The following is a 57,671-nucleotide window of genomic DNA, read 5'->3' as shown; positions in this document are numbered from 1 at the left end:
GCCTCATATCCCTGATATTCCTTATCTCCACTCAGGAGTTAATTATGCAAGCTAATACAAATAAATTCTCATGGTTCGAGGTTCCAGAAGACATCAAAAATCTATTAGTTTTAGCTGCACAAAACTGGGAGAATACATCAGAATCGGAAAAGTATATTCAACAAGCTTTAGCTAAGACTGGTGAAAATACAGATGTCTTGGTAGCAGCATATAGATTTTTCTATTATAAGAATAATTATTCTCTTGCACTACAAACAACAATCAAATTATTAGATAAAATTAAAGAACTAGAAAAATTACCTGATGACTGGGAGCAACTTAAGCCGATATTAGTCAATCGCAAAGAAGACCCACAAATTCGATTGTACTTAAATGCTTATGCTGCTTCTGGATTAGTACTAGCAAATTTAGGGGCAATCGAGGAAGCAAAAGAAATCAGCACCAGAGTCAAACAGATAGACGACAAGAATGATTTTGGTGCTGGGATTCTGCTGGATATTTTGACACGTCCGCCAGAAGAAGATGATTAATTAGTCAGCAATCAAAAATCAAGGTGAACAATCATGAACAATTGGTTATCTACTAGATCATATTCCTCTTACTCCCTGTTAGGAGGGGCTACTGATAGTAACTCTATCTTTCCTCCTATCACCATACCTACTAAACTCCCTGTAGGTAATATTCCTAATGTCTCTCCGATCCTGATCATCCAATCTTCGCCGTTATCAATTTAAAATCTATGAAAGGTAGGGATTGGCTGCTAACGGGGGACGGTCAGTATCAAGCCTGTAAATCTGTGAGAGCATGGGATTTATTGAGAGAAAATTACCGCCTTTATCGGTTTTTAACTGAGGTGGAAGATGTTCTCAATAGTGGTGACAATGAAGCTAATTGTCTGCCAGAAATTCGGATGCTCGTAAGGCGCTTGATAGTAAATTCCTACTGGGTGCAAAGTCAACATTTAGAGCCTTCACCCAAAACAGGAAGCTCTGTTTTACTCCTATATGATGAATTGGGTTTTCCGTTGACCGTGCAAACAGTAACATTTGCACCGGGAACCCGATCAACCATTCATAATCATGGAACATGGGGAATAGTGGCAGTGTTAAAAGGTGAGGAAAAAAATACTTTTTGGCGACGCACTAATAACCCAGAATTTCAGGACAAAATTGAACGGACGGGAGAGATAACTCTCTTTCCAGGGGATATTATTAGCTTCACTCCTGATGCAATTCACAGTGTAGAAGCAATGGGTGATGAACCAACTGTGACTTTTAATATCTACGGCGAAACTGATCCAGATGAGAGATTTGAGTTTGACTCAGTTACTCATCAGGCTAGGAATTTTTAATTAGGAATCGTCAGGGTTTATAGTGAGACGCTTTAGCGCTAAAGCGCCAACTACAAACAATTGAGTAATTAGGAGATAATTGCATGGCAAGAGTAAGTTTCTATAGCAAACCAGGCTGTAAAGGTGGTACTAAGCAAAAAGTTTTGCTCACAGCTGCTGGTCATGAGGTGATACCATACAACCTGCTAACAGAACCTTGGACAGTTGAACGGTTGCGCTCATTTTTTGGCGATCGCCCTGTAGCTGAATGGTTTAATCCTTCCGCTCCAAAGGTAAAATCTGGTGAGGTAGTTCCTGAAAAAGTGGATGAACAAACCGCTTTGGCGCTGATGCTGAAAGAGCCATTGTTGATTCGCCGTCCTTTGTTAGAAGTAGGCGAACAGCGCGAGGTCGGATTTGATGTACAAAAGATTGATGCTTGGATTGGCTTACAAGCTGTGGATGAATCCTTGCAACAAATCAGCGACAATCTGATGAAGGAAAATTTGCAAGGCTGCTCCCACGGTCATGGTCATGATCATGGCCATAAACACCATAAGGAAGGTGGCTGTAAGCATTAGACCTCTTACAAAAGTCTCCTAAAACCCCACCCCGCAAGCGGGGCTACGGTGTACACACAAGTCTGAAGTAGTTTACGAATCTGGTTTTTACCCCACCCTAACCCTCCCCTTGCAAAGGGGAGGGAACTAGATTTCCGGCTTCCCCCCTTTGCAAGGGGGGATTGAGGGGGGTAATTCGACTTGTGTGTACACCGTAGCCTTGCCAAGGGGGGACTATGGGGGGTAAATCCAGGGTTTTGACGTAAGTCAAAGGCGGGGTGGGATTCTTTTTTTGGATTTATGCAAGGGGAAATTTTCAAAAAGTTCCCTCACCTCCCTTTATCTCCTCAGCGCACCCCAGCAGTTTCTAAAGACAAATCTTGAAACATAGGTGTGCTGAGGTAACGTTCACCAAAGGAAGGTTGAATCATCACGATTAAACGCCCGGCATTTTCTGGACGTTTACCTACTTGGATTGCAGCACATAAAGCTGCACCAGAAGATATTCCAGACAATAAGCCTTCTTCTTTTGCCAAGCGTCGTCCATAAGCGATCGCTTGTTCATCGCTGACTCTAATTACTTCATCAACCAATTCTAGGCGGAGAACATCGGGGATAAATCCCGCCCCAATACCTTGAATTTTATGTGGGCCAGCTTCACCACCTGAGAGAACTGGGCTGTTGCTGGGTTCAACTGCGATCGCTTTAAAAGTCGGCTTGCGCTGTTTGAGTACTTCTGCAATCCCAGTAATCGTCCCACCAGTACCTACCCCAGCAATGACGATATCTACTTCCCCGTCTGTATCTGCCCAAATTTCTTCGGCGGTGGTTTCCTGGTGAACTTTGGGATTAGCAGGATTGCGGAACTGTTGCAACATAAAAGCATCGGGAGTATTAGCGACAATTTCTTCGGCTTTGCGAATTGCTCCCCGCATTCCCTCAGTACCTGGTGTCAACTCTAAAGACGCACCATAAGCTCTGAGCATAGCTCGTCGTTCTTGGCTCATTGTCTCTGGCATTGTCAAAATCAAACGGTAGCCACGCGCTGCTGCTACCATCGCCAAAGCAATTCCTGTATTACCTGAAGTAGGCTCAACTAAAATGGTCTTTCCAGGGGAAATTGAGCCAGCCGCTTCGGCTGAGAGTACCATACTTAAACCAATGCGGTCTTTCACCGAAGCCGCTGGGTTCATACCTTCTAATTTGACAACTATCCTTGCCACTACTCCCTCAGCTTGGGGAATCTTGTTCAGTTGAACTAAAGGAGTTCGTCCAATCAGTTCTGTTATGTCTTGAGCAATCCGCATTATTTAACTCCTAAAATCCTAAATCTTAGTACAGAGTATTTACTTATAACAATAAGCTTTTGTGTATTTAATTTGTAGTGTAGTGTCAATGAGTGCATATACTATGTATTCTAACTAAACCACAAAATATGAAAGTTTAGGAAGAACTTTTATTAGATGTTCCGATTGATTCTCACTTCAGCAGAGGACTAGGGAAGCATCCTTCTATTTTACCATTTGGAATTGCTGACTATTGTCTCTTTGCTTGAGATTCGATTTCTGTAATTCTGTATATATGAATAATTTCCACCATTTTTTCTATTTGTTATGGAAAGATAATTTACTTTCAAAACATTTAATTGCTTTTCATAAATTATTAGTCTATCTTGATCAAGAGACATTGGTATTTTCTTTTGAGTGCAGATTTTACCCGTCCAAATTTGCATCAAAAACAGTCCTGAATCATTGTCTACATTGCTTTTAGGTTGAGTACAAAAACACCAGAACCCCACCTCGAAAACACTAGCACCTCGTCTCAAAAACACTAGCACCCATACCCCAATTAATTTTTATAAGACTTATCAGATGGGAATTACAGCCTTTGAGTACTATTCTAATGAATTTAATAATCTTAACAGGGCTGGGGTAAACTGTTTTGTGGAGAGCGGCTGATATAAATCGTATAGGATTTACGCAGAGATTCCCCTCTACCCCCCAACATTCCTAAGCGAAAGCTGAGTGAACTAGGGGGGACTTCTTAATCTCTCTTTTGAGACTAAGATGTAACCAGATTCCAGAATCTAAGTGCGTTATTTCTGACTGAATAATCCTACGTTTTGTGAAAAAGTTGGTAACTTTTCATTAGTCAGTGATCAGTGGTGATTATAAAAATAACTGAGAACTAACAATTGTGAAAATTACCGTTTACACATATTTTAATATCAAAACTGTTTCAGAGGTAGAAATATATAACTACTTTAGCTAAACAGCAAAAGATATTTTCTTACTGGGTGCATACTACCTAGCAAGGGAGAGCCAAGATGAAAGCCAAACTTTTAAATGTCCTTACAGTTTTCGTCGTTACCTTAGCAGTGCTTTCACCAGAGCTAGTAGTATTTGGCATAATTTGGGAGCGACATCTGGAGTTAGTAAAATCCCAGAATTTAGCTTACGAAGTTAACAATACTAGTACACAGGCTCCCACCTTGGCTCCCCGGACAGAGGGTACACATTCCCCTCAGACTAGCATTCAATCCTCTGATCGTAATGTGGTTCATCAAATGCTGACTGTTGCTGAACAATATAAATTTGCTACTATCCTGCAATGGTTCTTCTTGTTAACCCCGATTTGTGTTGGGTTAGGGATTCTCTTTTACGACAGGTATCTTGTTCATCGTGCTGCTGTTTTAAAAGAACAAGTTGAAATGTTGGAAAGACTGTGGCAGCAAAGTATCGAACAGTAACCTATTCACAATTTACCCAATCAAATCAACAAAAATACCATGTCAGAACAACGCCAACAACTGTATTTTAATCTGATTGACGAATTACTCAGATGCCCTAATGGTCAAGAACCAGAAATTTTGGAATCAAAGCCAGAATTGATTGATTCTGGATTCGTAGAAACAATGTTACAAGTAGCAACTATGTTTGCCCATGAAGGCAATCAAGATGGTGCCAAATTCTTATTTTTTGTGGCGCGTGAACTAGCTAAAGAATTGGGTTTATACCCGGAAGTTCCCAGTACTGAAGTTGCAAATACTGAAGTTGCAAATAAGGAGTAAAAATGCTGTTGACTTCAACGGATGCAGGACAAATAGCTTTAGAACTGCTCATGGCTGATTGGAATATCTCAGAAGAAAACAGAGAGTGGTTCACAATATTTAACTCTCGTCTGATTGGCGAGAGTTGGTACACTGTGGAATTAGGTGTAGAAGGATTTCCCGATAGGTGGTTTATTCAAGTATATGACAATGGAGAGTGTGATCCAAACTATACATTTATATCACCAATTCGTGGTTCTGAAGGATTTACAGACTGTATGAATGTGCCGGATATCGTAGCAGAGGTTTTAGTTTGTGAACGCAATGCTCGATAATAATAATTAAAATTCAAAAGTTAGAATTCAACAATAAAGATGCTTTACGCACGGAGGTATACTAAATAAGGTACACCTCTTTTTTTATTGAACAGAATTCAGGAGTCAGGAGCCAGAATGGGCTAAACGCACAACTAATACTATTTCACTTTAATAATGATACAAATACGTGGGTAAGGGTTTAGCAGTGCTAAACCCCTACGAAAAATCTATATGTATCAAGAATTTTAGTGAAATAGTATAACAGAATAAATTCTGACCGAAAAAGCGAATAGCGAGTATTTTCGAGCGTCGCATCTTGATTCTGAATTCTGAATTCTGAATTCTGACTCCTGAATTATTATTCAATTAATATTTAACATTTTATTTAAGCCTAATAGGCTATTTTGTCATATTTAACTGACAAAATTATGTTATATTAAATAGCGTGATGGACGCTACAGAAATATCAGTTCCAATGATTGCTGAAGATATCTTAGCCAAAGAATTCACAAGAGTCGTCAACCATTACTATCCGCAAGTTGGGGAATTGCTGGATGGGTGTTATGTGAAAGTCATCACCTGTTTTTGGGGACGACCTGCCAGACGTTTGCAATATATAGGAATTTATTGCTCTGACGAAATGATTTCCTGTGTGCAAGCTCAAAAAGAAATACTCAGAGAAGTAGCAGACAATATGGGTTTAATCCAGGTTGTCTGCATGAATGCCAAGCGATTATTGCGCGATCCGATGTCGAAGGTAAAAGAGAATAACCCACGCCTATGGTTGGAGTTGCAGTGGGTTGCAACTTAGTAATTCATCGCATTAATTAAGAGGGGAAATGTGTTTGTAGAGAGGAATTTAGTCTTCAAATATTTAAGCACTTTAGTGCTTACTACAAACCAGAATAGCCAGCACCTACGGTGAGTACAAAGTATTAACGCAAGTAATGAAAACTGGAATTTTCTGCAATTACGATAATTTTCACCAAGATGCTCATCGTGCCATGTTTGAGCAAGTAGCGCTGGTAAAACAGGCTGAAAGCTTAGGTTTTGAGGAAGCGTGGGTGAGTGAGCATCATTTTAGTGAATCCAATCTCAGCCCGTCTATGTTGCTGTTAATGGCACATTTGGCGGGATTGACTTCAACTATCCAATTAGGGACGGCGGCAGTGTTACTGCCATTCCATAACCCGATTCGGGTAGCGGAAGATATTGCCACTTTGGATAACCTTTGCAATGGACGATTATTATTTGGAGTTGCTAAAGGTGGCCCCTTTCCCCAACAAAATAAGCATTTTGCGACACTCCCCAGTGAAGCCCGTCCCAAGATGCTAGAAGCGATCGCACTGATTCACAAGCTGTTATATGAAACTGATGTATCATTTAACGGTAAGTATTATCAGTGCGATCGCCTGACAATATACCCAAAACCATTGCAGAGTCAAATACCAGTGTATGTTGCCACTGGCGGCGATGATGGTATCGAGTTTGCCGCTAAACATTCCTTCAGCTTGATGGGTGGGCCACCATTTTCCCTACAGAGATTGAAAGATACTGTTGCCAAATATCGAGCCTTAAATTCTAGTGGTGCGGAAAAGTTGGTGCTGGCACGCTTCTTTTTTGTTGGCAAAACATTTGATGAGGCTGTGAGTGAAGCGTTACCTTTCGTTCGCCAATTTAGCCAGAAAATGAAAGCTAATACGGCTCAAGTATTGCAAAATAGTGCGAATCCCAACCAAAAACCATTTGATCGCACAAATATTTGTTTCGACGAAGATTATTTGATTGAGAACTCAATTATCGGTGATGTGGAGACTTGTCGAGACAAAATCAAGAAATTTCAGGACGAATTAGATTTAGGTACGCTAGCACTCAAACCCTCGTCTGCGGATCTGCAAAAAAACCTGGACAGTTTGACGCGCTACAACCAAGAGGTGCGAAATTATGTCTTCTAAACTATACTTGCTTCCTCCCGATGATTTACCTCCCACTGAGGTAACGAAACAGGATGGAATGCTGCAAATGGAGCTAGAACAGTCTACTGGCAGATGTTTTTATCTAGCCTGCGATCGCATTACGCGAGTCCTATTGTCTAATTGTCAATGGTATATCACAACAAATGCTAGCATCCTCACATTAATTGTTGACTGCCCTGACTTAGTATCTTACTGGCATATTGTCAGCAATATTGCCCAGTTAGGTAATAGGTTAGAGCGGTTTGCTAGCAATGGCAAAATCCGCGTTTATCCGCCATTTGGCAAGGGGATGCCGTTTGAAATTAGCGTAAATGAAATATCAGCTTACCGAGATTGGCTTTGAGGTAAATAGAAACTGGGAATCACACAAAATATAGCTGTCTTACACCCTGTACTTCTAAAGTGCAGGGTGTTGCAATTTTTATTGAACAGAATTCAGGAGTCAGGAGTCAGAATTCAGAATGAATTCTTCTTTAACAAATCTACTCTTAAAATAGCAGTTTTACGGAGTAGAATATACTCCTAGATGCTCACGAATTTCACTCACTGGTACATCCCAAAGTTGATCCCATTTTTGCCCGATAAACTTACCTGGAGTATGAGAACCCACCTTGTACCCACGAGATATTTCTGTCATTAAAGCTTTAAAATTAGTCGGTTGATAAAGGCTAATTATTACCATACTCAAACTCAAAAGCATGACGCTGATAGGTATTGGAGTCTGAGCTAAGAAAAAAGCTTGTAGACCAATTTCACCAATTACATCGGTGTCAAATCCAGCAACTACATGATATATGTCATGAGTGGATCTCCAAAGCATTTTGAGATAGGAAATGTCATCAACAACAGGAACTTTTTTGTAAAAGTAGGGATCGAATCCTCTAGCTTTCATTCCTCTGGCATAAACATTACCTAAAGTCCCTTCTGGGAGTTTGGCTAAATCATCTAAATTGAAAGGTGCTGGTAGCCAGCGTTCTGTAAATAATGCCTTGACTTCAGGGATTTTTTTTAGTTCATCAACAGCTAGCTGTGCCATTTCTGTTTGGTCGAGTGCGTCCTCGAAGTCAAATACTCTATCAGTATTACCATCTCCAATTTTTTGGGCGCTAGATGCTAGAAATTGAATGTAAGCAAGGAGTCCTTTATCGTTGTTGTAAGTAATTATATTGTCCATGGTGATTATCTACTTGGAGATATAATTTGGCTAATTTAAATCTGAGTCTTCAATTTTGGAATATATTTATCCCGTTTTTCATGAATCTTTAGAGGTATTTAGTGAAAGTTTTTGCTAGAAATATGTTTAAGTAAAAACACTATCTCAAAGAAGAGATGAATGATCAAAAAATGGAGCAGTACACTAAGCTAAAAATCAAGAGCTTCCTCTTAGCTGCCATTACATTACAGCACCTACGGCTGTTATGAGGTACAGTAGCAGCAACTAGCAAACCAGTTTCTTAAATGTTGAGGATTTATTAAGTCGAGTGCAACTGAGATTAGTTTATCAACCATTTCTGTTGTAGTTGGAGCAAAATTGCGTAAAAAAGATTTAAGTTGTGACCACCATAATTCAATTGGATTAAAATCGGGGGAGTATGAGGATAAACAAATAACTTTCGCACCTACAGCTTCAATCATTGGCACAATTGAATCTAGTTTATGTGCGGATAAATTATCCATCACCACTACTGCTCCTGACCATAAATGTGGTACTAAAAACTTCTCAATAAATAATTCAAATGCAATGCCATCCATTGAACCATTCATTGTCATTAATGCAACTACTTTTTTAAGACTAATTGCTCCAATTACTGTAACTTTTGAGCCTCTATAGAAGGGGTTAAGAGAGTAAGCTCTTGTTCCCATTTGTGAACGGGCATGAGTCCTCGCTAACCCAAGTAGGACACCAGTTTCATCCAAAAATACTAAATTTTCTGGCTCTATATTTTTGACCTTTTCCCAATAATCTAATCTTAAATGCAGGACTCTCTCAGTAAGAGCTTGGGTACTCCGCTTCGTTTTTTTTTACGATTTAATCCTAATTTCTGTAACGCCCGACACATTGCACTTTGACCTACCCAATTACCAGTCTTGTCTGCAAATAATTCACACAACTCTATCAATGTTGCATCTGGATATGATTCAACTAATTCTCTCAACTCTATGTCAGCATTTGTTAGATGACTAAATTGTGGCTTTCCTCGCGGCTTGGATTGTAAATTTCCTTCAAGTTTTTGTTGTTTTACAAGCTTTTGAACTAAACTTTTTGAGACGGAAAATATGTTAGCTACTTTTCTGATTGAGATATTTTTTTGAAGATGTGCTGCAACTATTTTTTCTCGAAGATCGACAGAGTATGACTTCATTTAGAGGTATTTATATTTTAATTTATTGTACCTCATAACAGACGCAAGTGCTGTATCTCTAGGTATGTGGGATCTCAGCTTTAACTTGGGTGCTTTTAAAGTTATTTTCTTTGAGAAAATCTTCTTGATTTGGGTAGCTTCATCAGCAACTCTCCTAGCGTGCCTTTTACTTCCACGCAACCGTTCACCAATTAGATGGCCAGGATTACTGCTGATGAGTATCCCTACATTGTGGTTTATCCTGCCTTTTGTGCCTTTCCATGACATTTCTACGACGGGTGCTTTGCGAAAAATACTTAGTCTCGGCTTAGGAATTGTTGTTTATCTGATTTGCCTACCCTATACTCTCTACATGGTTTTTGCGATTATTAATGAAGATATTGTTCAGCTTTCTCAAAATCTGATTATAAAATTGATTGCGGTAACTTTAATTATTGGCTGTATCGGATATTTCGTTGGTAGTCATAACTATCTTTTTTTATCATGTTTTGACTTTAAAGTGAGTGGCAATGATTTGCCAACAAATTGTCTACAGGAAGGACATAAACCATTAAGAAAATTTCGATGAAAATTAGAATGTAGATATTTCGTAATTGCAGGGGCAAAGCATTTTGGTAAAACCAAAGCTTTGCCCAAATGCTGGTGTTTGCTTACGCCAAAATCACCATTCCCGAAGGAGGTAAATCAATTCGCACAGTTGCACGACGGTCATTATGATGTTGTACAGCTACAGTTTGGTCGCGGGGTGGGTGGCGTAAATATGAATCGCTCCAATCGCTTTTGTATAAAAAGGTCATGGTTGAGTCTTGAGGATGCATGTAAGTATCTACTGTCACTTCTGCACCGCGATTTTCTAAGCCGTTGGTATTCAGCACCATCAACACTTCTGTGTCAAATAAAGTCTGTGACCAAGCAACTAATTCGCCTTGTCCGGGAATTGAGAACGGGGAATTACAAAAGGATGTTTCGCGTAGGTAGTGATGACCACGGCGCAATGCTTTACCAATTTTATCGTGACTGTTGCGGATACGCGCGATCGCAGCTATCCGCAAATAAGTAGGATGGTCGATATCGAAGAAATGACAGTTTGCTGTTTGAAATGCGCCAAAAGCACCGCCAAACATTGCTTCTTTGATGTATCTATCTTCGGCAAACCTGCCACCTTCTATGCTGTAATCGTGATAACCTTCATTGCCATCAAAAGCCTGTTCTGTTCCATAATAAACAGCAGGAATTCCTGGCATAGTTAATTGCACACCCACAGCATGAGCAACTTGCTCATAAAGATTAGGGACATTACTATTTGCAGCAAATCGCTGCTTGTTAGTACGGGATGACATTTCATCGTCATCTAAGATGGAGACATGATATATCCCAGTTTGGCGGTATTCGCCAGCGAGATTGTTTTCGCTATACAAATCGAAAAATTGCTTGGGATGTACTAAACCTTTTGCAAATGCAGCCAATTCATTAGGGGTCTGTGCGATGTCTAATACAGCACTGAGGTTGCGAGCAATAATGTCTATGTATGCACCAGCCATACTACCAGAGGTTATTTCCCCAGTTAGTAAAAAGTTGTCTTTACCGATAGATTCGGCGTACTCACGGATAGCTGTGCAGAATTTGCGGGAATCTTCTGGAGAAACGTGCTTGAGGCTATCTATCCGCAAGCCATCGCAGTCAGAAAGAGCAATCCAATATTGATAAACTCTGGCTAGAGCTGCAATTATCTCATCTCTGTTGAACCAGTTATCAGCACTCTGGTTGTATGTTACATCTAGGATTACATACATCCTGCGATCGTGGGCAGCATCAATCAAATCTCTTAAATCTTGACGAGTGCCAAAGTGGGGGTCAACATCTAAAAATTCTTGAATGCGATCGCTATCATAAGTTTCTAACTCAGAATGTTGTCGCCAAGGTGGATTAATCCACAGTGTAGTTACTCCCAATCGTTGCAAGTAATCCAACTTACTCTTAACTCCCCTAAGAGTACCACCTACGAACTTTGTCCCTGCTGCCATCCAGTTGGCTTTGTCTTGAACCTGGAATTTTGAAGGGTTGGCGCGGTCAAAAAGTTCCCTTTGATTTTCATTGTCGTCACTGAATCTATCTAATACCAATTGGTACAAAAACTGGTCGCGCCAACTGATAGGACTCGGATAAACTCTCCCTCGTGGTTTCAGGTCTGTTTCAGAGAGTTGCTGGGGTGTCAATTCTTCAACTTTGGCCATGAGGATTTACACACAGATAGGAAAATGGAAGTATGCATTTTAGATGTTATAAAAAGTACTTTAAATTTTCATTAACCTGAGGAGAGATTTTGTAACTTAGGGACTTCCAAATAAAAAATATACAACTATTTATTGTGGGGTGGGCATCTTGCCCACCCGTAGTCAAAGGCGGGCAAGATGCCCACCCCACAAGATTGGACAATTTCTTTCTTGGAAGTCCCTTAGTTTTGTGATGATAGGTTTTTGTTTAAACGCAGAGGTACGCAAAGGAAAGCGCAGAGAGACGCAGAGTTTTTAGTATAAGGTGGATTGTCTCTTTGTTGTTCTGCAAGGGTGTACTAGTACAGTACGGCGGAAATAAACCACCCATTCCCAATCAACAAAACCCTTACGCTGTCTTCATTTTTAATTTTTAATTTTTAATTTTTAATTCCGCCTTGCGGTACTAGTTGATATTCTGTTTAGTTAGGTGATTGAGAAATCATTTTATAGAGGTTATTTAACTGAGTTACAATTGCTGGAGGAACAGCCGTAAAATGAATATAAAAGCTTCCTCTACCTGCAAGTTTTTCTAAAACTTTGGCATAGATATCTTCACTCACTTGTGTTGAATTTTTAGACGTAAAAAGATTAATTTTAATGTTCGTTAATTTAGGTGGTATCACATTGGGAATATCTACCTGTAATTCGGCTCCTTTTGCTGATAATTTGACTAAACGCCCGGAAAAGACCGGATTCCCCATTTGCTTATCATGCAAAATAGTGTATAAAAGCGGAATTTCTTGAGGAACAGGAAAAAATAGTTCTTCTTCTTTGGGCAAATAAAGATTGTATCGTCCACCCACACCATATACTTCATAAATGGTAATTTCTTGGCTCACACCTTTCGGCTGAACTTGCTTTTGTCCAATAATTCTGACGCTTGAACCGACTTCTTTAAAAGTCTGCTCGGAAATGAGAATTTGACCACCACTAGTATATGACTCAATTCGATAGGTGAGATTTACTTGACTGCCGACAATTCCATACTTAGTCCGTTTTTCAGAACCAATATTACCGACTATAACTTCACCTGTATTAATTCCAATCCCCATTTCTAATGGTGGCCAGCCGAGGGTTTTCATTTTTTCATTAACGCCACCCATTGCTAACTGCATGGCACAGGCGCAGGTAACGGCTCTGAGGGCATCATCTTCTTTAGCGATCGGGGCACCAAATAAGACTAAAATACCATCTCCCATAAACTCATCAATTGTGCCTTGATAATGATTAATCACATCCGCCATGTATTCTAAATAGAGGTTGAGAATGTGAATTACCTCTTCTGGAGGAAAGCGTTCTGAGAGAGATGTGAAGCCTCGTAAGTCAGAGGTGAGGATAGTAATTTTGCGTCGTTCACCACCAAGTTTTAATCTTTCAGGGCTTTCTAACAAGTTAGCAACAACTGTATCACTCAAATATCGTCCGAAAACTTGGCGAATTAATTCGTTTCTTTTTTCTAATTCCGTGTTGGCTTCTGCTAAATCTGTGGTTCGTTCTCTGACTCGATGCTCTAAACTTCTCGCGTTTTCTCGGAGTTTCCCAACAACAAGTGTCAATCCTGAAAGTCCTAAGACTGACATCCCACCTAACATGGCGAAGGTTCCTTGGAGACTTTGGTTGGTTTTGGTTACTAAATTATCGAGAGATTGAGAAATCTCCCAAGCTCCAGCAACATCTCCTACTTCCCAGTTTTTCTTTGGACTATTGATGTCTGTGTTATGACAAGTTACGCAACTTGGTTTCATGAGACTAGCTTGTGCATAGCGCAAAGTGGTGTTTCCATTTTGCTTCTCAAGACGATAGAATTTTTGACGAGGGTTTTCTCTCAAGAAGTTGAGTGCATCGCGCTCAAATTCGTCTTTTGCTCCCCCTTTTGCCTTACGCCAAGGATATGGATAGTTACTGTATAGTCGTACAGACATTTCGGTATTTTTTTCACTAATTTGCTCACCAAGCTCGATCGCAAAAGTTGAGGGTAAGGGGATTGCACCCTTGGTATTGAGGTAAGCGTGGGTAACGGTAACTCCAGGCACGAGTTTAGCTCGATCTGCGGCGGCGGCGCTATAGAGGTCAAAAGCTTGAGTCAATGATTGGATATTTAAGGCAGCATTTTGAACTGCTTGGGATTCAATCAAGCTCGATGAAAGCCCAGACATATTAGAAATTGCGATCGCGATCGCAGCACATAACATCAGCGTGAGTACAAGAGTAATTCTCTGTAATAGTAAGCGTAAAAGTGATTCCCAAATTCGACTAATTAATGACTGAACCATAAGCTTTATGTAAAGAATTTGTAAAATAGTGCATATTATTTTTGCTATTATCTGATAAATAAATTATGACATTCTACTTATAGAATTTAAAGTTAATTTAACTTTTGCCGATTGCAGCAATGGATATTGATCAAGCACTCGCATTTACAGACTCTCTCGTTTTCGCCAAGTCAAGAATTCATTTGAGCGATCTCCAACAAGCTATGTTGCGTGAGTCTTGGTCTTTGGAACGCCAAAGTTACGATCGCATTGCCGATATTTATGGCTATTCCCCAACTTACTTAAAACATGATGTTGGCCCCAAGCTATGGAAACTCCTTTCAGAGGTGTTAGCAGAAAAAGTTAATAAAACAAGTTTTAGAACAGCAATCGAGCGGCGATTTAAAATAGAGAATGCGACGGCACAATCAATTCCAGACAAAGAGAATATATTTGATAATCTTGAAGGAAAAACGCGACCAAAATTCACTGAGAATCTGCTGATTACGGAAGTGAAAGCTTCGCATCAAGATTGGGGAGATGCGATCGATGTTGATTTTTTCTACGGAAGACAAGCAGAACTAGCTCAATTACAGCAGTGGATTTTGGTTGACCAGTGTCGGCTTGTGGCTTTGTTAGGAATGGGTGGGATGGGAAAGACTTCCTTATCTATCAAGCTGGCGCAACAATTACAGAGCGATTTTAAATGGGTGATTTGGCGAAGTCTGCGAAATGCGCCACCTGTACAAGAGATATTAACCGAGTTATTGAAATTATTATCCAATCAACAAGAAATTGATTATCCAGAAACCGTTGAAGGTAAAATTTCGCGGCTGTTGCATTATTTGCGATCGCAGCGTTGTTTATTAATTTTCGATAATGTTGAAACCATCTTACAACACAACGATAAATCTAAATCATCTTATATCGAAGGTTATGAAGCTTATGGCGAAATATTTAGACAAATGGGAGAAATTCGCCATCAAAGCTGTTTACTATTAACAAGTCGAGATCAGCCCCCAGAAGTTCGCCTCCTAGAAGGAGCAAGCTTACCCGTTAGGGCTTTTCATTTGGGTGGATTGCAGAAAACAGAAGCACAAGAACTTTTGCAGTTAAAGGGGAATTTCCAAGGTTCAACAAAAGAATGGAATCGGCTAATTGAAGGTTATGCAGGAAATCCTTTAGCATTAAAAATTATAGCGACTACGATTCAAAACTTGTTTGATGGTAGTATTTCTGATTTTCTTAACCAGGAAACGTTTGTTTTTGGGAATATTCGCAATCTAATTGATCAGCAATTTGAACGGCTTTCTGAATCTGAGAAAACAGTGATTTATTGGTTGGCTATCTATCGTGATTCTGCTTCATTTTCAGAACTGCGATCGGATATTTTTCCCCCGATATCGCCACAGAAATTAATTGACGTTCTAGAATCGTTAGAGCAGCGCTCTCTAATTGAGAAAAACAAGCTGACACTGATTGCAAAACATCCGGCACAGTTTTCACTCCAGCCGATGGTAATGGAATATGTCACCGAGAAATTAGTTACTCAAGTTTGTCAAGAAATTCTGGCAGGTTTAGAAGCAAATGCTGATCAAAAAAATCTGCTGTTCAAAACTCATGCGTTACTCAGAGCTACTGCAAAAGACTATGTGCGAGAAACGCAAGTTCGTTTCATCCTAAAGCCGATTCTGGAACGCTTATTACTTGATCGCTTATTAATAGAAGTAAGTGAAGAACTCGCAATTGAAAACCTACTTACTCAATGTTTAAACAAGTTACGAGGTACATCGTCACTTAAAACTGGATATGCAGTCGGTAATATTTTAAATTTACTTTGTCAATTACAATCAACTTTAACTAACTACAATTTTTCCAATTTAACGATTTGGCAAGCCTATTTACAAGATGTAAATTTGCATAATGTTAATTTTGAATATTCTGATTTGAGTCAGTGTGTTTTTGCTGAAACCTTTGGTATGGTATTTGCTGGTATTGCTTTTAGCCCAGGTGGAACATTATTAGCTACAGGAGATGCAGAAGGTGGGCTTCGTCTGTGGCAGGTTGCAACTGGGCAACTGGTTATCAATTTTGCCGGACATCTGGGTTGGGTTTGGTCGGTTGCCTTTAGTCCAAATGGGCAATTATTGGCAAGTTGCAGTAGTGACAAAACGATTCGGCTGTGGGATGTCAACACTGGTAAATGTCTGAGAACTTTAGAGGGACACACAAGTTCGATTTGGTCAGTTGCCTTTAGTGCCGATGGTCAAATCCTCGCTAGTGGAGGCGATGAACCAACAATAAGATTATGGAATGTCAATACTGGGGACTGTTATAAAATTTTGTCGGGTCACACCGATCGAATTCTCTCAGTATCATGGAGTCCAGATGGTCAAACTCTAGCAAGTGGCAGTGCTGATTTCACAATTCGACTTTGGAAAATTAGTGGAGAATGCGATCGCATTTTAGAGGGACATAGCGATCGCATCTGGTCACTTTCCTTTAGTCCAGATGGTCAAACCTTAGCCAGTGGTAGCGCCGATTTCACGATTCGCCTCTGGGAAGTTAGTACTGGCAAGTGCTTCAATATATTACAAGAACATAGCGATCGCGTCCGCTCAGTAGTCTTTAGCCCCAATGCCCAAATGCTGGTCAGCGCCAGTGACGATAAAACAGTCAGAATTTGGGAAACTAGTACAGGGCAATGCCTGAATATCTTACCAGGACACAGCAATTCAGTATTTTCAGTTGCTTTTAATGCAGATGGTCAAACCATTGCCAGTGGTAGCACAGACCAAACCGTAAAGCTATGGGATGTCACTACAGGTAGATGCTTTAAAACTTTAAAAGGCTATAGTAATTCGGTATTTTCAGTTGCTTTTAATGCAGATGGTCAAATTGCTAGTGGCAGCACAGACCAAACCGTGAGACTATGGGATGTCAATACGGGAATTTGCCTAAAAAAATTCACCGGACATAGTGGCTGGGTAACTTCCGTCGCGTTTCACCCAGATGGACATTTGCTAGCCAGTAGCAGCGCCGATCGCACCGTTCGTATTTGGTCAGTTAGCACAGGGCAATGTCTGCAAACCTTGAGAGGTCATGTAAATTGGGTGCAATCAGTTGCCTTTAGTCCCGATAAACAAATCTTAGCAAGCGGCAGTGACGACCAAACCATTCGCCTATGGTCTATCAATACAGGAAAATGCCTCAACATCTTGCAAGGTCATTCCAGTTGGATTTGGTGTGTTACCTTTAGCCCCAATGGTGAAATAATCGCTAGCAGTAGTGAAGACCAAACCATTCGTCTGTGGTCTATTTCTACTGGTGAATGTCTCCAAATTTTAGAAGGACACACGAGTAGAGTCCAAGCGATCGCTTTTAGTCCAGATGGGCAAATTCTCAGTAGCGCTAGTGAAGATGAAACAGTGCGCCTGTGGTCGGTTGATACAGGTGAATGTCTCAATATTTTTGAGGGACACAGTAATAGTGTTTGGTCAGTTGCCTTTAGTCCAGAAGGTGATATTTTGGCAAGTAGCAGCTTAGATCAAACAGTGAGAATTTGGGATAGGCATACAGGAGTTTGCCTGAAAGTGCTGCCTGTCATGCCTCATGCCATGCGATCGGCGATCGCATTTGGCAAATCTACAGAACATTATGCGATCGCTAGCGGCAGCCAAAACGGAACTATTCAGATTTGGGATGCCCAAACAGGCGAATCTTTGAAAACACTCAATCCTGACACACCTTATCAAGGAACCAATATTACAGGCGTAACCGGAATAACGACAGCCCAAAAAGATGTCCTCAAAGCGTTAGGTGCTTTCGAGATTTAAGTCAGGACTTACGTACCCCCCTTAATCCCCCCGATGCATTGGGGGGAAATAGAAAATCTAGTTCCCTCCCCTTTGCAAGGGGAGGGTTAGGGTGGGGTAAAACCCTGGTTAATCAGCTATTTCAGACTTGTGTGTACACCGTAGCTCCTCTTAGGAGAGAGATTTAGAGAGAGGTTTTCCAGATACGGTGCTTGTCCTCTTCTTAAACCTTAATTTTTGAGACAAATTCGACTTAATTATCTCCTCAATTTTCCATAACTTATCTCCATCGACGCGATCGAACAACAAACCTAAAGTAAAGGAGTCCTGAAAAACGAAAGGGTAAAGCACCCAAAAAACAGGATATTTCCCGACTTAAAACATTATTTTCAACAATTAAGGAGAAATTCAAATGGGAACATACACAGGTGATAATTCTAACAACACTTTTATCGCTGACGAAGACGGACAACCTTGGTTACTGTCTGGAAAAGGAGGCGATGACTACCTAGCTGGAAAATCTCAGAACGACACAATTTATGGTGATGAAGGTAATGACAACCTACTTGGTGGAGGTGGTAACGACATCCTATATGGCGGAACTGGTAACGATAACCTATATGGTGGAACAGGCTTCGATAGCTTGTATGGCGGCGATGGCGATGACAGAATATCTGACACAGATGGTATTGTCAATGGTGGTGCTGGTACTGATACTTTAGTTGCAGATTACAGCCAGTTGAATAATGGGGCTGGTGTTGATGTCGGATACCTGGGTCAAAATGCTATCTTCAGTCGCTTGACTGGGAATTCTGTACTTAGCTACAGCAATATTGAGCGATTTGAAATTACAGGCACTCAATACGCCGATGTCCTGCGTGGTACTGCTGGCAATGACATCCTCAATGGTGGCGCTGGTGATGACCAGATTTTTGGTGGTGCTGGCTATGATACGCTCAATGGTGGTGATGGCAACGACAGAATCACTGACACAGATGGTATTGTCAATGGTGGTGCTGGCACTGATACTCTAGTTGCAGATTACAGCCAATTAACCGGGGCTGGTGTTGATGTCGGATTTAATGGACAAAATGCCATCTACAGCCGCTTAACTGGAAATCCTGTACTCAACTACAGCAATATTGAGCGATTTGAAATTACAGGCACACAATACGCCGATGTCCTGCGTGGTACTGCTGGCAATGATATTCTCAATGGTGGTGCTGGTGATGACCTAATCTTTGGTGGTGCTGGCTATGATACGCTCAACGGTGGCGATGGCAACGACAGAATCACTGATACAGATGGTATTGTTGATGGTGGTGCTGGTACTGATACTCTAGTTGCAGATTACAGCCAGTTGAATAATGGGGCTGGTATTGAAGTGGCATACCAGGGTAAAAATTCTATCTTCAGCCGCTTTACTGGGAACCCTGTACTCAACTACAGCAATGTTGAGCGATTTGAAATTACAGGTACACAATATACCGATGTCCTACGTGGTACTGCTGGCAATGACATCCTTAATGGCGGTGCTGGCAATGACGTGCTGATTGGTAGTGCTGGCAATGATACGCTCAACGGTGGCGATGGCACTGATACTCTAGTTGCAGATTACAGCCAATTAACCGGGGCTGGTGTTGATGTCGGATTTAATGGACAGAATGCCATCTTCAGCCGCTTGACTGGGAATTCTGTACTCAATTACAGCAATATTGAGCGATTTGAAATTACAGGCACACAATACGCCGATGTCCTACGTGGTACTGCTGGCAATGACATCCTCAATGGTGGTGCTGGTGATGACCTAATCTTTGGTGGTGCTGGCTATGATACGCTCAACGGTGGCGATGGCAACGACAGAATCACTGACACAGATGGTACTGTCAATGGTGGTGCTGGTACTGATACTTTAGTTGCAGATTACAGCCAGTTGAATAATGGGGCTGGTGTTGATGTCGGATTTAATGGACAAAATGCCATCTTCAGCCGCTTGACTGGGAATTCTGTACTCAACTACAGCAATATTGAGCGATTTGAAATTACAGGCACTCAATACGCCGATGTCCTGCGTGGTACTGCTGGCAATGACATCCTTAATGGCGGCGCTGGTGATGACCAGATTTTTGGTGGTGCTGGCTATGATACGCTCAATGGTGGCGATGGCAACGACAGAATCACTGACACAGATGGTACTGTCAATGGTGGTGCTGGTACTGATACTTTAGTTGCAGACTACAGCCAGTTGAATAATGGGGCTGGTGTTGATGTCGGATTTAATGGACAAAATGCCATCTTCAGCCGCTTGACTGGAAATTCTATACTCAACTACAGCAATATTGAGCGATTTGAACTGACCGGTTCACAATATGCCGATGTCCTACGTGGTACTGCTGCCAATGACATCCTCAATGGTGGCGCTGGTGATGACCAGATTTTTGGTGGTGCTGGCTATGATACGCTCAATGGTGGCGATGGCAACGACAGAATCACTGACACAGATGGTATTGTCAATGGTGGTGCTGGTACTGATACTTTAGTTGCAGATTACAGCCAGTTGAATAATGGGGCTGGTGTTGATGTCGGATTTAATGGACAAAATGCCATCTTCAGCCGCTTGACTGGAAATTCTATACTCAACTACAGCAATATTGAGCGATTTGAAATTACAGGCACTCAATACGCCGATGTCCTACGTGGTACTGCTGGCAATGACATCCTCAATGGTGGCGCTGGTGATGACCAGATTTTTGGTGGTGCTGGCTATGATACGCTCAATGGTGGTGATGGCAACGACAGAATCACTGACACAGATGGTACTGTCAATGGTGGTGCTGGTACTGATACTTTAGTTGCAGACTACAGCCAGTTGAATAATGGGGCTGGTGTTGATGTCGGATTTAATGGACAAAATGCCATCTTCAGCCGCTTGACTGGAAATTCTGTACTCAACTACAGTAATATTGAGCGATTTGAACTGACCGGTTCACAATATGCCGATGTCCTGCGTGGTGCTGCTGGCAATGATATCCTCACTGGTGGCGCTGGTAATGACCAGCTGATTGCTGGTGCTGGCAACGATCTTCTGGTTGGTGGAATTGGCAATGATATTCTGACTGGTGGTGCTGGTGCGGATCAGTTTGTCTTCAATTCCAAACTTGAAGGACTTGACATTATCAAGGACTTCAGTCGGGTGGAAGGTGACAAGATTCAGATTTCTAAAATTGGATTTGGTGTTACTGATGTTAGTGCTTTCAGCTACAATGACGCTACTGGTGCGTTGTTATTCCAAGGAACTCAATTTGCAACTCTTGAGAATAAGCCTACTAATTTCGCGGTTAGTTTGGACATCCAACTGATCTAGAATTTTCGAGAAATTAGTCTGATAAGTTCATAATTTGAAGCCAACAAACTTACACCCGGAAATTATTTTTGAGTTTCGGGTGTAATTTTTTCATGATTGTAGGGTATGGTGCGATCGCTTTCAATACGGTTCGGTTAAGACGCGATAAATCGCCGTCTCTACAATAATCAGTCTTTCGTCTTGACGGCGATTTATCGCGTTTCTTGTCTTAATTTTTAGTTACCCATTTATACCAATTATCTAAACCTACACCAGTAGTTGCAGAAACCTGAAAAATCTGAATTTTGGGATTCACCTGTTTAGCATATTCTATACACTTTTGCACATCAAAATCTACATAAGGTAGCAAATCAATTTTCGTGAGAATCATTACATCACTAGCGCGGAAGATATGCGGGTATTTTAGCGGCTTATCTTCTCCTTCTGTGACGGAGAGAATCACGACTTTTGCATTTTCTCCCAAATCAAATAAGGCTGGACAAACCAAATTTCCCACATTTTCAATCATCACAACTGAATTCAGTGGCGGATTTAGTTGTTGTAAACCCCTGTCTATCATTGAGGCATCTAAATGACAGCCTGTTCCGGTGTTTATTTGGATGACTTTAGAACCTGTTTCTTTAATTTTTTTGGCATCATTAGCAGTTTCTTGGTCGCCTTCAATGACGCTAATAGATAATTGATGTTTTAAATCATTAATGGTTCGCGTCAAAAGAGTTGTTTTACCTGAACCCGGAGAACTCATTAAATTTAAGGCGAGAATATTTCGACCTTTAAACCATCCGCGATTTTGAGCAGCTAGTAGGTTATTCTTTGCCAATATATCCTGTTCTAAGGATATCGTTGTATTGTGTATTTTGGCGTGAATTTGAGGCGCTTCTATGTGAGTATCATGACTGTGGGAATGAGTAATGACAGTACCATCTGGTAAAGTATGAGTATGGTGATGATGGTTATGTTCCGTTTCATCTGTTTCTAAATTGGTAATTTTGGTTTCGCCATCATCAGAACAGCCGCAGGTTACACACATAATTCCTCTATTTCTATTTCTTTAATTTTCAGTTCTTCACCAGTAATTAAATCTAATTGCACGCTTCCACAACTACAGATACCAAATGGTTTATCTAAATCAATTTCTGCACCACATTGGCGACATTTTGCTAATCCAGGAATTTCTAAAATTTCTAATATCGCCCCTTCTAAAACTGTACCTTGGGTGCAAATATCAAAACAAAATCGGATAGCGTCGGGCATAATGGCTGAAAGTTTGCCAATTTCTAATAAAACTCGCTGCACTTTTGCGCCTTTGGCGTTTTCAGTCACAATTGCCACAATATTTTGGGTAATTCCAAGTTCGTGCATACTATAAAATCTATTAAATATTAACAAATTCGTGGCAATTGATCGCCTACTAGCATATCAACAATCCTTTCAGTACCAAAAACTGTTTTTAACAATACAATACCTGGGGGTGAAGGAATAACTTCGCCAATGATACAAGCATCTTTGCCTGCTGGGTGTAATTTCATCGCTACTAAAATCTTGTCAGCATTCTCTTTTGGAGCCACTACAACTAGCTTACCTTCATTAGCTAAATACAATGGGTCTAAACCAAGAATTTCGCAAACTCCGTTGACTTCTTCTCGCACTGCAATAGATTCTTCATAGAGACGAATGCCCACATCGGAACTGAGGGCAAATTCATTTAATACTGTGGCTAAACCACCGCGTGTAGCATCTCGCATAGCATGAATTTGGGGACATACTTCGAGAATAGTTTCTACTAAACTATGCAACGGCTGACAGTCACTTTCAATATTAGTTTCTAAGGCTAATTCGCCACGGGAAATTAAAATTGCTGTCCCATGATTACCTATTTCACCATTAATTATTACGGCATCTCCAGGTTTAATATTATGGGCTGAAATGCTAATTCCTCGTGGGATGATACCAATACCAGCAGTATTAATAAAGAGTTTATCGGCAGCACCACGATGTACAACTTTTGTGTCACCAGTGACAATTTGAACACCCGCTTTTTCTGCGGCTGCTTTCATACTGTTTGCGACACGGCGTAAGGTTTCTACAGGTAATCCTTCTTCTAAAATTACGCTACAAGTTAGATATAAAGGTTTAGCACCGCTGACAGCTAAATCATTAACTGTACCGTTGACGGCTAATTCTCCTATATCACTACCGGGGAAAAATAACGGGTCTACAACATAAGAATCTGTTGTAAATGCGAGTCTGTCTCCTTGTTGGAGGAGAGGGGCTAAGTTGAAGCTGGCTTGGTCTTCTAGTTGGGAGAGAATTGGGTTATCAAAATTGCCGACAAAGATATCATCTATTAAATCACGCATGGCTTTACCACCACTGCCATGTGCGAGAGTTATATGAGTGTCTTGCACTTTACTTTGGCGGCGGCGGACTTTTTCTATTTTTTGGAATAGGGGATTTTGTATTGAGTTTGTGGGGGGGAAATTCATATTAAAATTTTTTTAAACGCAAAGGAACGCAAAGGGAAGCGCAGAGGTACGCTGAGTGTCATTCTGAGGAGAAGCCACAGGCGGGGAGGGGTTCTTGAGTTATTTTTGGTTTTTGGGCGATTGTTCTTTTGGCAATGGTGGAGAGTCGCCCGTATTTGTAATAGGCTGCACAAGCACCTTCGGAAGATACCATGCAAGTACCAATTGGTGTTTCTGGTGTGCAAGCTGTACCAAATACTTTGCACTCCCAAGGCTTTAAGACTCCTTTGAGAATTTCTCCACATTTACAAGCTTTATGGTCGGCTACTTTGAGGTTAGGAATGGTAAATTTAAGTTCGGCATCAAATTGAGCATATTCAGGTTTAATTTGTAATCCTGAATAAGGGATGTCACCTAAGCCGCGCCAATCAAAACTATCTCGGACGGCGAAAACTTTGTTTATGGCTTGCAGCGCTACTGTATTTCCAGTTTTTTCTACAATTCGGTTATATTGGTTTTCGACTTCGCAACGATTTTCTACTAGCTGTTGCAACAGCATCCAAATTGATTGGAGAATATCTAAAGGTTCAAATCCTGAGACGACAATTGGCTTATTATATTGTTGGGAAATAAATTGGTATGGGTCAGTGCCAATTACCATGCTGACATGGCCAGGCCCAACAAATCCATCAAGTTGTAAGTCGGGATTATCTAATAGTGCTTTGAGGGCGGGAATCACGAGGACGTGATTAGAAAACATACTAAAGTTAGGAATTTCTTCGGCTGCGGCTTGCAGAATCGTGAAGGCGGTGCTGGGGGCTGTGGTTTCAAAGCCTAATGCGAAAAAAACTACTTGTTTGTCGGGGTTATCTCTAGCAATTTGCAGGCTGTCTAGGGGAGAGTACACCATACGGATGTCTGCACCTTGTGCCCTGGCTTGCAGTAAACTCGTTTTGGAACCGGGAACTCGCATTGCGTCGCCAAAGGTGGCAAAAATGACGTTATGATTTTGGGAGATTGCGATCGCATCATCTAATCTCCCCTTTGGCATCACGCATACTGGACAACCAGGCCCATGAATTAGTTCAATGGTTTGGGGTAAAATTTCTTCGATACCATATTTAAATATAGAGTGGGTATGTCCGCCACATACTTCCATGATTTTGATGGGTTTTTCTAGCTGGCGGCATAATTTAGCGATTTCGCGGCGTATCGCTTCAGCTTTTTCCGGTTCGCGGAATTCGTCAACATATTTCATAGGAAGTTAAGAGTAGTGAATTTTATCTATCAGTTAATTTCGCTTTTGTGGTAGAAAGTTTTTTAACGAACTGCTTTCTCTGTGAGACACTACGTGAACGCGCAGCGTCTCGTAGATAAGAAAGAAAAAAAGTATGTTTTTTAAACTCTTTCTCTGCACCTTTACCCCTCTGTGTGACACAAAAAAGGTCTATTATTTACAGCAGATTACAGGTAAATGAGGTACAAAATTTCAGAATAAAGCCATATACCAATAGAGTTTCAACCCTATTCCCTATTCCCTACTTGTGCTGCTGCTAATTCTTGGAATAGTTGTAAAGTTTCCGCCGCTTCTTGTTCATTAATTCGATTCATAGCAAAGCCAACATGTACTAGTACCCAATCCCCAATACAAGCTTCGGGGGGATGTTGTTCATCTACGATACAAGCAATATTCACCTCGCGTTTAACACCACCAATGTCAACTATCGCTAATTTATGGTTAACATTGGTAATTTCTATAATTTGTCCGGGAATTCCTAAACACATTTTTTTATTTGTCGAGATAAACTAACCGCAGAAGAAATTATTTCTAAACAAAGGTTTGTCAACTGTCAACACTCATGTATTAATTGTGCGGCTGTAATAACTGCCTGTCCTAGAGATAACCCGCCATCATTAGCTGGAACTAAGCTATGAGTAAGTACTTTTATACCCAATGTTTGTAACCCTTTGGTAACTTGCTCTAACAATATACAATTTTGAAATACTCCTCCTGTTAGGGCTACATGATAAATCAGATTTTCTTGAGAAAGATGCTTAACCATTTCCACAATCGCATTTGCTAAACCTTTGTGAAATTTAGCAGCCATAACTGGTTGTGGAATCTGTTGCTGCAAGTCATCTAGCAAGGCTTGCCACATTGGACACGGGTCTATACAATAAATACTATCTGAAAAGCTAAAACTAAAAGGATATATTAGCGTTTCTTTATCATTATTTAAGCTACTAACATCTACTATAGCTTCCATTGCGATCGCAGCCTGTCCTTCATAGCTACATTCATCTCTATAAATACCGATAGCTGCCGCCACAGCATCGAACAATCGCCCCACTGAGGAAGCTGGAGGAGAGTTAATCCCTTTCTCTATCAGTTGATTGAGTAGTTTTAGTGGTTTGTTTTTCAAAAATTGAACTATTTCTAAATCAGAATATTTTTGTTCGCAATCATCCCAAAGATTAGCGGCTATTAATTGGGCGTAGGTATTACGCCAAGGCTGATAAATTGCTTGTTCACCACCAATCATTGTTACTGGTTTAAATGTTGCTAGTCGCTGAAATTTACGGTAATCTGCTAAAAGAAATTCTCCGCCCCAGAGTGTAACATCATCACCGTAACCTAAACCATCTAAAGCAATGCCTAATACTGGAGGTGAATCTAAAGGAATCCCATTTTCTGCCATACAAGCAGCGATATGGGCGTGATGATGTTGGATTTGATGAATTTTGATTTGATTTGTTTCTGCAAGTTCTTTACCAAATTTGCTTGAGAGATATTCAGGATGTTTATCAATAGCGATTACTTCTGGTTTATGCTCAAATAAATTTAAGTATAAATTTAAAGTCTCTTGATAAGCATTGAAAGCCGCAGCATTTTCTAAATCTCCCAGATGTTGAGATAGAATTGCTTCTCCTTCCCGCAATAAGCAAAAGGTATTTTTTAACTCACTACCCATTGCTAAAATTTGCGGTACATTGTTAAATCCTGGTGGTAAACTAATTGCTGCTGGCGCATATCCTCTGGCACGGCGAATTGTTTGAACTTTATCACCGACAACACGCACAACCGAATCATCTACCCGATTAATAATCTCTCGATTGTGAAAGAGAAAGTAATCAGCGATTTTTCCTAATTTTTCTCTTGCTTCGTCGTTATCAATACATTGTGGTTCATCGGCAAGATTGCCACTTGTTAAAACAATTGGGCGATTCATCCGCCGCAAAATTAAATGATGTAAGGGCGTATAAGGTAACACGAAGCCAAGGGTATTTTGTCCTGCTGCTACCGATGGCGCTACTACTTTTTTACCTGTCACTTTTAGTAAAACAATTGGTGCGGCAGAACTTGTCAATAATTCTTTTTCTTTGGCGTTGACAATACAATATTCTTCAATTATCTCAATATCCCGCGCCATTAAAGCAAAGGGTTTATGATAGCGCTTTTTACGCTGACGCAGTTTTTGTACAACAGTTTCCTGTGTTGCATCGCAAGCCAGATGAATACCACCTAACCCCTTAATTGCTACAATCTCTCCCTTTTGCAACAAGGTACAAACAGCATCGACATCATCCAACATGGAAAACATAGAAGCAGTAACCGATTTACCATCAGCGCGTTCTAACCAAGCTGTGGGGCCGCAAACATGACAAGCGACAGGTTGGGCGTGAAAACGGCGATTTTCGACATCGTGGTATTCCTTTCCACATTCTGAACACATAGCAAACGCAGACATACTGGTATTGCATCTGTCATAAGGAATGGCACGAATAATACTCAGGCGTGGGCCGCAATGAGTGCAGTTAGTAAATGGGTAGCGATAAAAGCGGCTAAAGGGGTCGAATATTTCTTGTTGACACTGTGGACAAGTAGCTGCATCAGGAACAACTTCTGTTTTAATTGCACTATTAACACTACTAGAAATCACAAAATTATTAAAGTTAAATTTACCTTCGTAAGGAGTTCGAGTTAGTTCGTTAATTTTTGCTAATGGTGGACATTCTGTTTGTAATCTAGCAACAAATTCTGTTAATGCTTCCTCACTACCAGATACCCGAATTAATACACCTTCACCATCATTACAAACATCTCCACGCAAACCGTAAGCTTTAGCCAGACGATATACAGTAGGGCGAAATCCTACTCCCTGAACAGTACCGCGAACTCTAATTTCTTCATTCGCCATATAATTCTGACTTTCAAAAATTACGTAGCTTGCTTCTCGCCGGAGGCGAGTATTACGAATTATTAATCTGCCACAGCAATATTCGATTATTTCCAGAATCAGCTATTACCGCCGTATTACCACAAATTTTTATCCCGTAACACCAATTTAAGCTATCTCGTTTCGGCAGCCCAAAATTCCGATTTTCACCTTTACTTTGAAAATTCATTTGTCCTGCCAACCCGTCTGCTACTAAACCTTGCAGTGATAAAATTGATTCTGGCTTTCTCCATCCTAACAAACGAGAATTAGCGGTATCTGCAACTACTAACCAATCTTCAGTTACTCCTACACCATAAGGCATACTCAAACTACTAGCACTGGGCAAATAAACTCCTTGATTCATTTCCACAAAATCAAAGCTTTTTTGTCCTAAAACCACTGCACAAGGGGCATTATTTTCTGTTGGTATTCCCTGCCAAATCATCACTCGGTGATTACCTGCATCGCTGATAACCAGATTCTCTCCCCAAAGGGTAATATCGTGACACCAACGCATACTCGCTGCGGTTGGAGAACCACCGCCATTTTCATTGCGAGATATCATATCCGGTTGTCCCAAAACTAAATCAGCAGGTTGACCATTTTCTGTTGGTAACTGATGCCAAATTAATACTCTTCGATTTCCTGTATCGGCAACAAATAGCTGTCCTTGATGATAAAAAACACCATAAGGCCAGTGCATTGTACTGGCAGATGCTTGTTGACTTCCCCGATTGGGTTCAGTATCGATAAAATTAGCTTGTCCTAACACCAAATCTGCTGGAACATTGTTATCCTCTGGTAAGTTTTTCCAAATCAAAACCCGATGATTCCAAGCATCTGCTACAGCTAATCCTTCGCCACAAGCACAAATCCCAGTTGGTACACTTAAGGTTGCGCTTCCCGGTGTACCTTTAGCATTTTGTCCTTCATGATAAAAGTCAGGTTGTCCAATTACCCAATCAGCCGGTTGACTATCTCTAGTTGGTAAATTTCGCCATCCCAGTAATCGATGATGTCCTGTATCTGATACCCACAAAGGGCCAGTTTCTGATAACAAACAAGCACCACGAGGCCCAAACATTTCTATAGAACTTGGTGCTACAGGTATAACTAATTGCTGCGGTTCAATAATGTTGCCTAAAATTACCTCTGCACCCTGAGATGATAGAGGTAAATATTGAGAAATTTCTGTTGTTTCTGACGGTAATTGTGATATGGGATTAATTATGATTGGGATATCCATGAACCGCAGATAGACACTGTTAATTATTTAAAAACATTAATGTTTATTAGCATGTAACAACAGTAACAAATTTGCATTATGTTTTTATCAACAAATAAAACGCGTTCCCTGGCATAGAACAAATTATGTTCAGAATTCAGAATGAAAAAGCAATATGTCTATTTGCTTGCGGAAAACACCGAAATGAGAAAGCAAACTGCGGTTTACTTGCTAAATATACCGAAATGAGAAAGCAATATGTCTGTTTGCTTGCTGAATCTACCGAAATGAGAAAGCATTTAAGCAAAATGAGAAATCAATATGTCTATTTGCTTGCTGAATCTACTGAAATGAGAAAGCATTTAAACAAAATGAGAAAGCAATATGTCTATTCAATACGGTTCGTTAAGGCAAGAGACGCGATAAATCGCCGTCTCTACAAAGGACTGATTCTTGTAAAGACAGCGATTTATCGCGTGTCATCAAAAAACTTTTTGCAGTTTCACAAAAACCTTATTCTCCTTAAACTTTACCGGATATGACTGAAGCGAAATATCTGGTGCAGTTAAGCATTCACCTGTCTCTAATCTGTACTGAAATCCGTGGGAAGGACAGGTTATAATACCGTTTTCAATCTTACCCTCTTCTAAAGAATATCCTAAATGAGCGCAAGCATTACGGTAACATCTTACTCTAGCACTTTGACGATGTAAAATGAGCGAAGTCCCAGCAATTTGTACTGCCAATATCCCAAATTCAGGAACTTGCTCAATAGTTGCTACTTTTACCCAACTAGAAGTTATCTGTAGAGAAAATGGACTAGTTAAACCAGAATTTGTGGTGTTAACAGTAGGATTGTTATTGACTGCAACCACTTTGGTAATTTCAGGACAATGGTTTTTGATTGCCTGTTCTACTCCTTGAGATAAGGTCAAAGTAGAAGCCGGACAACTGCTACAAGTTCCTATGAGCATAATTTCCACCGTATCTGGTGGCTTAATTGCCACTAGTTCAATATCCCCATTATGGCTTTTTAAACTTGGGCGAACTTCTTCAAGGGCTGTCTGAATGCGCTGTGCTAATAGTGGTTTTGGTGGTTTTACTAATTCATGATAAAGCAGTACTGCGTATACTACTTCATCAGTAACAGCATGACGTAAACTTGACATTGATTCTTGTTTGAGGCTTTTAATCAAACTAGTCAATGCTGCTTTATGCAAAGCTTCAATTGCTCTTTTTAGACCCACCGCTACACAGCGTTGGCTTTCATCCCACTCAGATATAATTGCCTCAAAGCGGCTAATTTCCTGAACTAATTCTTCAAGATTTGTCATTTGTCATTTGTCATAGGGCATAGGGCATAGGGCATAGGGCATTGGTTATTTATCAATGACAAATGATAAATCACTTCATTTTGAAATCTTTGAGAAGAAATGGCATAATCATGCCTGTCACTAAGCTAGACAATGTTATTGGTAGGCAAAAGGGAATGTCAGCTTGTGCAAATAACACTAGCAGTAATGAACCTACGACAGTAGCAATAGCAGTTCGCTGGATAAAATATATCGGGTCGCGTAGCAACTTTCCTTTGACAAACAACTTGGCTGAAAACCATCCAATTTCTAACATTTTTCCTCCTAATAATTTGTCAATAAATTTAGTATGGCAAGCCCTAACAGGATGGCAGGAATTACACCAGCCGGAGCAAATAATGCACCAAGCATTGCTGAAAAGCTATAGCCTATATCTTTCCCAGCTAATAGCATTCCACCAATAGCACCGCCAACCATAGACAAGACTGTTGCAATGACTATCCAGACTAATCCTGTTGCTATGTTCAAGTCACCATCTGCTAAACTTGTGAGAAAATCTCTTACAGTCGGGTTTGTGAAAACATCTCTCATGCTGTTTTGTTCTCCTTATTAGTAATTAGGGGAGTGGGGATGAGGGGGATGAGGGAGATCAGGGAGGTAAGGGAGACAAGGAGAATAACCAATGCCCTATTTACTATTTGCTATTTCTACTTCAATATCTTGTAGGGCTTGGGTTACTATCTCTGCTTGTTGAATTTGTTGGTTTTGCGTAAAAATATCTAACGCTTGTTGATAATACACACGTGCTTGCAACAGATTTTGAGGATTACCCGCTTCTGGTTTTTCTGAGTCGTCAGGTAAGTTGAATAAGGCGTTGGCTTTGTTTGAAATTGTGTTAGCGTACTCTAGGGGTGTATCTTTAGAGTTACGCACTTTTAGCGCTTCATCGTAAGCTGCGATCGCACGCAAGTTATTTTCCACAGGATGGGAACTCACTAAGTATTGCAAAGCGTTACCCAAGTTGTTTTGCAACATCGCATATTCTCTGGGATGATCGATCAGATTAATATGCTTTAGTGCCACCTCAAATGACTGCACTGCTAACCCCTGACGCAAGTACTCCCGTTCCGATGCTAAAGGCATAGAAAGATAAGCGATCGCAATATTGTTATATAAAATCGCGTATTCCTGGGGGTGATCCTCCCAACTAAACACCCGCAACGCCTCATGATAAGCCTGGATGCTGTCAGTTATCCGCGCCAAATTAAATGGCACTAGCGACTGCAACACCAGCCCAAAATTCATCTGCGTCTCTGCCACTTCCTCTGGTGAGGCTAATTGCTGTAAGATTGGCAACGCCTCTTCATAACCTGCTTTTGCTTGCAGCAGCAGTTGGTAATCAGCATCCGGTATTGCCTGTAACGTCCCTGCCATGCCCACTTTAGCCCTGGCTTTTAGCAGGGGATATTCCTCACCACACATCTCATAGGCCCGGTAATATAACCCAACTGCATTCCGCAAGTCTTGGGCAGCTTTGGGCTTTTTTTGAAAGCCTTGCGCTATCTCAATCAGCATCTGGATTTTTTCCTCTGCTGAGGCTGACTCCGATGCAACAGCTGCGATCGCAGCTTTCACCGCTGAATCTGTAATGCTGGGGGTCATAACTCTGCCGTACTCTAGCCAATTGGGAATTGAGTCCAACGCCCACGAATGATCGAGACACAGTTTTGCATCTGATCACGGGCCATACTGATTTACGCAGGCTTCGAGTCCTTTAGGCGGAATTCCCCTTTTTGATCTGAGACTAGGAACTTAGTGACTGGTGATTGGAGGTTAGCAACTGAAGATTAAGGAATAGTTTTCCCCAGTACCCAATCCCCAATACCTAGTCCCCAGTCTCTAAAATATAAAACACCCTATTTCTAAAATTCTAGGGGGTAATTGCTAATATTAATGTCAGCTTTAAACACCTAATATTTTAAAAATATTTTTTGTATCATCGCTGGATACAATCAAAAAAAAATTTATTGAATTGTTGACATATATAGGAATCCGCTTTGATTTCTAAACTAATTTGCGTAGGCAGGCAATAGGGAATAGGCAACAGGCAACAGTCAAGAAGGCTTCTTAGTTGTACTGAGTTTTTTCAGAAATCAAATATGAGTCCTATATATAGGAATACGGTTTGAGTAATTTTTCTTAACTGAACCGTATTCCTATATTATATGCAGGATTTTACCAGCCAATTTTTGTATAATCCCAAGACTCACCACGGGATCATCGCAGTGTAAAATATGTTCATCAACTGTAAAACAAGCTCCCTTGAAAACAGACAGTATCTTTTATCGCATCTTTCAAAGTATCCCCAGCACGTTCTTTGAACTGATTAACCAACCGCCGCAACTAGCTAGTACAGCACGGCGGAAATAAACCACCCATTCCCAATCAATAAAACCCTTACGCTGTCTTCATTTTTAATTTTTAATTTTTAATTTTTAATTTTTAATTCCGCCTTGCGGTACTAGTGCTTACCAATTTTCTTCAGTAGAAGTCAAGCAACTGTCCTTTAGAATCGATGGCGTCTTTCTCCCCAATGCAGCAGAACTACCCATCTATTTTGCAGAAGTGCAATTTCAACCAGACAAAAAGTTTTACTCACGCTTATTCACCGAAATCTTTAATTATCTTGACAAAACCGAATTAACTAACAATTGGCGTGGTGTTGTCATCTTCCCCAACCGCAGCGTTGATACTGGAGATACTGAAAGATATACAGAATTACTCAACTCACAACGAGTCACTCGCGTCTATCTTGACGAATTAAGCTCAATTGAGACATCATCAATCGGCATTGAGACAGTTAAACTAATTATCGAACCCGAATTAACTGCGACAACAAGAGCTATTGAAATAGTTAACACTGCCCAACAGCAAATTCTAGATGTCGCTACTATTAGGGAAATTATACAATTGATAGAGACGATATTAATCTACAAGTTACCGAGATTAAGCCAGGAGGAAATAAGAAAAATGTTTGGATCAAATGAGTTAAGGCAAACTAGATTTTACCAAGATGTTTTTGCAGAAGGGAAACAAGAAGGGAAACAGGAAGGTAAGTTAGAAGTAATACCCCAGTTATTAGGGTTAGGTTTAAGTATTGAGCAGATAGCTCAAGCGTTAGGTTTAGACGAACAAGTTGTTAGACAGGCTGCACAACCAAAATCTTAAAACAGTTGCTATATAGCTGAGGGGGTGCAAAATCTTGCTCCCCATCCCGATATTTTGCTGAATTTGACTCAGTTATTGCATTAAAAATTTACAGCTTAAAATATTCATCATCTCATCTATATTAGCGATTGTTAATATTGGACTCCAGTCTTTAACATTTGCATAGCCAATCACATGTAAGTAGTGAATTGCACTGCTAACGGCAGACTATTAGTTGGTAAGCACACGGTTGGGCAATTTCAGCCGCCCTATCCAGTACCATTGTGGCTCCAGTCCAATTCAAGTTAAAATTGCTATGTAACCTCTTGACCATCCTGTTGTAGCTGTTGAGCGATATTTTAAAAGTAGTTACGAAAAACAACTAGAGTAAATGTAAGGTATATTCTAAAAATTAATAAAATGACAGCGATAATTATATGGTCTGCTGCCTAAATCCTAATTGCGAGAATCCCCAAAATCCTGACGGGGCAAATTTCTGCCTCAGTTGCGGCACACCATTGGTATCGCTACTGAGAAATCGTTACCGGATCATCTCACCATTAGGGAGAGGAGGGTTTGCACGCACATATATCGCAGAAGATATTGACAAGCTCAACGAACGATGTGTTGTCAAACAGCTAGTTCTAAGTCAATTTTATGGTATTCAGGGTAGTCAAGCACATCAAAAAGCGACTGAGTTGTTTGAACAAGAGGCTAAACGTCTTAAAGAGCTAGCGGAACATGTCCAAATTCCCAATTTGTATGCATATTTTAAGGAAGATGAATATCTTTATTTAGTGCAGCAGTTTATCGAAGGACAAAATCTTTTGCAAGAGTTAAAACAGCAGGGGGTTTTTGATGAAGCCAAGATTCGAGATTTTTTAAATGATTTATTATCTGTGCTAGTAGACATACATCAACAGCAGGTAATTCACCGAGATATTAAACCAGAAAATATTATTCGCCGTCAAAATGATGGGAAGTTAGTACTAATTGATTTTGGGGTAGCAAAGCAAAAAACGGAACCGACAAACACTGCCATTGGAACAATTATTGGTTCATTAGGTTATGCACCGATTGAGCAAATGCAAGTGGGTAAAGTTTTTCCATCTAGTGATATATACAGTTTAGGAATAACTTGCTTTCATCTGCTAACTAATATTTCTCCTTCAACTTTGTGGATGAAACAAGGCTATGGTTGGACTTCTAGTTGGCGACAGCATTTAACGCAACCCATAAGTCAGGAATTAGAGAAGATTCTTGATAAGTTTCTACGAGAAAATCATGAACAACGTTATCAATCTGCACAGGCTGTCTTACAAGACTTGAATAATCTTCCACCGCTAAGTTATACATTAGCTCCCACAGTTATTCCACCTACTCTGCCATCAGGCTCACAACCACAAAATCAACACAAATTAACTCGATATCTACCCCAGTTTTCTAATAGTAAATTATTGTCTGGAGCAATAATTGCTGGATCAGGTAGTTCGTTCTTAGCGATCGCACTGATAAGTTTTCTCGGAACTACTTGGATTAGCTCTGGATTGTGGTTGATAATTTTAGCAGGGTTAGTCTTGATTCAATCTCGCCCGCTTCTGGAAAAAACTTATTTAATTATTATTGCTATAATAGCAAATCTACTCATTGTATTTACTTTCAGAAATCTATTAACCAATAATCTTCTGAAATCTGGTCTAAATGGTCTGCTGCTCGTAGGGTTACTCGTTATTCTTGCAGGTTTATTGACACTGATTATCGTGGGTGTGTCTGAAATAATAAATAAACTTCTTTCTAAATATTTTTAAATTATAAGTATGGCTAAATTTTCATAAATCTCTTGATTTCAGATAAATTTTGTAGAATTTGGGGAATTATTCATGACAAATAAAAAAGATAACTTGAGGCTGCTTATATCTCTAGGTCTGGCTGGAGTAATGGTAGCAGCTATTTTGTGGTTAATTAGCAAAGTTTCTTCGACCATTATAACACCATCAAACCCCATATCAGCTTCATCGTCGTTGACAAATAAGCCTTCATTAATGAATTTGGGTACAAGGATTTTGGTGAAAGTGCAAACGTATCCTGAGAAAACAGATGGAGTTAAAGCTTTTGCTGAAAAAGATTTTACAACTGCTGTTAAAAAGTTCACTGCTTCTCTAAAAAATAATCCCAATGATCCGGAAACTTTAATTTATTTAAACAATGCCAAAATTGCACAAGATAATTCGATCCCTCTGAAAGTTGCTGTCATAGCTCCAATTAACTTTGATCCGAGTTTATCAGAAGAAATTTTGCGTGGTGTAGCTCAAGCTCAAAATGAAGTTAATAACCAAGGAGGGATTAATGGTAAAAAGCTGCAAATTGTAATTGCAAGTGCTGAGAATAGAGAAGATTCTACACGGATAGATAATGAATTAGTTCAAGACAAGAGTATTGTGGCAGCAGTAGGTGTTAGACGTAACGCCGCAATTTATAGTGAGAATCGCTTGGTGTTAGTTTTACCTGTCGAGCGACCAAATCAAGTCGAAAATCAAGAAAATTTAGAAAGCAATTCAATAAATAATCAACCTAATAGTTCCACAACTAACTACTTGTTCCATGTAAATCCGCTTTATGATAATTTAGTAGATACTCATTCTCGCTACATTGCTCGACAAGCAAGAAATATTGCTATTTGTGGTGATTCTCGTAGTTCAAGAAGTAATTCAACCTCCTCATCAAGTCAGATACTTGTAGAACAGTACACTCAAGCGATCAAAAAATATGGCGGCAACGTTATTAGTACACCTTGCAATTTGGCAGATAAGAATTTTGACCCTAGAGCTTTTGTAGATCAAGCCATAGAAACAGAAAATGCAAGTGGCTTTTTACTAATGCCCTCAATCAGAAATATATATTTTGCCACCAAAGTAGCACAAGAAGTTAAAGGCAGAAAACCACTGTTTGCTTCTGAAAATATGTATAGTGCAACAACTTTACAAAATGGCAAGGATTTAGAAGGAATGGTATTACCTGTGTATTGGCATCGTGATGCTAATAAAGATAACCCCTTTGCGGAAAATGCCTTTCAGCTTTGGAATGCACAGGTAAATCAGAGAACAGCGGGAGCTTATGATGCACTCCAAGCAATTATTGCCGGCTTGAAACAAGACAACACCCGTGAAGGATTACAAAAGGTACTGTCTAATCCCAATTTTTCAACTTCTGGAGCAACGGGAATGATTCAGTTTTCTCTCTCTGGTGAGCGTCAAGGAGAAGCAATGCTAGTCAAAATTGAGCGTTGTGAGTCTTGCTCTACTGGAACTGGTTACGATTTTGCCCTCTTGAATAAGAAGTAGTTTTTTTGACGTTAATTTTCATTCTAAAGATATAGATTGCTGCCAAATAGGTAATCTGTTCAATTTGGATGTCATACTAAATCGATTTATCTGAATTGCAACCATGAATTGAAGCGATCGCTTCAATTTTTATTTCTATTCTGTAACCCTAAATTTGTCTTTTTCTACCCAGAGTTGTGAACGCGATCACTCAAAAGAAAGATGGAATATCCCTAACCTCTATGTCAAGGTTATATCAGTAAGAACTACGAATACTTTGCCGAGGAGAACACGGATGGTAGCTACATTAGATGATACGAAACGCAATGCTATTGCTCTAAAATTAGCAAGTCTTAAAGCACTCCAACAATTGGTGATCGAAAATGAGCGATTGCTTTTGACACAAGGGCTTGATGCCGAAATTGCCGATCGCATCCGTAATTTCCTAAACGATGACGAAAAAAATCTTGGTGTTCTAGAAACTGTAATAGGTCAGTATGGCATTCAGGCTGAACCCAAAAAAGTTGTTACAGAATTCATTGCAAAAGCTCGCGAATTGTTCAAAGGTTCTGAGTTGAGCCTGTATGAAAAAGTATCTCAGCATGAATTGCTGAAACATCAACTAGTAATGAGTGGCTTAATAGTTCACAAAGCTGCTCAAAAAGTTGGTGCTGACGTTTTGCTAGCGATCGCACCTTTGAATACCATTAACTTTGAGAATCGCGCTCACCAAGAGCAACTCAAAGGCATTCTGGAAATTCTGGGTGTCCGCGAACTCACCGGACAAGATGCAGATCAAGGAATTTGGGCACGTGTTCAAGACGCCTTGGCCGCAGTCAGTGGTGTGGTAGGTAGTGCTGTTACCCAAGCCAGTGACAAAAAAGATCTAAATATCCAGGATGCTATCCGCCTCGATCACAACAAGGTAAATACTTTATTCACCGAACTACTACAAAGCAACGATCCACAAAAGATCCAAGAGTACTTCGGTCAAATTTACAAGGATCTAAGTGCCCACGCTGAAGCTGAAGAAGAGACAGTCTATCCAAGAGTACGTCCTTTCTACGGTCAAGATAACACCCAAGAATTGTTTGATGAACAAGCTCATGCCAAGCAGGCTTTAGAAGAAATCAAGGCTCTCAGCCCATCTTCACCGCAATTCAAAGAAAAAGTCAAACAGCTGATGGATGCTCTTGGCGATCATATTCGTCAAGAAGAAACCACAATGTTTGCTGCTATTCGCAACAACTTAAGCACTGAGCAAAGTGAACAACTTGCTACTGAATTCAAGGCTGCTAAGACTCGAATTCAACAAAAACTGGGTGTTGTTACCGAATCAAATGTGTAGGATGCTTTCAGGCTTTCTATAACCGCTAACAAATGTTAGCTAAATAAAACTCCCAGCGTTGATCTGCTGGGAGTTTTTGTTTACAAATTTTGCTGATAGTATTTATAAGCGGCGTATGCCATAGTTACAACCCCAGTGATAATAGCAGATTCATCAACTTCAAATTGGGGATGGTGTAATGGGTAGTTGATGATTCTTTCTTGGTAGCCTACACCCAAGCGAAACATAGAACCGGGGGCATGTTCCAAATACATAGAAAAATCTTCAGCACCAAGGGAAGGTTCGGGTAAGACTTGAACGCGATCGCTACTCCAAGCTTCTTCTGCGGCTGATTGTAACAATTGCGTCAGGGTATAATCATTTTGAACGCTGGGTACGCCCTGGCGATAATTGACTTGATAGTTTGCTCCGTAGGTATGGCAAACATTAGATACAATATTTTCAATCCAGTTCGGGAGATGGGCACGAGTTTCAGGATGGAGCGATCGCACGGTTCCCAATAACTGCACTTTATCCGCAATTATATTCGGCGCTCTGCCACCATTAATCTTCCCGATACTCAATACTACAGGACGCAAAGGATTCTGCGTCCGACTGATGGCTTGTTGAAGCGCAGCAATTACTTGGCAAGCAATCCAAATCGCATCAATCGCCTCATGGGGACGCGCCCCATGTCCAGATTCTCCCATAATCAGAATTTCTAAATCATCAGCGGCGGCTGTCAATGCCCCATAACGCACGCCAATAGATCCTGCGGGTATAGAAGGGAAAACATGAACCCCTAATACAGCCGAGACATTTTCCATCGCTCCATCTTTCACCATCCAGCTTGCCCCTTGGGCAATTTCCTCCGCTGGCTGAAATAAAAACCGCACTTTCCCACCCAACTCCTCTGCTAGCTGAGACAGCACCATTGCCGTTCCTAACCCCACTGTGGCGTGGACATCGTGACCGCACGCGTGCATAATCCCATCTGCGCGAGAGGCATATTCCAAATTAGTGCCTTCTTGAATTGGTAAGGCATCCATATCGGTGCGAATTGCTAACAAACGGTCATTTTGCTTAGTGCCTTGGAGTTCTCCAATAACGCCCGTTTTGCCAACTCCTTCTTCTACGTGCAGACCGCTGGAAGACAAAACACCAGCTACGAAGGCTGCTGTTTGGTACTCCTGACCGCTGAGTTCTGGGTGAGAGTGAATGTGGCGGCGAATTTCAATTAACCGGGGCGCTAGTTTTGCTGCTAAGTCTTTAATAGAGGTAAGCATTGATTCAATTAATCTATAGGCTTTTTTCCCATGATAAAGAACTGTTAACAAACAAAATGCTTTTGCTATAAAAGGATAGTGATTAAAGAAGGCAGGAGACAGGGGAAAATTAATAAGACCTTTTGCAAAATTATTTTATTGTATGAGAGTGGGCTTTGACTTTAAGTTACTCTACTCAAATGCGAATTGAACCATACCACTCCCATCATATTGATGCCGTCATTCGTCTTTCGCTTCGGGCATGGACTCCAGTCTTTGATTCGATTCAGAAAGCGATGGATCTTGACGTGTACCAGGAACTGTATCCTGCCGATTGGCGTGTAAGCCAGCAAAATTCTGTTGAGGAAGCCTGTGCGGCAGAGGACACAAAGGTATGGGTTGCGATCGCCGTTGGCGGAGCCTCTAGTTCAATCGTGGGCTTTGTAGCCGTGAAACTCCACTCGGAGGGCAGCTTGGGAGAAATCTATATGATCGCCGTCGATCCAGACTATCAACGTCGAGGCATTGGCACCGCTCTGGTGGAATTCGCTCTTGATTGGATGAAAATTGCTGGAATGTCCGTTGCTATGGTCGAGACTGGAGGCGATCCTGGCCATGCCCCGGCACGTTTTACCTATGAAAAGCTGGGTTTTGGGCTGTTACCAATCGCCAGGTACTTCAAGAAGTTGTAGATGCGGAGAGTTTGAAATGCCCCATGCCCTTCAAGAGTGCTGGTGCTGAGTTGGGAATCTCACTTTTTTACTGAGGACGAGCTAAACGCCCCGCTACGGCTAACGGAAACGTTTTCCCCCATGCCCCAGTCCCCAATTTATTTTGAATAACAGGTTGTACCTGGAGTATTTTCGGGTTGAAACTCGTTACATTCTCTGAGATTTTGACGCTCTAACGACCAGCCATAAGGCTTATCAGATGTGACGACACCATTAGCTAGAGTTGTTAGTCGGAAGTTAGCCCCCCGAAAATTGGTAAAATCCAATTTCGCATCTTTTAAATTTGCTGCTTCTAAATTGGCGCTGATGAAACCGGCAAAAGATAAATTGGCATTTTCCAGGGATGCTGATTTCAAATTTGCTCCTGTTAAGGAAGCACCACTGAGATTTGCTGAATTTAGAACCGCACCTTCTAAATTTGCACCAGTGAGATCGGCATTCGTGAGATTAGCTTGAGATAATGTAGCGCCGCTCAAGTCAGCCCCTCGTAAATTTGCTCCAGTTAGATTTACTTGAGTTAGGTCAGCACCACTTAAATTACACCGAGGACAGGCACTTGTTGCCTTCAACTGATCCAAATCTAGTTGATTTAATGCAAGGCTCTGCTCTGCAAACCCGAAACAAGCTAATAGGACGCTGGTAGCAACAATCTTAAATTTCATATTTTTTATAGATATCCACAAAAATGACAAGTTACGCACATTGCGTACTGTCATAGTTACATATACAGCATCCCTAAAGAACAGTGGGGATGAAGCATTCATTAAGAAGCTGTAAAAATACTATAAATTCTAGTGGTAAGACTACTCAAATTGAAATATAGGCTATAGAATCGATTCGTAAGGAACTATACCGAACCAATTATAGACTACCATATATGTGATCCCCCTAGCTCGATGAAAAAGACGACTAGGGGGATCTTGTTTTTGGGCATTGGGCATGGGGCATTACTTATTTCTCCCTCGTCTCCCTTATCTCCCCCATGCTCCCCTGCCCCCTGCCCCCTGCCCCCTGCCCCCTGCCTCTTTCATCGCCATCCTAAAAAGCGCAATCCAGGGACAATTAGGTAGTAACTCACGCCTAACCAAAAGCTGATAAAGAAGCCCACAGAACCAAAAAAAATCAGAGGTAACTGTAACTCTGACCAGGCTGGTTGACTAGTAAATTGGAAAATTGAAGGTGCTAACCTCAAAATAATCAAAACTGCATAAGCGATCGCACTACCAAAGGCAGCGAACACAGCGTAAACTATATGGTGGCTGCGAAGTCCTAAGCTCAAGGTGAGTAGGCAAACTGCTACTAAAATCACTGCCACTAAGCCCTCGCCACTGTCTTTTGGGGTGATTAATTGCAAAATTAACCAGCCGAAGCCATAGCTAATTATGCCCATCAGCGACGCCACTAAAAACCGCCGCTGTTGACCAAAACACCCGGATACTGTTAGTCCCCAAGCAGTTCCCCAACCTGCTGCGACGAATACCAAAATATCTGCCCCGAAGACGGGTTGAGTATTTGGCACTAATTCGTTTAGCTGACTCCCAAGAAATTCCACAATCAAAGGCCCCAAGCTGGTACGATATGCCAAAATAAAACCAGCGATCGCACCAAAACAAGCGCCAACATAAGCCAAGATCATCGCCCAAATCGTTGCCAAACAAGCTTGTAGAATTTTGATGATTGTCTGAGCAATGAAAACAAAGGTTTTAGTTACAGCTTGGCTAAAGTTAGCCAAAATCTGTTCAATAGCTTGTGTTAGCTGTGTAAATCTCTGGGAAGCTTGTATTGAAGCTTGCTTAACGTTGTCTCGCAATCGAGCAAATAATCCTGGTGGCGGTAATGGTTGAGAAATCTTCGCCAAACGTTTTTGAATTATAGCTGCATTTGCTGGACGCGATCGCACATCCTCATGCACCATTTCATCCAACAAATCGGCTAGTTGCGGGTTGACATTTACCGCAGTTCGCCAGCGCAATTTTCCCGTTTGCTGATCTTCCAACTCTAGCGGGTATTTGCCTGTTAGTAGTTCAATTACTGTTCGACCAAGGGCATAAAAATCGGCTCCTGTCCCAACAATACCTCCACTCACTTGTTCTGGTGGACTGTAGCCAGAAGAAAATAATCGCGTGGAACTAGACTGAGAACGCAGCTTAGAGGCGCTAAATTGTTTTGCCCCGCCAAAATCAATTAGTACCAGGCGATCGCCCTCTATTTGCCCTTGAGGCGGGGTTATAGATGGCGAAGAAGTGCCCAGCATTAAATTAGAAGGTTTAATATCTCGGTGAAGAATCTGGCGTTTGTGTAATTCCTGTAAAATTTGTAGAGCTTGTGCAAACCAGTTTAAAACCAAATCCTCTGGACACCCTTGAGGAAACTTTTTTAATATCTCCTCTAAAGTGCGCCCATTGATTTTTTCCATTACCAAACAAGGCAGTTGGTGCGATTTGGGATTAAACAGGTTTACATGAAAATATCCATCGACATCGACTTTGGGGACACCAGGATGCTGCAAGCTAGATAAAACTGCCGCCTCTTGGGTAAATAATTCCAGTGCCTTTGGCGAATCTTCCACCAACACTTTTAACACTTTCTCAGTTTGAGTTTTTTCATCCCAAACCGTGTAGATTTGAGCAAATCCTCCCGATCCCAAAGGCTGAAGTGGAACATAGCGGTCTAGCAACTCTAGCGGTGCGCCACAGCTGTTACAAAATTTGTTTCCCCAAGGCTGAGGATAAGGACGTTGACAATCAGGATTTATGCAGTGAACCGCACTCTGAGTGATGTGGGACACAACCGCTACAATACAAAGGCTGACTTGATTTTAACGTTTCTTGAGGTTTCCTGATTTTAAAATCGGCAAAAGGAAAACCCTCATAGATTGTATGAGGGCAATTCATTTATATTTACAGCGGATTTCAAGGAAGGTGAAGTAAACAAGCTAAGTCTCAAAGCAAGGTAGAAAGCCTGTTTTACTCCTGAATTCTGACTCCTGAATTCTGAATTCTGCTGTATATCAGTTCTTAGTTACGAAAACTTCTCTTACTCTGTCTGTGCTTGGCAACTTCTTTGCGTTTGCGTTTTTCTAAGGGTGTTTCAAAATGACGATGCTTTCTCATATCTGGAAAAATTCCAGCCTTGGAAACTTCTCGCTTAAATCGTCGTAAGGCTGATTCAATATGTTCATTGTCACCGACAATTACTTGGGTCATTACATCTCCTACTAAGTTGACTTTATCAATGGCTAGGCAAGCATTCAGGGGTGGTGAGTGCTGAGTGATCCCATAGATAAATCTAGAGGATTGAAATAAGGACGAGGAATCGTTCTTGGACACTCAGCACTGCTTTGGTAAGATTACAAAAAAAAGACAGACTCCTTGTCTGACCTTAAGACTTTAGGCAAATTTTTTTGTTTCCAAGGTCTAGTAGCGGTTGCGTCCACCGCCGCCACCACCGTATCCTCCTCGGTTTCCACCAAAGGAACCTCTATCACCTCTGTCTTCCTTGGGTTTAGCCTTATTCACTTTCAGGTCACGACCCATCCATTCAGCACCGTCGAGAGCTTCAATAGCAGCTGTTTCTTCAGCTTCAGTTCCCATTTCCACAAAAGCAAAGCCTCGCGGACGACCTGTTTCACGGTCAGTAGGTACTTGAACTCGTTTTACAGTACCATATTCTGCAAAAATACCACTTAAATCTTCTTGTGTAACGTCATAAGAGAGGTTACCTACATAAATTGACATCGATTCTCTCCAAAATCATCACTGTGTAGAGATTTTAATTTCTCTGAGAAGTCTGTAAATACTAAAAGGAAAAAGCCTTTCAATACTAAAACCAAAGACATCACTGAATTAACTCTCCTAATCATAGGATGACATAGGAGACAACTCTCTGCATCCAGTAGATAGTTAACAGATAGTTAACCAGTGATGCGATCGCACCTAAGCGATCGCCCGCCCCCTCCTACTCTAAGTACTGCCCACCACAAAAAAGGGTTGGAAATAGAAGAAGATAAATTCTGTAGGGTGATATAAAAAATCAGACATACGGGGGCGCATCTTCAGAATATCCGCATTGAACGTTTGACTGCATTAACCATGAAGCATTACTCCAAAATTTTAATACGAAAGCTAAAGTCAGGCAACAAATTTGAAGGAGGCAGGGGGCAGGGGAGCAGGGAGCAGGGGGCAGGGGGCAGGGGGAAGTAGCCTCTGATCAGGTATGAACGAGATAAACGAGAGAATAAGGGAAATTGAGCTTTTTTATACTTGTGTGTACACTGTAACCTTTTGGGAAAAGGGGAGACAAAGCGTAACTTTGGCGGGATGGGGTTCTTTGGGTTTAATAAGTAACCCCAGTTGCTAGGTCAAGTTGCTTTTCATCACCTTTCCAAGCGGTTTCCAATTCAGTTTTGACAAGTTTAGCAGCCTGATCTTTGCCGAGTGCCTGCAAACTTGCCTGCAAGCCAAATAGAGAACGCCCGTTATGCGGATACTTTTTGAGATCGGCACGAAAGACTTTCTCAGCCTCTCTATAGTCACCCTTAGCCAAAAGCACAGCGCCCAAAGACTCTCGCGTGGGAAAGTACCAGTCTGGTGGTTCCACGTAATCGAGAGCATCTTCTGCTACTATCGCTTGTTTTAGTAATTGAATGGCAGATTCATAATCATGCTTTTTTCTGGCAATTTTGGCGTCTAAAACTTTTGAGGCAATGTCTAAAATGCGACTGGCAGGGCTAAATCCAATGGTTGCTTCGGCGGGAATTACCTGTTTGGCGGCTAGTAATGCACTGCTTTCATTTGCTGCATCTTCAAGTTTGCCTGTGGCTGCCGTTGCCATACCACGAGCAAAATGCCAAAGTGCTGTGCTAGTAGGTAGTTTCGCATCGGGAGCAGGAGTTTTTAAGATGGCATCCCAGTCATGAAAGCGTGTCTGAATCAGCATTTTGCTGCCCAGGAATCCCTCAAGCATTGGTATATGTGGGCCAATAGCAGTAACGTTGGTGACTAATTTCTCTGCGGATTTAAGAGCATCTTCATACTTTCCTGCCATGCTGCTGGCTACCATGAGAAAATGTACGTTGTGGTTATAGTACATCATGGGGTAAGTGCCCTGGACTTGATATTTTTTGATGTAAATATCATCTTGAGCGATCGCCTGCTGGTTAACCTGCATTGCCCCTTCATAATCTCCGACACGAAAATAAATATGGGAAGGCATGTGTACCAAGTGTCCCGCCGCTGGCGCTAAAGTTCCTAGTCGTTTGGCACTCATAAGGGCCCGTTCTGGGGAAGGCGAGGCTTCTACGGCATGGATATAGTAATGATTAGCTCCCGTATGATTTGGGTTTCGTTGGAGAACTGATTCTAAAACAACTACAATTTCTTCTGTATCTGGCTGTGGCTTGCCATCTTTAGTCCAGTGCTGCCAAGGATGCAAATCCATTAAGCTTTCAGCGTAAAGCGTCGCCGCATCCAAATCATCAGGATAGCGCTTGACTAGGGTTGCCATTGCTTTTGCGTAGTCTACCGCTAGTTGATACAAGTCTGCATCAGGAGCTTGGGAGTAACGTTTTGCTAAGGCGGTAATGTAGTCTTGTTCTTGGGTAGATGCTTGGGTGGAAAGTGCCAAGGCTTGCTGTACTGCTTGGTAAGCAGCTAATTCCCGATTGGGGTCTATTGCTGAGTTAATATTAGGCCCCAGGGCTAAAGCAATACCCCAATATGCGATCGCTAAATGCGGATCGAGTTTGGCAGCGTGTTGAAAAGAACGCATTGCCTCGTCATGATTGAAAGCGTAAATTAAATTTAATCCCTGATCGAAAAACTCTTGTGCTTGGAGATTAGCAGTAGAAACTGGATGGTGGATTGTGCCAAGTCCAGATATTAAGGTGTAGGGCTGTTTTACTTCAGCGATCGCCGCACTAGGAGCGACTAAAGAGAGTATCAGTACCCAAACTATAAATAAGTACTTCATTGTCTATATTCTTTTTTTCAAGCTCTTTTTTTCTTAATATTCAAATGCCACAGTTTCTCTAAAGAGGCAACTTGTTGGCAAAGAACAGCAGCACGCTGTTTATTATAAATATTAAACCCTGCAAATACAATCATTAGAATCAAGACTGAACATCCGATGAAAATGTTAACAGATGCAACAGTTTGCATCCTAGAGTCTACATATTGGGAGTTGGTAGTTGGTTGAGTAGTAGAATGCGATCGCATAAATACCTTCATTAAATATTAATAAGTTAAGAAGCTAGAGATAAACGTGGATACTTGTTACTGCTGTCTTTAATCAGAAATTAGTCACAAGTTCTACTAGTGCAGCATGGCAGAGCCAAACGCTTGCGACTTGATAACGCTGCGCTATCGATCACCAAATTTTTGATGCTTGGAAGCCTCAGCACCCTGCCTGTAGGCACTTCAAAGCCACTGATTAGACCTTTCTGTGCTTTCTTGCACCAGCTAAATTACTCTTCAGTTAAAACTTGAAAAATTATGTTTCTTTCCGCGCAATATTTGTGACAAAAGCAAACAAAAGGAGGAAGCGGAGCGATCGCTCAGTCGAGCCGCAGGAGAATAACTTCCCCCTGCTTCAGTAGTTTTCAGGACTTAAGCAAACAATACCCGAAAAGAATGAATTGCCCCTACAGCTTATTATTCCTGCCTTCTGGCTCCTTCAACATCATCGCTGTCTACCTGAAGTTATAAATGTTTTTGTCTCAAGATAGAACAATAAAATGATACCTTTCCCTCTTTTGGATGTTACTTGAACTCTCCAAGATGAATTTAACTGTTAAATAACTATGTACAAAGAACACAAATATTCTTCATAAAAGCATCGTCAGATAGAAGAATTAAAAGTTGTCTAAAAGTAATCTATAAACATTGCAGCGCTTTTCGAGCAAGCAATAACAAATCAACACTTAAAATACTTTAGGAACAAAGAATATGAGTATCGAAGATAAAGCAAAAGCTGTTGCTAAAAACATCGAAGGTAAAGTACAAGAGGCTATTGGCGAAGTAACTGGCGATCCTAAAGATAAAGCGGAAGGTAAGGCTAAACAAGCTGAAGCCCAAGTCCGTCACACCGCTGAGAATATCAAAGATGAAGTTAAAAAGACTTTAGACTAAAATATCGCAATATTTATTATAGGACGGGCGTCTCGCCCATCCTTATGAACTGGGCGGGCTTTCCTGCCCAGTTCATAATATTAGATAATTTATTTGTTGGAGTTCCTTAAGAAAAATCGCGATTTTTGTTACCAAAAGCAGGGTAGATGTTTAAAGAGTGTCGCGCTTTGCCAGATATTGATACATTTGCCAACGTGCATCAACCTCAGCTTGCGCTTGTTCTAACAAGTGCTTGGCAACGTCGGGTTTGCTCTTGGTGAGCATTTTAAAGCGATTTTCTTGATACATGGAATGTTCTACAGATTGCGTAGGCGATCGCATATCCAATTGCAATGGATTTTTACCCTGGTTAAGCAACTCTGGATTATGCCGATACAGCAACCAACGACCTGATTCTACCAGAGTTTTTTGATGATTCATCCCTGTGGTCATGTTGATGCCGTGGGCGATGCAATGGCTGTAAGCAATAATCAGTGATGGGCCATCATAAGCTTCTGCTTCCAAAAATGCTTTCAGGGTATGTTCATCTCTAGCGCCAAGGGCTACACTCGCTACGTAGACATTTCCGTAGGTCATGGCAATCATCCCTAAGTCTTTTTTTGGTGCAGGCTTACCACTGGCGGCATATTTAGCAACTGCGGCTTTTGGCGTAGCTTTGGAAGATTGACCGCCTGTGTTGGAATATACTTCTGTATCCATTACCAAGATGTTGACATTCCGACCACTAGCAATTACATGATCGATACCGCCAAAGTCAATATCATAAGCCCAACCATCACCGCCAACAATCCAGACGCTTTTTCTCACCAAGTAGTCTGCAAGAGATTTGAGATTTTGGATTTGGGCATGGGGCATAGGGCATGGGGCATGGGAGTGGTAATTCCTTTTTTCTAAAAGTTCATCTAGCTTTTGTTTCAACAGCGCTACCCGTTCTCGTTGTTCCCAAATATCAGCCTCAGTGTTTTGTTTGGCATTGAGAATAGATTGTACCAACTCGTGAGGTATTCCCAATTCCCCATGCCCTATGCCCGATTCCCCATTCCCCAATTTTTGCAATAATTCCGCCGCAAACTCGGCTTGTTTGTCGAGAGAAAGGCGGAAGCCAAAACCGAATTCGGCGTTATCTTCAAATAGATTATTAGACCAAGCGGGGCCGCGTCCTTGGGCGTTGGTTGTCCAAGGAGTGGTGGGGAGATTTCCGCCATAAATTGAGGAACAACCTGTAGCATTGGCGATGACAGCGCGATCGCCAAACAGTTGTGTTAATAATTTTAAATAAGGTGTTTCACCACAACCTGCACAAGCACCAGAGAATTCAAATAATGGTTCTTGCAGTTGTTGCTGGCGAATCTGGTTGACTTTTAGCGATCGCCTATCAGGATTAGGTAAACTCAAAAAGAAATCCCAGTTTTTTCGCTCTTGTTCCCGCAATGGCAACTGCTGCGCCATGTTAATTGCTTTCAGCGATGGCTCAGATTTATTTTTAGCAGGGCAAATATTTACACAAATCGTACATCCCGTGCAATCTTCTGGTGCTACCTGAATGGTAAATTTTTGATTGGCAAAGTCTTTATCTTTTGCACCAGTTGACTTAAAGGTTCCTGGTGCATTGACTAACTCATCTGCTTGATAAGCCTTTGCCCGGATGGCGCTGTGGGGACACACCATGACGCACTTACCACATTGTACGCAGACATCCGGCTCCCACACTGGTATCTCTTCAGCAACGTTACGTTTTTCCCACTTGGCAGTACCTACGGGGAAAGTGCCATCAACTGGTAGTGTGCTAACAGGTAAGTCATCACCTTCCCACACCATGATTTTGCCCAGAACTTCTTGCACAAATTCGGGAGCGGAGTCTAGCAATTTTGGATTTTGGATTTTGGATTTTGGATTGTTGATTGTTTGGGGGATATTTACTTTATGCAAGTTGTCTAGGGTGTTGTCTACAGCTTGCAAGTTCATGCGGACAACTTCTACACCTTTTTTACCGTAGGTTTTGTCAATCGCTTGTTTGATTTTAGCGATCGCTTCTTCTTGTGGCAAGACACCCGCTAAAGCAAAGAAGCATACTTGCATAATGGTGTTAATTCTGCCACCCATGCCACTTTCACGAGCAACCTGGCTAGCATTAATTACGTATAACTTCAAATGCTTGTCGATAATTTGCTGCTGTACCTTTATCGGTAAATATTCCCAGACGGTATCTGCATTGTATGGACTGTTAAGCAGCAAAGTCGCCCCAGGAATAGCAGCCTTCAAAATATCTATGCGTTCTAGAAATCCCCAGTGGTGACAACCAATAAAGTTGGCTTGGTCAATTAGATAGGTGGAGCGAATTGGCTCTTTCCCAAAACGGAGGTGAGAGACAGTCATCGAGCCAGATTTCTTGGAATCAAAGACAAAGTAGCCTTGGGCGTAATTATCGGTTTCTTCACCAATAATTTTGATGGAGTTTTTGTTAGCGCCAACAGTACCATCAGCGCCCAATCCATAAAACATTGCCCGAACAACATTATCCGATTCTGTAGAGAAATTAGGGTCAAAGCTCAAGGAAGTATGACTTACATCGTCATTAATCCCAATAGTAAAATGATTCTTCGGTTTAGCTTCGGCAAGATTATCAAAAATCCCCTTCACCATCGCCGGAGTAAATTCTTTAGAAGAAAGACCATAACGCCCACCAATAATTTTAGGCAGAGGGGAAAGAGGTAATTTTTCATTCTCTCCATGCCCAATGCCCAATGCCCCATGCCCCATTCCCCATACTTCATGAATAGCAGCCACAACATCTAAATACAAAGGCTCACCGGCGCTACCTGCTTCTTTGGTGCGGTCGAGAACTGCGATCGCTTGTACACTAGTTGGTAATACTGCAACAAACCTTTGGACATCAAAGGGGCGGTAAAGTCGCACTTTGACTACACCAAGTTTTTCACCACGAGCGTTCAGGTAATCTACTGTTTCATGGACGGTTTCACAACCTGAACCCATAAGAACAATAACGCGATCGGCATCGTTAGCACCGTAATATTCATAGATTTTATAATGCCTTCCCGTGCGTTCTCCAAATTCATCCATGATCCGTTGGACAATTTCTGGACAGGCGTTGTAATAAGGGTTAGCGCCTTCACGTCCTTGGAAATAGACATCGGGGTTTTGAGCAGTACCGCGTAATACAGGACGGTCTGGGGTCAACGCACGGCTGCGGTGGGCGAGTATTAAGTTATCGTGAATTAGCGATCGCAAATCATCATCTGAGAGCAATTTAACTTTCTGCACTTCATGGGAGGTGCGAAAGCCGTCAAAGAAATGCATAAAGGAGACTCGCGTCTCTAGGGTAGCAGCATGAGCGATGAGAGCAAAATCTTGACTTTCCTGCACCGAAGCGGAACACAGCAGGGCAAAACCAGTTGCACGAGCTGCCATCACGTCGCTATGGTCGCCAAAAATAGATAAAGCGTGAGTAGCCAAAGAACGGGCTGCAACGTGAACCACGGCGCTAGTCAACTCACCAGCAATTTTGTAGAAGTTGGGTATCATCAACAATAATCCCTGAGATGCCGTGAAGGTGGTACTCAGAGAACCTGTTTGCAATGCCCCATGCACAGCACCAGCCGCTCCTCCTTCACTTTGCATCTGCACGACGCTGGGAATAGTCCCCCAGAGGTTAGGACGACCTTCTGCTGACCAAGCATCTGCCCATTCACCCATTGCTGAAGAGGGGGTGATGGGATAAATGGCAATCACTTCATTTAGTTTGTAAGCAACACGGGCGACAGCTTCATTCCCATCGATGGTTGCAAAGGTTTTGTTCATAATTGGATTTTTGTCCCCGTCTCTCAGTGTTAATAGTAAGAGCAGAATTCAGGAGTCAGAATTCAGAATTCAGAATAGTCAAAGAATTAGGAAAAAAATTTATACATAAATGTACTAATAATGCTGGATTCCTTTCAAAATCTGACTTCTGACTTTTGGGTGGTGAATTCTTACTAAGAATTTATCAATGATTTTCGGCTCTTTAGTTAACTTTAAATAAATACTTCATATATTAGTATCTCATCCGAAATACTGCGTCTATTAATATGTATTAATAATGTACTCAATAGCTAAAGCACTTATTAGATAAAGCTTTCAGTTAATTGATTATTTTTTGTGGGGTATGGGGTCGGGCTTTTATCTCGTTTTTATCCCCGTTAGGGGAAGGAGTTATGTAAAGTCTGAAACTGCATTCGATGGAGACACTCTTCTTAAAGTGTTTACATCCCCGTTAGAGGAAGTGGTTATGTAAAGTTTACCAAGACATGGTTGAAGGAACTACGTCCTATTCGTTTACATCCCCGTTAGGGGAAGTGGTTATGTAAAGGGTGGCGGGAAAAATTTAGCGGGCGCTTTTATTCTGGTTTACATCCCCGTTAGGGGAAGTGGTTATGTAAAGTCAATTTGGTAGCACAACTACCAACGAGCAAAATTGTTTACATCCCCGTTAGGGGAAGTGGTTATGTAAAGTCGGTTTAGGTGGGGTACTAGTAAATGCAAGAATTAGTTTACATCCCCGTTAGGGGAAGTGGTTATGTAAAGAGTTACCTTTTGGAAACCTTACCAGGAGCGGGTTTGGAACCCCCTAATCGACACACCTTTTTTCATTGTCAATAAAACGGTGCTTATTGATAAAAAAGTTGTGATTTTGTCGGCTGAAACCCTTGCTACAAGAGCAATCGACACACCTCAACGGAATTATGCGGTTTTCAAGGATCGGGCGAGGTGTGTAGATGAACTTCAACACACTCTATAAAGAGTAAAATATCTTACTTAAAATTGTCAAGCTGTTTTGCCTTGGTTTTCAATGTTTAGTTCATCGCTTCAAACCCTTGATGCTCACTGATATTGAATCCATGAGCAAGTAGAGACAGCAGTAAGCCGTTGCAAAATTCTTGCTGAATGAATCGAAAGCGATCGGCTCAACGATATACCAAAATGAATGCGTGAATTACTGAAATGAGAAAGCAATCAAGCATTTTGAGAAAGCAATATGCCTTTTTGCTTGCTGAATCTACCGAAATGAGAAAGCATTTAAGCTTTTTGATTAAGCAAAATACCTTTTTACTTGCTGAATCCACTGAAATGAGAAAGCATTTAAGCTTTTTGATTAAGCAATCAGGCATTTTGAGAAAGCAATTAGGTATTTTGCTGATTAAATTCGACTTTATCTTTACTTTTACTTTATAAATGACTTCTTAAATGCTGCTATTAAGATCACCGTAATCAAGTGCTGATGTTTCTTAGAGGTTATTTGAAAAGTGTTTCGCTGTGACTTTAGGCACTTTTAGATCCCCTCTAACCCCCCTTAAAAAGCTACCGTGTATACACAAGTCGAATTACCCCCCTTAATCCCCCCTTGCCAAGGGGGGAAATAGAAAATCTAGTTCCCTCCCCTTTGCAAGGGGAGGGTTAGGGTGGGGTAAAACCTTGATTAATCAGCTATTTCAGACTTGTGTATACACAGTAGCTGTTTATTGGGGGAATTAGGAATCAAAGTCCCCCAATTTATCGGGGGATTTAGCGGGATCTAAAATTTTTGATACTGACAAGAGGACTTTTTAAACATCCTTTAAGATTCAAGCTCAAAACCAAGGGCGATCGCTCAAAGACATCTGCGGTAAGCACAGTTTTCAGGCTTATCAGCTTTTCCATATAATACAATACAGTTGACGCATGAAATATGACCCGTAAACCTCACGATCAGTTCGCCAAGCAGTTTTTAGAGGAGCTACTATCACCCTTGGGCAAGGTAGAAGCCAATAAAGAAGTAGTTGATGAGACTCGGCAAGTAGATGTTTTGTTTTCACCAGCACCTACATCTCAAGCGCAAACGCAAAATCTAGGACTACTAGGAAGAATTGCTTTGCAGAGTACAGCCTTGCTAGAACCATACCGCAATCAACCCAGTAAGACAGAAGTACGAAACTGCCTTCTAAAGCTGTTTACTGTAATCGCAGATTCGCAACGCAAAGCCAAAAGAGAAGATACAAGTTTACCAGAGAGTGATTTAGCTCGGTTATGGATTTTAGCACCTTCGGCCTCCCCGGCATTGCTAGAGAGTTTTGGCGCTAAACTAGAGCTAGAAAACTGGATGAGAGGGGTATATTTTCTACCTTTATCTTTTAGAACGGCGATACTAGCGATTAACGAGTTACCTGTGACTCTAGACACGCTGTGGTTTAGGCTTCTCGGCAGGGGAACTGTTCAGCAGCAAGCAGTGAGAGAACTAGTTGCCCTTCCACCAGAGAACCTTGTACGCCGTAATGTTCTAGAAATAATTTACAGATGGCGTATCAGTGTAATTATCCAGCAAGACTTAACTGAAGACGATCAAGAGCTAATTATGAATTTAACGGAAGCTTATCAAGAAGCAAGAGCGCAGGCTGTACAAGAAGGAGTACAGCAAGGAGTACGGCAAGGACAACGTTTAGTTGTGGAAAATTTGTTGAGATACAGATTTGGTTCTGTGGACGAGGAATTGTCGAAAGTCATCGATAGTTTGTTACAGTTCCCACCAGAGGAATTTACACCTTTATGTTTGCAATTATCTCGTGAAGAATTGTTGGCAAGGTTTTGCCAATAATCTGTCATTAGTCATTAGTCATTAGTCATTGGTAAGGGTTTTAAGGCTGTTTACGTTTCGTGACATAATTTGGTTTATTCCTGCCGACTTACTTAAGTAAGTTGACGAACTACGAATTGGTATTACTTGCTTGTAGTGTAGATTCTGTGCTATCAGTCTTCAACTGACCATCTTCCATATAAATGATGCGATCGGCAATATCAAGGATGCGGTTATCGTGGGTAACTAGCAAAATCGTACAACCTTGTTCTTTAGCTAGCTTCTGCATTATTTCCACGACATCGCGCCCAGATTTTTTGTCAAGTGCAGCAGTGGGTTCATCTGCTAAAACAATTTTAGGATGGCTAACCAAAGCACGAGCGATCGCAACCCGTTGTTTTTGCCCTCCAGATAGTTTCTCTGGGTAATAATTTACACGATCAGCTAACCCGACAGTTTCCAAAATAGCGATCGCTTTGGCGTTGATATCCTGATTGAGAAAATCGTCATGCAACTCTAAGGACATCCGCACATTTTCTCTTGCTGTCAAAAAAGTCATCAAATTATGCGCCTGGAAAATATAGCCAATCTGGCGACGCAGCTTAGTTAACTGCTGCTTTTTCGCACCACAAATTTCCTCTCCTAAGATTTTAAGGCTACCTTCTTGGGCAGAACGCAATCCACCCATTAAAGTCAACAAGGTGGTTTTACCCGATCCAGAGGGGCCAGTCATGATCACGATTTCCCCAGCGTTAATCTCTAAATTAATGTCAAATAATACTTGTTTACGAAGCCCACCTTCACCAAAGTAATGGTTGAGGTTACTAACAGAAATTACAGATTCTAAAGTAGAAAGCGTTGAATCGGAATTTACTGGCAAAGATTTTTGCAACATAGGATTTTATAAAGCATTGGGTATAGGGAAATAATTCTTGTAGAGACGCGATTCATCGCGTCTTCTTCTGTACAAACGCGATTCATCGCGTCTAAAAAACTAAAAAACATCGGCAGGGTCAGCAGATCGTAATTTCCGCATTGCGATCGCACCAGAAACGCTACACATGATCACGGTCAAAATCCAAACCTGTATCGCCCGTTCCATTTTCATAAAAATAGGAAGCATTGTCGCAGCGTAGGTGACTTGATACAACCCAAAAGAAAGGAAGAATCCAGGCAGAAAACCTAAAACAGCTAATAACAATGCTTCTTGAATTAAAACTCCCAAGAGATAGTTATCGGTATATCCCATTGCTTTCAGGGTGGCGTATTCTGGCAAGTGGTCAGAAACATCAGAGTAAAGGATTTGGTAGACAATCACGATGCCAACAATAAAGCCAACTCCAGTCCCTAAACCGAAAATGAAACCAATGCCAGTACCTTCTTCCCAGTAAGTTCTCTCCACTTTGGCAAATTCCTCTGGAGTCAGAACTCTGACATCTTTAGGTAATCCGTTAACAAGTTGCGATCGCACTTTTTCTACATCGGCATCTGTTTTAAGTGTGATTAACCCAACTTCGATGCGATCGGGTTTACGCTGTGGAAATAGCTGGAGAAAGGTAGAGTCACTGGTGATCACATTACCATCGGCAGCAAAGGAAGCACCATCAGTAAACAAGCCTTTAACAAAGACGGCTTTGCTATTCAGTTCTGTGTCAAATTTGCCTGTTTTCTTAAAGATATCGGCAACCGCCCCGTATTCTGGACGACCTGCTTGGTCAAATAGAACTTGATATAACTGTTTCAGGTTATCCTGATTTTGGTTAATTTCGGGCGATTTGAATGCGGGTTGTACCGGATCAACACCCCAAACCAAAATGGCACGCTCAAGACGTGTTTCAGGATTTCGCCACTGTCCGGTGCTGATATAGACAGAATTAACTGACTGAACACCTTCATAACCTAATGCTTGATACAGTCGTTCTCTAGAAAAGTTTTTTACCGAAAATAAAGTTTGAAATTGGGGATTAATTAAAATCAAATCTGCCTGTAAATTGCGATGAGGTTTCACAGCAGCATCAAAAAGCGCACTTTCAAATCCCAATTGGATAAACATCAGCATATCGGCAAAAGTAATACCTGCGACTGCAACAGCCAAACGGGTTTTTTCTTTCATTAACTGCCGCCATGCTAACGGCGTTTTGCGAAATAGTTTAGAAAACATATTAAAAAAAACCCTTAATAACTCAGTGTTTCAGTTTGCTGTTCAAGCTGGCGCTGTCGCATTAACAAAAATAAGGGAAGACCTAAAGACACACCAACCAAAAGATTACAGGCAATGTAAACCCAGAGATTTTGCATTTTCAGACGTGTTCCCTCCCAAAATACAAATGTCCATAAAACTAGCGATGAAACAATAACATCCATACCAAAAAAGCCAGAAATTTTGTTGGCAAAGAGTTGTTCAAAAAACAGCTTTATATCAAGACCATGCTCTAAGACAAATGGAACAAATTGAGAGTAAGGTAGAACGAAGCCAAGTATACAAAGCAAAAGGTATATGACTTTAATCATGATTGAATTCACCCTATAAAAAATGCTGGAATACACGAGACAACAAACAACAACTCTATATAGAACCCCTATTTAATTTTTGAAAAAGACTCAGTACGGATCTATGCTTTCTTTCCTATTCCCTATTCCCTGTTCCCTACCCTCCTATATTTCAATCGCTGTTTGTACCTGTAAGTTAGTGAAACCTGCAACTCGCTTGCTGTCTTCAGGATTGAGGCGAATTTTCACCTCAACTACTCGGCTATCAAGATTTTCCCCTGGCTGGTTGCTAAAAACGTTTTGTCTATTCACCTGCAAGCCAATTTGGGCAACGGTTCCTCGCAGTTCACTGGCAAATGCCTGACTGCTAATCACTGCTTGTTGTCCTAATTTCACTTTACCGATATCGGTTTGATAAACTTCTGCTACTGCCATCATCTGGTCTGTTTGCGCTAAGTCTGCAATACCAGAAGCACTAATTTTTTCTCCAACTCGCGTGTGAATTTTGATGATCTGTCCTGTCATCGGTGCTTTGATGTAAGCACCAGCCAACTCGGTTTGGGCGTGTTTGAGTGTAGCGATCGCATTTTCAACTTCTGTCTGGGCTGCGGCTACATCTACAGGTCGGACTTCTGCAATACTGGTGAGCGTGGCTTTGGCTTCACTAACTTGCTTGCTACCAGTGGCGTTAGTACGGGCGAGTGCTGCTTTTGCTTCAGATAATTGTTTGCTAGCAGTGGTATTAATGCGGTTGAGAACTGCTTTGGCTTCGTCTACTTGCTGTTTGGCGGTTTCTACAGTTAAGCCTTTGCTGTCATATAAAGAATTAGAAACTGCACCTTGAGAATATAGCTGCTGATAACGTTGATATTCGGCTTCGGCATTTTTGAGTTCTGCCTCTAGCTTCTTAATGGTTGCCTCTTGCGCGATTCTGTCTCCTTCCCACTGTGCCTCTATGCGAAATATCGCTTCCTGTTGCGCTGTTTTGTCTCCTTGGGATTGAGCCTGGAGGCGTTCAACACTTGCCTGCTGGGCGTTAATTTCTCCTACTTTTGCTCCAGCTTCAACTTGAGCG

The 57,671-nt window shown here is 41.2% G+C and carries 51 protein-coding genes and 1 CRISPR repeat array (2 of these 52 only partly in view); of the genes, 21 read left to right on the top strand and 30 right to left on the bottom strand.

The genetic code is table 11. The features are described 5' to 3' along the window. Positions 1-7: the 5' end (the start) of a hypothetical protein gene (locus HUN01_RS35975; RefSeq protein ID WP_257798106.1), read on the bottom strand. The gene continues 125 nt to the left of window position 1, outside the view; the window shows 7 of its 132 coding nt (coding positions 1-7); its start codon is at positions 5-7; the stop codon falls past the left edge of the window. A 37-nt stretch (positions 8-44) separates the two neighbouring features. Here HUN01_RS35975 and HUN01_RS04930 point away from each other — a divergent pair, with 37 nt between their 5' ends. The 3 genes from HUN01_RS04930 (at position 45) to HUN01_RS04920 (ending at position 1,911) form a co-directional block, all read left to right on the top strand. After that, positions 45-530 carry a hypothetical protein gene (locus tag HUN01_RS04930; RefSeq protein ID WP_181930337.1) on the top strand — a complete coding sequence of 162 codons (486 nt, stop codon included), beginning with the start codon at positions 45-47 and terminating at the stop codon, positions 528-530. 209 nt (positions 531-739) lie between these two features. Beyond that, positions 740-1,351, top strand: a complete 612-nt coding sequence (locus HUN01_RS04925; protein ID WP_181930336.1) for a cysteine dioxygenase family protein — start codon at positions 740-742, stop codon at positions 1,349-1,351. Positions 1,352-1,434: 83 nt separating this feature from the next. Next, a complete protein-coding gene (locus tag HUN01_RS04920; protein WP_181930335.1) occupies positions 1,435-1,911 on the top strand; it encodes an ArsC/Spx/MgsR family protein in 477 nt (158 codons plus the stop codon). A 326-nt stretch (positions 1,912-2,237) separates the two neighbouring features. On the opposite strand, the gene cysK is transcribed toward HUN01_RS04920, so the two are convergent. Then, complete coding sequence (cysK, locus tag HUN01_RS04915; RefSeq protein WP_181930334.1) at positions 2,238-3,197, bottom strand: cysteine synthase A; 960 nt, start codon at positions 3,195-3,197, stop codon at positions 2,238-2,240. A gap of 1,019 nt (positions 3,198-4,216) precedes the next feature. On the opposite strand from cysK, the gene HUN01_RS04910 reads away from it, so the two are divergent. The 6 genes from HUN01_RS04910 to HUN01_RS04885 all read left to right on the top strand — a co-directional run bounded on the left by HUN01_RS04910 (position 4,217) and on the right by HUN01_RS04885 (position 7,575). Continuing rightward, positions 4,217-4,639: a hypothetical protein gene (locus HUN01_RS04910; protein ID WP_181930333.1), complete on the top strand. Its 423-nt coding sequence runs from the start codon at positions 4,217-4,219 to the stop codon at positions 4,637-4,639. A gap of 39 nt (positions 4,640-4,678) precedes the next feature. Continuing rightward, a complete protein-coding gene (locus tag HUN01_RS04905; RefSeq protein ID WP_069068423.1) occupies positions 4,679-4,960 on the top strand; it encodes a hypothetical protein in 282 nt (93 codons plus the stop codon). Positions 4,961-4,962: 2 nt separating this feature from the next. Next, positions 4,963-5,274, top strand: a complete 312-nt coding sequence (locus HUN01_RS04900; RefSeq protein WP_069068422.1) for a hypothetical protein — start codon at positions 4,963-4,965, stop codon at positions 5,272-5,274. Between the two features lie 430 nt (positions 5,275-5,704). Beyond that, positions 5,705-6,067 (top strand): hypothetical protein, encoded by a 363-nt coding sequence (locus HUN01_RS04895; protein WP_069068421.1) that lies wholly within the window; start codon positions 5,705-5,707, stop codon positions 6,065-6,067. Between the two features lie 136 nt (positions 6,068-6,203). Next, entirely contained in the window at positions 6,204-7,211 is a 1,008-nt protein-coding gene (locus HUN01_RS04890; protein WP_181930332.1) for an LLM class flavin-dependent oxidoreductase, read from the top strand. Next, complete coding sequence (locus HUN01_RS04885; RefSeq protein ID WP_181930331.1) at positions 7,201-7,575, top strand: hypothetical protein; 375 nt, start codon at positions 7,201-7,203, stop codon at positions 7,573-7,575. Before HUN01_RS04890 ends, HUN01_RS04885 begins: the two co-directional genes overlap by 11 nt. Before the next feature lie 159 nt (positions 7,576-7,734). On the opposite strand, the gene HUN01_RS04880 is transcribed toward HUN01_RS04885, so the two are convergent. The 3 genes from HUN01_RS04880 to HUN01_RS04870 all read right to left on the bottom strand — a co-directional run bounded on the left by HUN01_RS04880 (position 7,735) and on the right by HUN01_RS04870 (position 9,595). Next, positions 7,735-8,406 carry a Coq4 family protein gene (locus HUN01_RS04880; RefSeq protein WP_181930330.1) on the bottom strand — a complete coding sequence of 224 codons (672 nt, stop codon included), beginning with the start codon at positions 8,404-8,406 and terminating at the stop codon, positions 7,735-7,737. A 242-nt stretch (positions 8,407-8,648) separates the two neighbouring features. After that, the gene (locus HUN01_RS04875) at positions 8,649-9,149 is read right to left on the bottom strand and encodes a transposase (RefSeq protein ID WP_181927395.1); all 501 of its coding nucleotides are present in this window, start codon (positions 9,147-9,149) and stop codon (positions 8,649-8,651) included. A gap of 53 nt (positions 9,150-9,202) precedes the next feature. Continuing rightward, a complete protein-coding gene (locus HUN01_RS04870) occupies positions 9,203-9,595 on the bottom strand; it encodes a helix-turn-helix domain-containing protein (RefSeq protein ID WP_181927396.1) in 393 nt (130 codons plus the stop codon). Positions 9,596-9,620: 25 nt separating this feature from the next. Between HUN01_RS04870 and HUN01_RS04865 the strand changes: the two genes are divergently transcribed. Then, positions 9,621-10,163: a hypothetical protein gene (locus tag HUN01_RS04865; RefSeq protein WP_181930329.1), complete on the top strand. Its 543-nt coding sequence runs from the start codon at positions 9,621-9,623 to the stop codon at positions 10,161-10,163. 82 nt (positions 10,164-10,245) lie between these two features. On the opposite strand, the gene HUN01_RS04860 is transcribed toward HUN01_RS04865, so the two are convergent. Both HUN01_RS04860 and HUN01_RS04855 read right to left on the bottom strand, forming a co-directional pair. Next, positions 10,246-11,829: an alpha-amylase family glycosyl hydrolase gene (locus HUN01_RS04860; RefSeq protein ID WP_181930328.1), complete on the bottom strand. Its 1,584-nt coding sequence runs from the start codon at positions 11,827-11,829 to the stop codon at positions 10,246-10,248. Positions 11,830-12,290: 461 nt separating this feature from the next. Further along, on the bottom strand, positions 12,291-14,144 hold the full coding sequence (locus HUN01_RS04855) for an adenylate/guanylate cyclase domain-containing protein (protein WP_181930327.1): 1,854 nt from the start codon (positions 14,142-14,144) through the stop codon (positions 12,291-12,293). A 104-nt stretch (positions 14,145-14,248) separates the two neighbouring features. On the opposite strand from HUN01_RS04855, the gene HUN01_RS04850 reads away from it, so the two are divergent. Continuing rightward, positions 14,249-17,959: a WD40 domain-containing protein gene (locus HUN01_RS04850; protein WP_238845999.1), complete on the top strand. Its 3,711-nt coding sequence runs from the start codon at positions 14,249-14,251 to the stop codon at positions 17,957-17,959. Between the two features lie 391 nt (positions 17,960-18,350). Continuing rightward, the gene (locus HUN01_RS35180) at positions 18,351-21,302 is read left to right on the top strand and encodes a calcium-binding protein (protein WP_181930326.1); all 2,952 of its coding nucleotides are present in this window, start codon (positions 18,351-18,353) and stop codon (positions 21,300-21,302) included. A gap of 208 nt (positions 21,303-21,510) precedes the next feature. Here HUN01_RS35180 and hypB read toward each other — a convergent pair whose 3' ends face one another. The 11 genes from hypB to HUN01_RS04790 all read right to left on the bottom strand — a co-directional run bounded on the left by hypB (position 21,511) and on the right by HUN01_RS04790 (position 32,187). Then, entirely contained in the window at positions 21,511-22,332 is an 822-nt protein-coding gene (gene hypB, locus HUN01_RS04840) for a hydrogenase nickel incorporation protein HypB (protein ID WP_181930325.1), read from the bottom strand. Then, positions 22,323-22,664, bottom strand: a complete 342-nt coding sequence (hypA, locus tag HUN01_RS04835) for a hydrogenase maturation nickel metallochaperone HypA (protein WP_181930324.1) — start codon at positions 22,662-22,664, stop codon at positions 22,323-22,325. The genes hypB and hypA overlap by 10 nt, the downstream gene beginning before the upstream one ends. A 20-nt stretch (positions 22,665-22,684) precedes the next feature. Then, the gene (gene hypE / locus HUN01_RS04830) at positions 22,685-23,788 is read right to left on the bottom strand and encodes a hydrogenase expression/formation protein HypE (RefSeq protein WP_181930323.1); all 1,104 of its coding nucleotides are present in this window, start codon (positions 23,786-23,788) and stop codon (positions 22,685-22,687) included. Between the two features lie 58 nt (positions 23,789-23,846). Further along, positions 23,847-25,025 (bottom strand): hydrogenase formation protein HypD, encoded by a 1,179-nt coding sequence (gene hypD / locus HUN01_RS04825; RefSeq protein WP_181930322.1) that lies wholly within the window; start codon positions 25,023-25,025, stop codon positions 23,847-23,849. A gap of 266 nt (positions 25,026-25,291) precedes the next feature. Beyond that, complete coding sequence (locus HUN01_RS04820; RefSeq protein ID WP_181930321.1) at positions 25,292-25,552, bottom strand: HypC/HybG/HupF family hydrogenase formation chaperone; 261 nt, start codon at positions 25,550-25,552, stop codon at positions 25,292-25,294. A 65-nt stretch (positions 25,553-25,617) separates the two neighbouring features. Further along, entirely contained in the window at positions 25,618-27,966 is a 2,349-nt protein-coding gene (gene hypF, locus HUN01_RS04815) for a carbamoyltransferase HypF (RefSeq protein ID WP_181930320.1), read from the bottom strand. Positions 27,967-28,018: 52 nt separating this feature from the next. Beyond that, positions 28,019-29,233 (bottom strand): NHL repeat-containing protein, encoded by a 1,215-nt coding sequence (locus HUN01_RS04810; RefSeq protein WP_181930319.1) that lies wholly within the window; start codon positions 29,231-29,233, stop codon positions 28,019-28,021. A gap of 461 nt (positions 29,234-29,694) precedes the next feature. Then, entirely contained in the window at positions 29,695-30,546 is an 852-nt protein-coding gene (locus HUN01_RS04805) for a NifU family protein (protein WP_181930318.1), read from the bottom strand. A gap of 70 nt (positions 30,547-30,616) precedes the next feature. Further along, positions 30,617-30,841: a hypothetical protein gene (locus HUN01_RS04800; RefSeq protein WP_069068808.1), complete on the bottom strand. Its 225-nt coding sequence runs from the start codon at positions 30,839-30,841 to the stop codon at positions 30,617-30,619. Between the two features lie 8 nt (positions 30,842-30,849). Then, positions 30,850-31,116 (bottom strand): asr0689 family protein, encoded by a 267-nt coding sequence (locus HUN01_RS04795; RefSeq protein ID WP_181930317.1) that lies wholly within the window; start codon positions 31,114-31,116, stop codon positions 30,850-30,852. A 96-nt stretch (positions 31,117-31,212) separates the two neighbouring features. Further along, positions 31,213-32,187 (bottom strand): hypothetical protein, encoded by a 975-nt coding sequence (locus HUN01_RS04790; RefSeq protein ID WP_181930316.1) that lies wholly within the window; start codon positions 32,185-32,187, stop codon positions 31,213-31,215. A gap of 660 nt (positions 32,188-32,847) precedes the next feature. Between HUN01_RS04790 and HUN01_RS04785 the strand changes: the two genes are divergently transcribed. The 5 genes from HUN01_RS04785 (at position 32,848) to HUN01_RS04765 (ending at position 38,400) form a co-directional block, all read left to right on the top strand. Further along, complete coding sequence (locus HUN01_RS04785; protein WP_420832773.1) at positions 32,848-32,955, top strand: DUF2887 domain-containing protein; 108 nt, start codon at positions 32,848-32,850, stop codon at positions 32,953-32,955. Between the two features lie 75 nt (positions 32,956-33,030). Further along, the gene (locus HUN01_RS04780; RefSeq protein WP_181932562.1) at positions 33,031-33,753 is read left to right on the top strand and encodes an Rpn family recombination-promoting nuclease/putative transposase; all 723 of its coding nucleotides are present in this window, start codon (positions 33,031-33,033) and stop codon (positions 33,751-33,753) included. A 416-nt stretch (positions 33,754-34,169) separates the two neighbouring features. After that, positions 34,170-35,540 (top strand): serine/threonine-protein kinase, encoded by a 1,371-nt coding sequence (locus tag HUN01_RS04775; RefSeq protein WP_181930315.1) that lies wholly within the window; start codon positions 34,170-34,172, stop codon positions 35,538-35,540. A 72-nt stretch (positions 35,541-35,612) separates the two neighbouring features. Then, positions 35,613-37,073: an ABC transporter substrate-binding protein gene (locus HUN01_RS04770; RefSeq protein WP_181930314.1), complete on the top strand. Its 1,461-nt coding sequence runs from the start codon at positions 35,613-35,615 to the stop codon at positions 37,071-37,073. A 274-nt stretch (positions 37,074-37,347) separates the two neighbouring features. Further along, positions 37,348-38,400, top strand: coding sequence for a hemerythrin domain-containing protein (locus tag HUN01_RS04765; RefSeq protein ID WP_181930313.1), 1,053 nt, complete (start codon positions 37,348-37,350; stop codon positions 38,398-38,400). 80 nt (positions 38,401-38,480) lie between these two features. On the opposite strand, the gene HUN01_RS04760 is transcribed toward HUN01_RS04765, so the two are convergent. Beyond that, a complete protein-coding gene (locus HUN01_RS04760; protein WP_181930312.1) occupies positions 38,481-39,665 on the bottom strand; it encodes a M20 family metallopeptidase in 1,185 nt (394 codons plus the stop codon). 179 nt (positions 39,666-39,844) lie between these two features. Between HUN01_RS04760 and HUN01_RS04755 the strand changes: the two genes are divergently transcribed. Continuing rightward, positions 39,845-40,336 (top strand): GNAT family N-acetyltransferase, encoded by a 492-nt coding sequence (locus HUN01_RS04755; RefSeq protein ID WP_181930311.1) that lies wholly within the window; start codon positions 39,845-39,847, stop codon positions 40,334-40,336. A 137-nt stretch (positions 40,337-40,473) separates the two neighbouring features. On the opposite strand, the gene HUN01_RS04750 is transcribed toward HUN01_RS04755, so the two are convergent. The 6 genes from HUN01_RS04750 to HUN01_RS04725 form a co-directional block, all read right to left on the bottom strand. After that, a complete protein-coding gene (locus HUN01_RS04750; protein WP_181930310.1) occupies positions 40,474-41,037 on the bottom strand; it encodes a pentapeptide repeat-containing protein in 564 nt (187 codons plus the stop codon). 365 nt (positions 41,038-41,402) lie between these two features. Continuing rightward, on the bottom strand, positions 41,403-43,163 hold the full coding sequence (locus tag HUN01_RS04745) for a serine/threonine protein kinase (RefSeq protein ID WP_181930309.1): 1,761 nt from the start codon (positions 43,161-43,163) through the stop codon (positions 41,403-41,405). Between the two features lie 229 nt (positions 43,164-43,392). Further along, complete coding sequence (gene rpsU, locus HUN01_RS04740; RefSeq protein WP_012407716.1) at positions 43,393-43,581, bottom strand: 30S ribosomal protein S21; 189 nt, start codon at positions 43,579-43,581, stop codon at positions 43,393-43,395. 210 nt (positions 43,582-43,791) lie between these two features. Continuing rightward, entirely contained in the window at positions 43,792-44,112 is a 321-nt protein-coding gene (locus tag HUN01_RS04735) for an RNA recognition motif domain-containing protein (RefSeq protein ID WP_069068229.1), read from the bottom strand. A 598-nt stretch (positions 44,113-44,710) separates the two neighbouring features. After that, positions 44,711-46,345 carry a tetratricopeptide repeat protein gene (locus HUN01_RS04730; RefSeq protein ID WP_181930308.1) on the bottom strand — a complete coding sequence of 545 codons (1,635 nt, stop codon included), beginning with the start codon at positions 46,343-46,345 and terminating at the stop codon, positions 44,711-44,713. A gap of 17 nt (positions 46,346-46,362) precedes the next feature. Next, positions 46,363-46,602 carry a hypothetical protein gene (locus tag HUN01_RS04725; RefSeq protein ID WP_238845990.1) on the bottom strand — a complete coding sequence of 80 codons (240 nt, stop codon included), beginning with the start codon at positions 46,600-46,602 and terminating at the stop codon, positions 46,363-46,365. Positions 46,603-47,319: 717 nt separating this feature from the next. Between HUN01_RS04725 and HUN01_RS04720 the strand changes: the two genes are divergently transcribed. Next, positions 47,320-47,502, top strand: coding sequence for a CsbD family protein (locus HUN01_RS04720; RefSeq protein WP_181930307.1), 183 nt, complete (start codon positions 47,320-47,322; stop codon positions 47,500-47,502). Positions 47,503-47,652: 150 nt separating this feature from the next. Here the strand turns inward: HUN01_RS04720 and nifJ are convergent, their stop codons facing one another. Next, a complete protein-coding gene (gene nifJ, locus HUN01_RS04715; RefSeq protein ID WP_181930306.1) occupies positions 47,653-51,321 on the bottom strand; it encodes a pyruvate:ferredoxin (flavodoxin) oxidoreductase in 3,669 nt (1,222 codons plus the stop codon). A gap of 364 nt (positions 51,322-51,685) precedes the next feature. Beyond that, positions 51,686-52,083: direct repeats of the CRISPR family, unit length 36 nt; unit sequence GTTTACATCCCCGTTAGGGGAAGTGGTTATGTAAAG. A gap of 417 nt (positions 52,084-52,500) precedes the next feature. On the opposite strand from nifJ, the gene HUN01_RS04710 reads away from it, so the two are divergent. Both HUN01_RS04710 and HUN01_RS04705 read left to right on the top strand, forming a co-directional pair. Further along, complete coding sequence (locus HUN01_RS04710; protein ID WP_238845988.1) at positions 52,501-52,731, top strand: hypothetical protein; 231 nt, start codon at positions 52,501-52,503, stop codon at positions 52,729-52,731. Positions 52,732-53,224: 493 nt separating this feature from the next. Beyond that, entirely contained in the window at positions 53,225-54,127 is a 903-nt protein-coding gene (locus HUN01_RS04705) for an RpnC/YadD family protein (RefSeq protein ID WP_181930305.1), read from the top strand. A 109-nt stretch (positions 54,128-54,236) separates the two neighbouring features. On the opposite strand, the gene HUN01_RS04700 is transcribed toward HUN01_RS04705, so the two are convergent. From HUN01_RS04700 to HUN01_RS04685, 4 genes are all read right to left on the bottom strand, one after another. Continuing rightward, complete coding sequence (locus HUN01_RS04700) at positions 54,237-55,001, bottom strand: DevA family ABC transporter ATP-binding protein (RefSeq protein WP_181930304.1); 765 nt, start codon at positions 54,999-55,001, stop codon at positions 54,237-54,239. 99 nt (positions 55,002-55,100) lie between these two features. Then, a complete protein-coding gene (devC, locus tag HUN01_RS04695) occupies positions 55,101-56,267 on the bottom strand; it encodes an ABC transporter permease DevC (RefSeq protein WP_181930303.1) in 1,167 nt (388 codons plus the stop codon). A 14-nt stretch (positions 56,268-56,281) separates the two neighbouring features. Next, positions 56,282-56,617, bottom strand: a complete 336-nt coding sequence (locus HUN01_RS04690; RefSeq protein ID WP_181930302.1) for a DUF2834 domain-containing protein — start codon at positions 56,615-56,617, stop codon at positions 56,282-56,284. A 144-nt stretch (positions 56,618-56,761) separates the two neighbouring features. Further along, on the bottom strand, positions 56,762-57,671 hold the 3' portion of the coding sequence (locus tag HUN01_RS04685; protein ID WP_181930301.1) for an ABC exporter membrane fusion protein. Its footprint extends 380 nt past the window's final position; 910 of the gene's 1,290 nt are visible here — the last part of the coding sequence; its start codon lies off the right edge, out of view; its stop codon occupies positions 56,762-56,764.

The sequence above is a fragment of the Nostoc edaphicum CCNP1411 genome, assembly GCF_014023275.1.
Taxonomy (GTDB): Bacteria; Cyanobacteriota; Cyanobacteriia; order Cyanobacteriales; family Nostocaceae; genus Nostoc; species Nostoc edaphicum_A.
Note: the sequence above shows the minus strand (reverse complement) of the source record. Positions and strands in the feature narration are given on the sequence as shown.

What these genes read in the sequence shown, in the direction of transcription:
- HUN01_RS04855 (WP_181930327.1), bottom strand. Translation starts at nt 14,144, where the DNA reads ATGGTTCAGTCATTAATTAGTCGAATTTGGGAATCACTTTTACGCTTA.
- HUN01_RS04880 (WP_181930330.1), bottom strand. Translation starts at nt 8,406, where the DNA reads ATGGACAATATAATTACTTACAACAACGATAAAGGACTCCTTGCTTAC.
- HUN01_RS04795 (WP_181930317.1), bottom strand. Translation starts at nt 31,116, where the DNA reads ATGAGAGATGTTTTCACAAACCCGACTGTAAGAGATTTTCTCACAAGT.
- HUN01_RS04775 (WP_181930315.1), top strand. Translation starts at nt 34,170, where the DNA reads ATGGTCTGCTGCCTAAATCCTAATTGCGAGAATCCCCAAAATCCTGAC.
- HUN01_RS04755 (WP_181930311.1), top strand. Translation starts at nt 39,845, where the DNA reads ATGCGAATTGAACCATACCACTCCCATCATATTGATGCCGTCATTCGT.
- hypD (WP_181930322.1), bottom strand. Translation starts at nt 25,025, where the DNA reads ATGAAATATGTTGACGAATTCCGCGAACCGGAAAAAGCTGAAGCGATA.
- HUN01_RS04910 (WP_181930333.1), top strand. Translation starts at nt 4,217, where the DNA reads ATGAAAGCCAAACTTTTAAATGTCCTTACAGTTTTCGTCGTTACCTTA.
- HUN01_RS04805 (WP_181930318.1), bottom strand. Translation starts at nt 30,546, where the DNA reads ATGACAAATCTTGAAGAATTAGTTCAGGAAATTAGCCGCTTTGAGGCA.
- HUN01_RS04870 (WP_181927396.1), bottom strand. Translation starts at nt 9,595, where the DNA reads ATGAAGTCATACTCTGTCGATCTTCGAGAAAAAATAGTTGCAGCACAT.
- HUN01_RS04905 (WP_069068423.1), top strand. Translation starts at nt 4,679, where the DNA reads ATGTCAGAACAACGCCAACAACTGTATTTTAATCTGATTGACGAATTA.
- cysK (WP_181930334.1), bottom strand. Translation starts at nt 3,197, where the DNA reads ATGCGGATTGCTCAAGACATAACAGAACTGATTGGACGAACTCCTTTA.
- HUN01_RS04710 (WP_238845988.1), top strand. Translation starts at nt 52,501, where the DNA reads ATGAGAAAGCAATCAAGCATTTTGAGAAAGCAATATGCCTTTTTGCTT.
- HUN01_RS04885 (WP_181930331.1), top strand. Translation starts at nt 7,201, where the DNA reads ATGTCTTCTAAACTATACTTGCTTCCTCCCGATGATTTACCTCCCACT.
- HUN01_RS04735 (WP_069068229.1), bottom strand. Translation starts at nt 44,112, where the DNA reads ATGTCAATTTATGTAGGTAACCTCTCTTATGACGTTACACAAGAAGAT.
- HUN01_RS04810 (WP_181930319.1), bottom strand. Translation starts at nt 29,233, where the DNA reads ATGGATATCCCAATCATAATTAATCCCATATCACAATTACCGTCAGAA.
- hypB (WP_181930325.1), bottom strand. Translation starts at nt 22,332, where the DNA reads ATGTGTGTAACCTGCGGCTGTTCTGATGATGGCGAAACCAAAATTACC.
- devC (WP_181930303.1), bottom strand. Translation starts at nt 56,267, where the DNA reads ATGTTTTCTAAACTATTTCGCAAAACGCCGTTAGCATGGCGGCAGTTA.
- HUN01_RS04790 (WP_181930316.1), bottom strand. Translation starts at nt 32,187, where the DNA reads ATGACCCCCAGCATTACAGATTCAGCGGTGAAAGCTGCGATCGCAGCT.
- HUN01_RS04750 (WP_181930310.1), bottom strand. Translation starts at nt 41,037, where the DNA reads ATGAAATTTAAGATTGTTGCTACCAGCGTCCTATTAGCTTGTTTCGGG.
- HUN01_RS04890 (WP_181930332.1), top strand. Translation starts at nt 6,204, where the DNA reads ATGAAAACTGGAATTTTCTGCAATTACGATAATTTTCACCAAGATGCT.
- HUN01_RS04730 (WP_181930308.1), bottom strand. Translation starts at nt 46,345, where the DNA reads ATGAAGTACTTATTTATAGTTTGGGTACTGATACTCTCTTTAGTCGCT.
- HUN01_RS04900 (WP_069068422.1), top strand. Translation starts at nt 4,963, where the DNA reads ATGCTGTTGACTTCAACGGATGCAGGACAAATAGCTTTAGAACTGCTC.
- HUN01_RS35180 (WP_181930326.1), top strand. Translation starts at nt 18,351, where the DNA reads ATGGGAACATACACAGGTGATAATTCTAACAACACTTTTATCGCTGAC.
- HUN01_RS04690 (WP_181930302.1), bottom strand. Translation starts at nt 56,617, where the DNA reads ATGATTAAAGTCATATACCTTTTGCTTTGTATACTTGGCTTCGTTCTA.
- HUN01_RS04895 (WP_069068421.1), top strand. Translation starts at nt 5,705, where the DNA reads ATGGACGCTACAGAAATATCAGTTCCAATGATTGCTGAAGATATCTTA.
- HUN01_RS04800 (WP_069068808.1), bottom strand. Translation starts at nt 30,841, where the DNA reads ATGTTAGAAATTGGATGGTTTTCAGCCAAGTTGTTTGTCAAAGGAAAG.
- HUN01_RS04920 (WP_181930335.1), top strand. Translation starts at nt 1,435, where the DNA reads ATGGCAAGAGTAAGTTTCTATAGCAAACCAGGCTGTAAAGGTGGTACT.
- HUN01_RS04925 (WP_181930336.1), top strand. Translation starts at nt 740, where the DNA reads ATGAAAGGTAGGGATTGGCTGCTAACGGGGGACGGTCAGTATCAAGCC.
- HUN01_RS04700 (WP_181930304.1), bottom strand. Translation starts at nt 55,001, where the DNA reads ATGTTGCAAAAATCTTTGCCAGTAAATTCCGATTCAACGCTTTCTACT.
- HUN01_RS04860 (WP_181930328.1), bottom strand. Translation starts at nt 11,829, where the DNA reads ATGGCCAAAGTTGAAGAATTGACACCCCAGCAACTCTCTGAAACAGAC.
- HUN01_RS04705 (WP_181930305.1), top strand. Translation starts at nt 53,225, where the DNA reads ATGACCCGTAAACCTCACGATCAGTTCGCCAAGCAGTTTTTAGAGGAG.
- HUN01_RS04930 (WP_181930337.1), top strand. Translation starts at nt 45, where the DNA reads ATGCAAGCTAATACAAATAAATTCTCATGGTTCGAGGTTCCAGAAGAC.
- HUN01_RS04720 (WP_181930307.1), top strand. Translation starts at nt 47,320, where the DNA reads ATGAGTATCGAAGATAAAGCAAAAGCTGTTGCTAAAAACATCGAAGGT.
- hypE (WP_181930323.1), bottom strand. Translation starts at nt 23,788, where the DNA reads ATGAATTTCCCCCCCACAAACTCAATACAAAATCCCCTATTCCAAAAA.
- HUN01_RS04820 (WP_181930321.1), bottom strand. Translation starts at nt 25,552, where the DNA reads ATGTGTTTAGGAATTCCCGGACAAATTATAGAAATTACCAATGTTAAC.
- hypA (WP_181930324.1), bottom strand. Translation starts at nt 22,664, where the DNA reads ATGCACGAACTTGGAATTACCCAAAATATTGTGGCAATTGTGACTGAA.
- nifJ (WP_181930306.1), bottom strand. Translation starts at nt 51,321, where the DNA reads ATGAACAAAACCTTTGCAACCATCGATGGGAATGAAGCTGTCGCCCGT.
- HUN01_RS04760 (WP_181930312.1), bottom strand. Translation starts at nt 39,665, where the DNA reads ATGCTTACCTCTATTAAAGACTTAGCAGCAAAACTAGCGCCCCGGTTA.
- HUN01_RS04725 (WP_238845990.1), bottom strand. Translation starts at nt 46,602, where the DNA reads ATGAAGGTATTTATGCGATCGCATTCTACTACTCAACCAACTACCAAC.
- HUN01_RS04765 (WP_181930313.1), top strand. Translation starts at nt 37,348, where the DNA reads ATGGTAGCTACATTAGATGATACGAAACGCAATGCTATTGCTCTAAAA.
- rpsU (WP_012407716.1), bottom strand. Translation starts at nt 43,581, where the DNA reads ATGACCCAAGTAATTGTCGGTGACAATGAACATATTGAATCAGCCTTA.
- hypF (WP_181930320.1), bottom strand. Translation starts at nt 27,966, where the DNA reads ATGGCGAATGAAGAAATTAGAGTTCGCGGTACTGTTCAGGGAGTAGGA.
- HUN01_RS04770 (WP_181930314.1), top strand. Translation starts at nt 35,613, where the DNA reads ATGACAAATAAAAAAGATAACTTGAGGCTGCTTATATCTCTAGGTCTG.